Genomic DNA, 57,671 nt, shown 5'->3' with positions numbered 1-57,671 from the left:
GGAGCCACTGGTTTCTTAGGTGACGATTACGGTCCAAACTGGAGAATCATACGTTATTCAGACGTCTTGCTAATGTTAGCAGAGGCTATTAATGAACAAAATAGACCGTCCGAAGCTGAACCTTTTTTAAACCAAGTTAGAACTAGGGCCCAAATAACTCCTGTTTCTGGATTGAATCAAGAAAATATGCGTCAGGCAATCATAGATGAACGTGTAATGGAACTCACAGGAGAGGGCCACCGCTTCTTTGATTTGGTACGGTGGAATCTAGCAGAAACCTATTTAGGTACTAATTCAGCGCATGAAGGTCCACATCCAAAGTCCATTGCCGGTGGTGCTTTTCAATCTGGCAAGCATGAATTGATTTTCATTCCACAGAGTGAACTACAGTCAAATCCCAATTTAGTCCAAAATCAAGGATATTAAAAAGTTTTATGAGTAGTTTGTTGAGTTCAAAAGCCAAGTAGCATAGTCTACTTGGCTTTTATTAAAAAGAGACTATTTTTAAAAGACAAATATGTTTAGACAAGCCATATACCCGATTTTTGGAGTACTACTTCTTTTCGGATGTTCATCCAAATATGAGAAAAAACTGTCACGTTTCGTTTCAATAACTGCTGAACATTCCCAAATACACTTTCAAAACACCATTATCGAAAATGATTCAATAAACATTATCGATTTTCAATATTGTTATAACGGAGGTGGTGTCGGTATAGGTGATTTTAATAATGACGGATTACAAGACGTTGTTTTTACAGGAAACCAAGTTTCTTCAAAAATCTATTTAAATAATGGAAACTTAGCTTTTTCGGATATATCCGAAAAAGCTAAGTTTTTTACTGATTCTTGGGTTACAGGTGTTTCAATCGTAGACATAAATTCTGATGGTTGGGATGATATTTACCTAAATGTAGGTGGTGCAAATTGCAACAACGATTGTCCTAATTTGTTATTTATAAATCAGGGGCTGGATGATGATGGTTTACCTTTTTTTAAGGAAGAAGCAAAAGCCTACGGTTTAGATGACGCTAATTATGCCCAGCAAGCCGTTTTTTTTGATTATGATCTAGATGGTGATTTAGACGTGTATATTGTTCATAACGGTAATACTACCCATGATAAAAATACACCAATGCCCAAAAAATACTTGCCCGGTCATTTGGCAGATTATCTACTAAAGAACGAGACTATTGAAGGTGTGGGGCACCCGGTGTTTAGAAATGTGTCAGACAGTTTAAATATTAAGGGCAAAGGCTTTGGTCTAGGTGTAGGCATACATGATTTTAATGGAGACAACTTGCCCGATATTTATGTGTCCAATGATTTCATTACAGATGATCTACTGTATATTAATAATGCAACTATTACGACTGATCATCCAACTTTTATAGAATCTAGTAAAGATTATCTGTCCCATGAAACGTATAATGCCATGGGTGTAGATATTGCAGATATAAATAACGATGCTACACCAGATATTTTGGTGGTTGATATGTTGCCAAATCAATACAAAAGGCAGAAGTTGATGTTAGGGAGCATGAATTATGATAAATACCTTCTGTCGCAAACTAACGCGTATACAAATCAATTCATGCACAACACGCTTCAATTGGGCAACGGATTCATAGGGAAAAAGCCATTAAAGTATAGCGAAGTTGGTTTTCAAAAAGGCATTTCAAGTACCGATTGGAGCTGGGCTCCATTAATGGTAGATTTTGATAATGATGGGGATAAAGATATTTACATTACCAACGGCTATGTAAAAGATATTACAGATTTAGATTTTATCAACTACTCAAATGATAACGGCATATTTGGCACACAAGAAGCAAGAAGTAAAAGGGTAAAGGAGTCAGTATCTAAATTACCAGGTATTCATCTTCCCAATTTTATTTATGAGCAAGTTGCTGATGAGCACTTTAATGATGTGTCTAAAACCTGGATAAGTGAGAAAGCATCTTTCTCCAATGGTTCAGCATATGCAGATTTAGATAATGATGGAGATTTAGATTTGGTAGTCAATAATATTAATGAGAAGGCCTTTGTTTTAGAGAATACAACATCAAAAACAAACGAAGCAAATTATCTTAGAATTCGACTTAACGGCGGCGTGCAAAACTCAAAGGCAATTGGGGCTAAAATCTCATTATATAATAAGAGCATCGAACAAAATCAATATCAATCTGTTATCAGAGGGTACTTATCTTCAATGGAGCCCATTGTACATTTCGGATTAAAAGACACTATAATAGACTCTTTAAAAGTAAGGTGGCCTAACGGTAAAACTACAATAAAGTATAATGTAGCTGCCAATCAGGTTTTGACATTGAATCAGACCGAAGCATCTGATATAGCCGCATACCCTAAAGAGAAAAAATTGTTGTTCACATCAGATACAACAATGGTAAATTACAAACAAGACGATACTCTTTTAAACGAATATACTTTTCAACATTTATTGGTAAAACAACATACGCCAAAAAGTTCTTGTATTGTTGCCGCCAACGTTGACGGGGTAGCTGGTGATGAATTATTCATTGGAGGCTATAGCGGAAAACCAGGTAGTATTTGGTTTCAAAATGAGGAAGGTGTGTATATGCCATCTCAATTTTTAGAACCGGAATTCGATGATGTTGCGGCTGTGTTTTTCGACATTGATATGGATGGTGATTTAGACCTCTATGTAGCCAGTGGTGGTAATAGATTTGAAAAAGATTCCAAGTATTATCAAGATAGAATATATTTAAATGATGGTGAAGGCGTCTTTGTTAAAAGTAAAAACATAGTGCCCAAAGGAGGCAAAAGTACAAGTGTGATTGCCGTAGAAGATTTTGACAAAGATGGTGACGTAGATGTTTTTGTGGGGGCACGGTTAACGCCAAAAGCATATCCTTTGTTACCGGAAAGCTCCCTTTTAATTAATGACAAAGGCAGTTGCAGCAAGAAATTCGAATCACTCTTTTCAAACTTAGGTATGGTAACTAGCGCTGTATGGGAAGATGTAGATAACGATTCTTGGAAAGATTTGATTGTGGTTGGTGAGTTTATGGAAATTACTATTTTTAAAAATCACAAGGGTAGCTTACAACCAATGGCTATTACCTGGTTAAATGAAAATGACCAGCAAATAAACACCTCTGGGTGGTGGAACAAGATAGTTGCCGCTGACATTGATAAAGATGGCGATATAGATTTTATAATCGGAAATCAAGGTATAAATGGTTTTATGAAACCAACACAAGCCCAACCAATTTATCTATATAAGAACGACTTTGATAAAAATGGAAGTTTTGATCCTGTTTTGGCAAAATATTTTAATACCGAAAAAGGAGACATCTTGTTACCGGTACATACTAGAGACGATATCATGAAACAATTGACCGTTCTAAAAAATGAATATACAACCTATGAATCTTTTACGAATGCAAATTTTCAAGAGCTACTTAAAATTGAGGACTTATCAGAAGAAACATTACAAGCAACTATTTTTGAGAGTAGTTATGCAGAGAATTTAGGCAAAGGAAAATTTAGATTGATGTCGCTTCCCAGTCAATGCCAAGTAGCTCCGGTTCAAGATATATTAATAGATGATTTTGACGGCGATAGTAATTTAGATATTCTAATTGTGGGTAATGATGTGACTTCAGAAACACTTTACGGAAATCAAGATGCATTAACTGGCCTATTAATTAAGCGAATTGAAAATGATTTTATGGTGGTAAGAAGTAAAGAATCTGGTTTTTACGTCCCAGGGCAATCTAACCACCTAATTAAAGGAAGCGATAGAAATGGGAAGCAATTTTTAATGGCTACCCAATATAATAAGGAAGCAAAAATATTTTTAACGAACTAATAGAAGAATTTATATGAATGTCGCTAGTATTGATGCTATGGAAATAACAGAGGGGTTTAAAAATTGCCCCACTACCATGTGGAATTCTGACAACTAAAAAGTATACGACATTATTCTGAATTTTTCTCAACACTAAAAAGTGACCTCGGCAAGAATCGAACTTGCATCTAAAGTTTAGGAAACTTCTATTCTATCCATTGAACTACGAGGCCAATTTAATAAGACTGCAAAAATAAAGTTTTTTTGCGTGTGCCGAAAAAACTGGGCAACTAATTTTATATTGTTTTTAGATAAAATTGTTGGCTTACCCTTCTGATTTTTCCTTTACAAAATTTACAAGCAAAGGCAGTGCCGGATAAACCATAAGGTGACCATAGCCGTCAAGCTCCATCAACACGGCATCGGTGTGCCCAACAACCTTCATCATTCTATAGAAGTAGGCTACTTCTTCATATCGCCCCAAGAGCTCTAACTCACGGTTGCCCGTAATCAATAACATTGGGGGAGCATCTTTCCGTACGTGGAACAGGGGAGAAAATTTATCCACGATGGGCTGTGTTTCCTTTATTCCCATTTCTTCACGAATGGTCATATGGGTTATGGTATGTCCGCTCAAAGGTGCCAAGCCCGCAATTTTATCGGCGTCTATCCCGTGTTTTCCGAGATACGACTTATCCAGTCCCACCATACTGGCGAGATATCCGCCGGCCGAATGGCCTGATACCACTATTTTATCAGCACTCCCGTGATAGACAGAAATATTCTTGAATACCCAAGCCACTGCCGCCGCGGCGTCTTCAATATAAACCGGATGTTTCACTTTCGGGTGCATACGATAATTGACCGCTACCACAACAATACCTTTTTCCTCCAACCCCTCAGGGATATTCTTTTCTCCATTTTTGAGTCCCCCTCCATGAAACCAAACCACTACCGGAGCATTGACCAAATCTTTCGGATAGTATACATCTAACTTGCACCGTTCTTTTACATAGGCATCTTGAGAACGGATAGCTTCGGGGTAATAAGGAATGTTCTTTTTCAGCACATACGCCTCTTGGCCAAAAGCCATGGTCATGACCATAGAGAAGACGCAAAGAATAAGGTTTTTAATCATCTTCATAAGAAATCGGTTTAATCCATGAATAAATTGGGTAGCACCAAGGAAAACCAAGGAAACAAGGTCACCAAGGTCAACACCACAAAACTGACCACCAAAAAGGGCAGTCCGGCCTTGCTCACTTCCCCGATAGATATCTTACCGATGCTCGACGCCACAAACAGGCATACCCCTACGGGCGGGGTGGTCAAACCGATAATCAGGTTCAGTACGGCAATGACCGCAAAGTGAATGGGGTCTACATCTACGGCCAAGGCCACTTTTAATAAGATGGGAAACAAGATCAAAAGAGCGGCAATGGTCTCCATAAAAGTACCCACCACGATCAAGAGAATATTGATCAACAGCAGTACCACATATTTATTATCGGTAAAGCCCAATATTTCACTAGAAATGCTTTGCGGAATCTGTTCCGTGATCAATATATAGCCGAATAAGTTGGCAAAGCCCACCAACACCATAAGTGAGGCCGAGGTTTTCATACTGTCGAGAAAAACGACTTGAATGTTTTTAAAGCTCAACCGCTTGTATACGAACTTCCCGATAACCAAGGCGTAGACTACTGCGATTATCGAGGCTTCGGTGGGAGTAAAAATACCCCCAATAATACCGTACAAAATAATAAAGGTCATTAAAAGTGACCAAAACGTATCGACAAAACCATGGGCCACCTGCTTAAAACTACTTCTGGCGTGTTTAGGATAATTTTTCTTTTTGGATATGACATAGGCCGTAATCAATAGGCCCACCCCCAACAACAAGCCGGGCAATGCACCGGCAAGAAACAGTTTTCCTACCGAGAGTCCGCTCAAGGTTGCCGCAATGATCATGGGCACACTAGGTGGGATAATCGGGCCAATAGTTGAGGAAGCCGCCGTAACCGCACATGAAAAACCCGTGTCATAGCCCTCTTTCTTCATAGCCGGAATCATAATAGACCCCATACTGGCCGTATCTGAAATGGCCGTACCCGAAATACCGGCAAATAACATTGAAGCCCCAATATTCACTAAGGAAAGTCCACCTCTAATATGGCCCAACAAATGGTTGCAAAAGGTAATTATCTTTTCGGTCAGACCGCCATGGTTCATAAGGTTCCCTGCCATAATAAAGCCAGGAACGCTCAATAGAACAAATACATCAATGCCCGAATACATTTTCATGGGCACAATGATCAAGGGAATGCCCTTTACCAAGATATACCCCAAACAAGAGAGTCCGAGTGCAAAGGCGATGGGAAACCGCAAGACAAGACATACCACAAATACTACGACAAGGACCCAAATCATGATTTCGAATTTTTATAATTTCTTTGGATTTTTTTCCAGAGGTAATAACTAATGGATGTCGACATGATAACCATACTAAAAAAGGCAACCCCCATATTAAAGCCCATACTGGGCGATTTCTCAGGAATGCCCAACAACACGAATTGCACGGAATAGATAGCCATGACCACGAATAAAACCAAAACGACTACCGGAATGACCTGAACCAACCACCGTTGCATTTTTATGGGAAAACGGCTATAGAACATATCTAAGTGAACGTAGTACTCGTTTTTCATGGCCAGGCCGGCACCAAAAGACATGGCATAAATAAAAAAGAGACGTGAAGCTTCCTCTGTCCAAGAGGGGGTGTCCAGAGGAGTGAACCGGCAGAAAATTTGCAAGAGCACGGTAGCGATAAGGCCCCATGTACTCAATAATACGCCTATTTTTAAAATACGTCCTATTGTTTTATGAAGCATCTTTCTCTACTTTGAGTTGATCGTATATCTTTTGCATTTCAGGAGAAAGACTGTTGTAAATGGCCTCCTCACATTTTTGTTGAAAGGCTTCCTTATCCACTTCTATAAACTCCATGCCCTTGGCCTTGAGGGCATCCTGTACTTTCTTTTCGTTCTCCAAAAAGAGACGATGCTCATACGCCTGCATATCTTTGGCCGCTTCCAAAAAAATTTCCTTTAAATCTGGAGGGAGTCGCTGAAACTGTTTTTCGCCCATGACCGGATAGACCCAGCTCATGACGTGCCCGGTCAGGTTCAAGTATTTTTGCACTTCGGCAAAACCTGCGTTGTTGATCAAGGCAAACGGATTTTCCTGTGCTTCTATGGTACCTTGCTGCAACGAGGTAAAAACCTCGGAAAAGGCCATAGGTGTAGGTTTCGCGCCCAGGGCTTTCCACAATGTTACGAAAGAAGGAACGTTCGGCACGCGAACTATGAGTCCCTTTAAGTCGTCGGGATGCCGTATAGGCCTATTTGAAGTAAGGTGTCTGGGTCCCCGTTCAAAATGGCCCAAGGGTCGAAGTCCCGATTTGTTGATCATTTCCTCTTCCATCAATTTACCTATGGGGCCATTGATATACCGGTTCATATCGGTAGAATCTTGCATCAAAAAAGGAAGTTCACAGAAGGTAGCCACTTCAAACCAATTCGTAAGGGTAGATCCCGTGGTCGTCATATCGATAACGTCGGCCTGAATCAGCCTGATCGCTTCGATTTCTTTGGCCAATTGTTCGGAAGGATATACTTCTACCTTGATACGTCCTTTGCTGCGTTCTTCGAGAATTTCCCCGAAATAGACAAAGGCCTTGTACCAAGTATGCTCTTCGTTCACCAAAAGGGCGGTGCGTAACAAAAATTCAGGTTCGTCTTTATCCGGCTTACAACCACTAAGACTTAACAAGGCAAAAAGGCAGGGCAAGGCCTTTTTGAAAACAGGGCGGAACCATCTACGATCAAACATAATCTAATCTTCTACCTCAACTACCATTTCTATTTCCACTGCAATATTGCCGGGCAAAGAACCCATGCCCACGGCGGCACGTGCATGCTTTCCCCTTTCGCCAAAGACCGCTACCATTAAATCTGAATATCCGTTGATGACTTTGGGTTGATCGGTAAAATCGGGGACGGCGTTTACCATACCGCGTACCTTGACGATACGCTTTACTTTTTTCAGGTCGCCCAACTCCATTTTCAAGACCGAAATTTGATTGATACCCGTTACCCTAGCTGCCTCGTAACCCTCTTCTATACTAAGGTCGGCCCCTAATTTTCCCGTAATATTTTCTCCATTGGCTTTGGTAGGACCTTTTCCGGATAAAAAGATAAGATTTCCCGTACGTACCGCATTTACATAATTGGCCATAGGGGCAGAAGGTTTTGAAAGTTCTATTCCCAATTCTAAAAGTTTGGCTTCGGGATTATATTCGGTTTCTTCTTGAGCGAATCCGTTAAACGAAGTAAAAACGGAAATACATACAACTAAAAATAGTCCTTTCATAAAGTTTGAGTTCAATCTTAGAGCTACAATATAAGGATTTCTTGCATTCCTTAACATCCTAAAAAACAGAAAACAAACTTTTAATGAATTTCAATTAGTTTCATATATGAAACCAGTTTCTAAATTCGATGTAACTTATAAGGATAGATTCCACCCGCATTCCATTGGCAAACATATAGATTCTTATCATTGTCTACACACACATCATGGCAATGCTTAAAAATGGGGTTTTCTTGGAACATCAACTTCAATTTTCCGTTCTCGTAAACCGGCTCAGTACCACCCGGATTAGAGATTACTTTATTATCCTTATCTAGGATAGTAACAAAGCCCTTGTTCGCCTGCAAATTGTAATTACCTTCTTCCATTCCAAAGCAAACCCCTGAATATACGTTATCTCCGTCGATTACGGGCCGACTCACAAAAAGTCCCGGCATATAATAATCTTCAAGGAATTCCCCTTCAAGGGAAAAGCGTTTGAACGAGTTTTTTATGCGGGCCGTACACAGCAAGGTCGGGTTTGATGGGTCTCTATTATCTAAGGCTACCCCATGCGCCTGTTTGAATTTTTCCTTGGAGAGAAAGCTATCGCCCCCAAATTTGCGAATGAAATTACCCTTGGAATCGTACTGTAAAATATATTGCGAACCGTAGCCATCGGCCACATAGATATCCCCATTGGGACCTATGGCGGTTTCCGTTGGCCTGAAGGGCGCGTGCTCCCCGTAAATTCCCGCCGATACGGGCGAGGCTACCTCTAGGACTACCCTACCCTCTAAATCGGTCTTTACGACCCTCCCTAAAGAGGGATCGGTGATGTATAAAAATTCCGCCCCACCTTCTTCATGTATGCCCAGACCATGTGCACCCGGCAAATTCAGGGTCCAACTGTGCAACAACTCCCCAGATTTATTATAGACCAGCACATTGTTCTTGGCGTGATCGGTAAGCATAAAGACCCTGCCTTTTTTGTCGATTACCATTTCATGGCAATTATTGACAGGATGTTTTTTCGGATCTAGATCGCCCCAACCGACCTCTACCCTATACCTAAAATCTCCATGGCCAATAATTTCCTTGCCCAGGTTTGCCTTTGGATTGTTGATATAGAATGGTACTGAAGACATGGCCAAAACGCCTCCCGTACCCATACCTGTCTTTTTTATAAAATCTCTTCTCGTTGTCATGCGCATTATGCTAATATATCTTTCACTACATGACCATGAACATCGGTCAGGCGGAATCTTCTTCCTTGGTGCTTAAAAGTAAGCTTTTCGTGGTCTACCCCCAACAAATGCAACAAGGTAGCCTGAAAATCATGTACGTGAACCCCATTTTGGGCAACGTTGTAACTAAAATCATCGGTCTCGCCATAGACCATTCCCGCTTTTACGCCGGCACCGGCCATCCACATGGTAAAACAGCCAGGGTGGTGGTCCCTTCCGTAATTATCGGCGGTAAGCCTACCTTGGGAGAAGCTGGTTCTGCCGAATTCCCCTCCCCAGACCACTAAGGTATCTTCTAAGAGTCCGCGTTGTTTTAGGTCGGTAATCAAACCGGCGGTGGCCTGGTCGGTACCCAGTGCCTGTCTTTTTATACCGTTGGGAAGTCCGCCATGCTGGTCCCATCCCATATGGTACAACTGTATGAACTTCACATCTTTCTCGGCCAAACGTCTTGCCTGCAGGCAATTGGCCGCATAGGTCCCCGGAATTCTGGCATCTTCTCCATATAACTCGTAAATATGATCGGGTTCATCAGAGGTATCTACGGCATCAGGCACCGAACTCTGCATGCGGTAGGCCATTTCATACTGATTAATTTTAGATTGGATTTCGGGATCTTTCCAGATATCATATTGCTGATTGTTCAATTCCGAAATATGATCCAAGGCCCGTCTACGGTCGTGCTCGTGTACCCCATGTGGGTTGTTCAAATACAATACCGGATCCTTTCCGGAACGAAACTGCACCCCTTGGTGGTGGGAAGCCAGAAAGCCATTGCCCCAAGCTGCCGAGCTCAAGGGCTGGGCACCTCCTCCCTTGGAGAGCATCACGACAAAATTGGGCAGGTCTTTATTGTCGCTACCAAGCCCATAGCTCAACCAAGATCCGATTGAAGGCCTCCCACTCAATTGGGAGCCCGTTTGCATAAACATTACGGCAGGTTCATGGTTGATAGCCTCGGTATACATTGATTTAATGATACAAAGTTCGTCTACCACCCCGGCGGTATGCGGAAAAAGCTCGCTTACCCAAGCCCCTGATTCACCGTATTGCTTAAAATCGAAAATAGATTTCACCAAGGGAAAGGTACTTTGTGAAGTCACCATACCCGAATTACGTTGCATTCCCCTTACGGAATCGGGAATTTCCTGACCGTGCCATTTTTCCAAGGCCGGTTTGTAATCAAAGGTCTCGATTTGGGAAGGCCCGCCACTTTGAAACAAATAAATAATACGTTTCGCCTTGGCCGGGAAATGGGTTCCGCCCAATGCGCCCCCGTTCGCATTGACCAATGGTGGGGTTTTGGCCATCAACAAATCATTGGCAAAGGATTCGGTAGGCCCCAATAGACTCGATAGAGCAATGGAACCAAAACCCAAGGACGCTTTCTTTAAAAAGCCCCTGCGGGTATCTTCAAACTTCTTTTGTTCTTGAAAATCTCTCATAAGTTCGTCTTATCGTATGGTAAACCCTTCGGCTGTATTCATAATTCCGTTAATGACCGTGGCCAATGCGGCCACCTTGACCGGATCAGAGGCACTCTTGATCTTGGTCTCGCCCATGTTCAAATAGGCTATGGCATCTTCCTTTTTCTCTAAAAACCGTTCCAGCTCCTCATCTAGAAATCTTTTTAAGACGGCCATTTCCTTTTGCCGGGCCTTTCTACCGGTACTCAACTGAAACGCCTTCTGCAACTGTATCTCGGCATTGCCGTTGTTTTCCTCTAAAAGATGCTCGGCAAGTATATATGACGCCTCTATAAATTGGGGATCGTTCAGTAAGACCAAGGCCTGTAAAGGCGTGCTGGTCTCCCTTCTTTTAACGGCACATACACTTCTATCGCCAGCATCAAAAATTTGCATTGACGGAGGCGCGGAGGTTCGCTTCCAGATGGTATAAAGGCTCCTTCGGTACAAGCCTTCACCCGGTTCTTGTTTGTAGCGGTAACGCCAGGGCTTGTTACTGATTTCGTCCCACAGTCCTTCAGGTTGATAGGGATAGGTGCTCGGTCCTCCGATTTTAGAGACCAACAGTCCGCTAATGGCCAAGGCATTGTCCCTTACCATTTCTGCGGTCATACGTCTACTCGGCCCTCGGGCCAACCAAATATTATCCGTATCCATTTCCAGCAATTCGGGAGTCAGTTCCGAGCTTTGTTGGTAGGTAGCGGACATCACCATCAGCTTATGTATTTTTTTAATATCCCAACCCGACTCCATAAATTCTACGGCCAGCCAATCCAATAATTCGGGGTGCGAAGGTAAATTGCCTTGGTTTCCAAAATCATCGGAAGTAGACACCAAACCTTGACCGAAGTGCATTTGCCATAAGCGGTTTACAAAGACCCTTGCCGTTAAGGGGTTATTTTTATCGAACAACCATTGGCTCAGCCCCAGCCTATTTCGGGGCAAATCTTTATTAAAGGGCATAACCACTTCCGGTACATCGGGCTGCACCTCTTCCGTAGGGGCATCGTACATACCGCGATCAAGTACATAAGTGGGCCTGGGCTCCGGTAAATCGCCCAACACCATAATCTCCTTTATGGGCTCCAATTCATCGAGCTGTTTTTTACGCAGCTCCTGTATTTTTTTTCGTGTAGTTTCCGCATCCTTATCTATACTTTGATAATAAAAATCGGTCAGTAAGGCTTCATTATTTTTCTTTACCTCCTCCATGGCCTTTGCAGGGGAAAGGCTGTAAAGCACTTCCAGGTCGGATAATTGTCGCTCGTATATTTTAAGATTATCGAGCCCCCCGTCTTTAAAGGATTTGAACTTGCCACTTACTCCTAACCTGAAACCTCCGAATGCGTAATTATGTACATTTTTCTTAAATAGGATGGATTTGTACAGGTTGTCTATTTCAATCGCTACCGGCACTTTTTTTCCGTCAATATAGATATGCACCCCTTCCGCTTTACCCAGCCCATCATAGGAAACGGTTACGGTATGCCATTCCTTTTCGGGAACGGGATCCTTTGTTTTTAGCTGTATGGAATTAAAAGGCCAAGAACGGGCAATGATAAACTTGAGATGGTTATCCTCTAAATGCATGGAATAGCCTTTCAATCCCTGCCTTGATTCCTCACAATGTGTAAAAATAGAAGCCTCTTCATAATTTTTACCCGGCTTTATGGCAACGGAAACCGTAAAGGGGTCGGACTGATCGAACCAACCTATTTTATCGGGCATTCCCAGTGTAGTATAATCTCCCAGAAAAACAGCCTTTCCTTCTAGTCCATCCTCTATTATAGGTTCCCTTACCGCTACGGCTTGCCTGTTTCCTCCGCTGTTTTGAACCTTGTACGACTTTTCATCCCGTGCTGCAAACGAATCAAAATTTAAACTGGCCTGCAGTCCTTTCCCTAAAACCTTTTCTAGCTCTGCCTTTACTTCCGAAGGATTGTTCAACCAGGTCTTAACAATCTCAGGTGTTTCCCTTTCAACGGACACCAATTGCCCTTTAGTTTGATCGATATCCCTATCAATAAACTCCAATACCTTTTTTTCCTCTTCGTTGGTCAGTAAGAGTGAAGGTCCCGGCACTTGCCCCGGCCCATAAACAGGGGTTCCGATTTCGTTGGTACTGTTGAAAAAGGCAAAAAGCTCATAGTGGTCTTTTTGACTTATCGGGTCATATTTATGATCGTGGCATCTGGCACATTCCACACTCAAGCCTAAAAATGCCTTTCCAACCGATAAGGTCCTGTCGGCTACATACTCTACGCGGTATTCCTCAAAGACAATTCCCGCTTCGGAATTTTTTTTGTGCAAACGATTAAAGGCAGTTGCCAAAATACTTTCTTGCGATGGGTTCTTTATAAGATCTCCTGCCAACTGCCAGGTTACGAACTGCTCATACGACATATTCTCATTATAGGCCTTTATGACCCAATCCCTATACGGACTAAAATCACGATGCTTATCATCAAGGTAACCATCACTATCGGCGTAGCGGGCCACATCCATCCATTCGGAAGCCATACGTTCCCCATAGGCGGGAGAGGCCAAAAGACGGTCTACCACTTTTTCGTATGCGTTGGCCGAAGTGTCATTGACAAAATCTTCGATCTGCCGTAACGTAGGCGGCAGGCCGATCAGATCAAAATTCAGGCGGCGGATCAAGTGTTCCTTTTCCGCTTTCTTGGACGGCTCTACGTTCATAGCCTCCAACCTGTCGACCACAAACCGGTCAATGTCGTTCTTTGCCCATTCCTTATGTTTTACTTCAGGGGCCGCTTCCTTTTGAGGACGTATAAACGACCAATGCGGTTTGTACTCGGCTCCCTGCTCGATCCATTTGGTAAGGGTGGCAATTTCGTTCTTGCTCAAGGCCACGTTGAACTCCGCTGGCGGCATTTTCAAATCGGGGTCATCGGATAAAATCCGGGCCACCACTTCACTCTCCCCAGGTTTATGGGGTACAATAGGATGTTTCCCAGACCCCTTTAAAGCCTCGTAGGCACTTTCGGCTATATCGAGCCGGAGACCTGCTTTTTGATTGGCCATATCCGGACCGTGGCAGGCAAAACACTTATCCGATAATATCGGTTTTACATGGTAATTGAAATCCACCTTCTCCGGTAAACGAGTCATTGCTTCCTCGATTTCTTCAGGTGCATTCCATCCGCAACTGCTTAAACACAACAAACAGAGCGTTAAAATTAGTCTCAATAAAAATCGCATTGGTTTGGAATTTTTATCAATATACGCCTCGATTTTAACTGTTAATCCGTTAAAAAACAGTTTTATTAACTGTTAATAATTTTAATTATCTTTAAAAAATTCCTTCTTTGAAGTGATGAACGCTAAGGATTACGGCAATTACGTTAACAAGATAATTTCGAGCAAGTCGTTCGGCAGCTCTACAACCTATGCCAATTTGTTGCGGTACTTGGTAGAATGTACCCTCGAAAACGATGTGCCAAAAGAAACGACCATTGCCACAGAGATCTTCGCCAAAAAGGAATTCGACCCTTCACAGAGCACACTGATCCGAGTATATATTTATAACCTTCGGAAAAAGCTAAAAGTTTATTATCAGAAGGAAGGATTGCAAGACCCTATCCTTCTCCGCATCCCCAAAGGAAGCTATAAGGTAGAGTTCGAGCACAGAAAGAAAGAACCTAAAGCCGCTAAAGAATTCCTCTCTAAAAAACCACTACTGATTCTTCTTGGCTCCCTACTGGCTCTATCTTTTATTGGAAACTGGTTATTATGGAGCGAAAACCGACAGGTAGATCCTTTTGACGAATCGCGTATATGGCAAGCTATCTTTGAATCTAAAAACCCGATGATACTAGCCTTGGGCGACCTTTTTATCTATCGTGAGATAGACACTACCATCCATAAAGAAAAAGTTATCCGAAGCCCCCTCATCAATTCGGAAGGCCAGCTCTACAATGCTCAGCCACAATTTAAGGCCCCAGGTTTTGTTTACGAACCCATGGAATACAGTTTTTTAATACGGAACAGTATCGAATGGGTAAAAGACGTCAGTAAGGTACTCAATGCGAAAAACAAAGATTTCAACGTACGGACCATTTTACGCTTTAGCCCCAAAGAGCTTCCAGAGAATGATTTTATGGTGGTAGGAATGACAAAAACCTTGGGTATTTTTAAAGACTATATCAAAAAAACCAGCATAAGCTACAATCCGATCGAGGATACTTTTTCACAGAAAGCATCGGACACCACATATAAGCCTAGCGGAGATGCCGAAACCTACCATAAGGATTATGCCATCATTATTAAAGCACCCGGCCCCAACAACAATACCATATACATTTTTACAGGTTTGTGGGATACAGGGGCATCACAAAGCTTGAAAAACTTCACCAATCCGGTTTTGATCCAACGCTTAGAAGCCCGAATGAAAGCCGATTTAGGGGAAATACCCCGTTTTTTTGAGGTTTTTATGGAAGTAAGCGGTATAGACCGTATGGAACTGAGTTCCAAAATTCTACATGTAAAGGCACTTGAACTCGAATAAGGTTCGGTCTAGATACCTTTTACGCCATAAGCAGCATCGTTCCAACGCAGTTCTTGTTTAAAGCGATAGAGGTCCGTTTTTTCATCAATCAATAAAAACTCGATATCCATGATTTCGGCAAAATCTTCCAGCGATTCAGCGGAAACGTTCTGGCTATAGCAGGTATGGTGTGCCCCTCCGCCGTAAATCCATGCGGCCGCAGCGGTCTGTAAGTCGGGTTTGGCCTCCCATAGTACCCGCGCCACCGGAAGTTTAGGCATATCGTTCTTGATTTCGACAGCTTCAACCGAATTGACCAACATTCGAAAGCGGTTCCCCATATCAACGATAGAAGCGTTCAAGGCCCTACCCGCCCCGGCATTAAAGACCAGGCGAACGGGATCTTCCTTGCCCCCTATTCCCAACGGGTGTATTTCACAGGAAATATCGCCCTTGGCAATCGACGGACATATCTCCAACATATGGGAGCCGAGTACCGTTGTATTTTTAGGATCGAAGTGATAGGTATAGTCTTCCATAAAGCTGTTACCCCCTTCGAGGCCAGCGCCCATAACCTTCATGGTGCGCACCAATGCAGCGGTCTTCCAATCGCCCTCGCCACCGAAACCGTAACCACTGGCCATTAGCCTTTGGGTGGCGATGCCCGGCAACTGTTTCATTCCGTGCAGATCTTCAAAAGTATCGGTAAAGGCCGTATACCCACCTTCCCCTAAAAAGGCGCGCATACCCAATTCTATACGGGCGGCATCCCTTAAAGAACTGTGCATACTTCCATCGGACTGTATTTGGGCCGCCATGGTATAGGTATCCCTGTATTCCTGTATCAAAGTGTCAATTTCCCTTTCGGAAACCCCATCGATATACTTGACCAAATCACCTACACCGTAACCGTTTACTTCATAACCAAATTTCATCTGGGCGGAAACCTTGTTCCCTTCGGTTACCGCTACCTGTCGCATATTGTCGCCGAAACGGGCCACCTTCATCTTTTTAGAATCGGCAACGGCAGAGACTACACGGCACCAATTCGCCACTTTTTGCAGTACGCCCTCATTTTGCCAATGCCCGACCACCACCTTTCGGTTCAAGCGCATCCTAGAGGCCAGGAAGCCAAATTCACGCCCTCCGTGGGCCGATTGGTTCAGGTTCATAAAATCCATATCTATGGCATTCCACGGAATATCGCGGTTATACTGGGTATGGAGGTGCAAAAAAGGTTTCTGAAGGGCCTGTAGTCCCGCAATCCACATTTTAGCAGGCGAAAAGGTATGCATCCACATGATCAATCCGACGCAGGCATCGGTATTGTTCGCCTCCTTGCACAAAGCACTTATTTCCCCTGGGGTCTTTACCACCGGCTTAAAAACGACCTTTAGAGGTATGGCCTTGCCCGCGTCGTAATACTTGGCGATATCACGCGAATGTTCCGCTACTTGAGCCAAGGTTTCCGGTCCGTAAAGATGCTGGCTTCCGGTTACGAACCAAACTTCATTATTGCCTAAATCAATCATCCTTTCTTAAGTCAAATTCCTTCCTAGGAAAAATACACATATAACCCAATAACCATGGCACATATCACAAAGCCCACGGGCTTGGCAAATTTCCATGGGGTAATATCCACCTGTTCCGTATATACTTGCACATACTCGGTCTCCCTCGGCCAGAACTTACCGATAACGAACATCAAGAGCACTACCAAAACGAACAAGATACCCATAACGTGTAAAAAACTAATGTCGGGTTTAACGATATAAAGCGTGACCAAATAGGTAACCACCGCGAAAACGATACCGATGTTCGCAGCGATACCCGGAACCTTTTTGGTCAGGTAGCCCACTAGGATAATGGCCAAGATCGGCACACTGTAGGATCCGTTCAATTCTTGGAGGTAATTGAATATGCCCCCTTCGACACCGAACAACAAGGGTGCGATAATCATAGATATAATGGCAAGGAACATCCCGAAGATCTTACCCGCCTTTACCACCTGTTTCTCCGTAGCATCTTTATTGATATACTCCTTATAGAAGTCAAGTCCGAACAAGGTGACCGAACTATTAAGCGCACTGTTGAACGAACTCAATATGGCCCCGAAAAGGACGGCCGCAAAAAAACCGATAAAGGCCGTTGGCAATACTTTTTTGACTACCATCGGATAGGCCTGATCGGCATTGACCAGTTCGCCATTAAAGATTTGATAGGCGATAATACCCGGCAGTACCACAATAAAAGGCCCCAATATTTTTACAAAGGCAGCAAGGCTTAAGCCTATTTGCCCTTCCCTTAAGTTCTTGGCCCCAAGGGCACGTTGAATAATGGCCTGGTTCGTACCCCAATAATAGAAGTTGACGATAACCATACCTGTAAAGAGGGTCCAGAAAGGCACCGAAGAATCAGGTCCCCCTAAGATATCGAACTTTTCAGGGAAATTGGTCGTCAAGACGTCCATACCGGCAGTCAGGCTTCCATCACCCACGTACAACAATCCGAATATGGGGATGAGCGATCCACCGATGATCAAACCAATGGCATTAATGGAATCAGACACCGCAACCGCTTTCAGTCCCCCAAAAATGGCATAGATACTTCCGATGATGCCGATGCCCCAAACGGTGACCCATAAGGCCCCCTCTTCTCCCAAGCCCATAGCTTCGGGCAAATCGAACATTGTATTGATGGCCAAGGCACCAGAATAGAGTACGGTAGGCAGCATGGAAATGGCATATCCCCCTAAAAAGAGAAGGGACACCAAGGTCTTTGTCGATTTCCCATATCGCTTTTCAAGAAATTGGGGAATCGTGGCAATACCTCCCTTTAAGTATCTGGGCAACAATACCAAGGCCGTAAATACCATAGCTATGGCCGCCAAGACTTCATAGGCCATGATAAGGATACCCTCGCTATAGGCGATACCGTTCATACCTACGATCTGCTCGGTCGATAGATTGGTCAAGAGCAATGAGCCGGCAATAACCGGTCCGGTAAGGCTACGACCTCCCAAAAAATAACCATCGGAAGAGGTTTCGTCGGTTTTTCGGGTAGCCAGGTACGCTATGATGGCCACGAGAAGCGTAAAGCCGATAAATGATGCAATTCCCATATATTCAAATTTGTCAGTTAAAAATCAACAGCCTTGTCCGTAATAGGCATCCTTACCGTGTTTACGCTCAAAATGCTTCTTTTTCAAGGCCTCCTTCAAAGGGGACGCGTTCGGATTTATCTGCAAGGTCAAATGGGCCATTTTGGCCACTTCCTCACATACGGCACTATTATAAACCGCCTTGGCTACGGTCGCACCCCAGGTAAACGGGGCATGGCTCCCTACCAGTATCATACCGATCTCGTTATAGTCGAGACCCCTTTCCTTTAGGCAATCGATAATCTGATAGCCCGTCATATGTTCATAATCACCTGCAATATACTCGTCTTTCATGGGTGGCGCACAAGGAATATCTGAAATTAAATGGTCGGCATGGGTCGTCCCAAAAATAGGAATATCACGCAGGGCCTGTGCCCAAGCGGTCCCATAAGTGGAATGTGTATGAACCACCCCCCCAATTTTATCCCATTCCTTGTAAAGAACGGCGTGGGTCTTGGTATCGGAGGAAGGTCGCATTTTACCCTCCACGATCTTGGCATCAAAATCGCAAATGACCATATCCTCGACCGTTAGTTCGGCGTAGGGTACACCACTAGGCTTTATGGCGAACACGCCCTTATCCCTATCAACGGCACTCGCATTGCCAAAGGTAAAGAGTACCAGCCCCAATTCGGGCAATTGCATATTGGCCGCATAGGCCTCTTCTTTTAACGATGTATACTTACCCATTGTTCTTGATTTGGTTCATGATATGTTTTTCCATGGTATCGCACAGCCGACCGTATCTTTCATACACCTCGGCATAAGCCCCCACATTGGCCCGGTTCGGTTCGTACACGACCTCAAAGGCACTTCCCATGCGCTCCATGGCTTCGGGGACAGTGTCATAGACCTCTGCCGCTACGGCGCCGAAAATCGCGGCTCCCAAGGCACAAGCCTGCTCGGAAGCGACCACTTTGATGGGCATGTTAAGCACGTCGGCCATCATTTGCATAATAAAGGGGGATTTTTTGGCCACCCCGCCCAAGGCGATAACCCCTTTAATGGGGATACCTTCCGACAGGAAGCGGTCCACTATCTTTTTGGCCCCGAAACACGAAGCCTCGACCAATGCCCGAAATATTTTTGGCGAGGTACTGCCTAGGTTAATCCCGGCAATGACCCCTTTTAAGTTCTGATTGGCATCGGGCGTCCTTCTTCCGTTCATCCAATCCAATGCCAATTCACCCGATGCACCTATGGGCTCCTTGCTTGCGGCATTGCTCAACTCAGGAATGAGGTTGCCAAGGGCCTCCTCTATCAATTTTCTTTTGGTAGCCTCGTCGATCAAGCCAGACTTTGAGATCAATTCCTCAATGGGCCATGCCAGTACCCTTTGGTACCACGCATAGATATCACCGAAAGCCGATTGCCCCGCTTCGAGCCCTAGCATTTGGGGGATTACGGAACCATCTACCTGTCCGCATATTCCCTTGACCAGTTTCTCCTCACCTTCTACGGGTGCCACCAAGACATCACAAGTGGAAGTCCCCATGATCTTGGTCAAATAGTAAGGTTCGATCTTGGCCCCTACCGCCCCCATATGGGCATCGAAGGCCCCTACGGAAACCGTAAGGTTTTCGGAAAGCCCTAACCGTTCGGCCCATGCAGCGCTCAAGTTACCGACCGAAACATCGGAAGTGTAGGTTTTATCGAACAGACGTTCCCTAAGTCCATCTAAAAGCGGGTCAAGGGCCACAAAAAACGCATTGGGCGGCAATCCGTTATAGCTTTCATGCCAAAGGGCCTTGTGCCCTGCGGCGCATCTACTGCGTTTCATTTGTCGCACATCGTCGCCCCCGGTCAACAAAAACGGTACCCAGTCACAATGCTCCACCCAAGAATAGGCGGCCTTGTGTACCTCGGCATCGGCTCTAGACACATGTAATATCTTGCTCCAGAACCATTCGGAGGAATAGATGCCGCCTTCATATTGTGAATAATCGACATCCCATTTCGAGCACAGTTCGTTGATTTCCTGGGCTTCTTGAATGCCCGTATGGTCTTTCCACAGTACGAACATGGCGTTGGGATTCTCTTGAAAACCTTCCAAAAGGGCCAAGGGTGTTCCGGTCGCATCGACCGCTACAGGTGTACTTCCCGTAGTATCTACGCCTATACTGACGATCTGAGCGGAGATTTCCGGGCCCACTTGGGCCACCACGGACCTGACCGTAGCCTCTATACCTTCGATATAATCCAAGGGGTGCTGGCGAAAACGGTTTTCAGAAGGATTACAGTATTGGCCCTCCTTCCATCGTTTATAGTAATGTACGGCAGTAGCAAGCTCTTCGCCCGTTTGCGTATTGACCAATAGGGCCCGGACCGAATCCGAACCAAAATCTAAGCCGAGGCTATAGGTGGTTGATGACTTCATTCATATTATCTTTAAAATTTAGGCAGACCAAGTAAAAACCACCCTTGAAAAAGAGACTAATATAGGACTTTTTACAAGTGTTTCAAAAACACTTATTGTCTAAATTGTAAAGTTTTTTGATTTAGCGTATTTTTTTTCGTCAAAACGGTATAAAAATGCCCCTTTTTTTGACTCCGACATATCCTTTTCGTTCAGTTTTACGAGAAAATCCATTGTCGCCAGTTTTTTCCGGAAGTTGCGCTTGTCCATTTCCTCCTGAAAAATACCTTCGTACAACTTTTGCAACTGTGGCAGGGTGAACTTCTCCGGAAGCAGATTAAACACTATGGGAAAGGTTCGCACCCGTCTTTGAAGCCGTCGAATAGCGGACTCTACCATTTCCTTATGATCAAAAATAAGATCGGGGAGCTCGTCTATCGGAAACCATTTGGCCCGATACTCCTCTATCAGTTCTCTGTTGTATTTCTCCTTTAATATCAATGCGCTGTAGGTAGTCGACACTACGCGCTCATAGGGATCACGTTTGGCCTTTCCGAAGGTTCTTACCTGCTCCATATAAACATCCTCAAGACCGGACAAGTCTTTTAAGATTCGATTGGCCGCATCGTCTAAATCTTCATGATTCCCCACAAAACCGCCCATTAGGGACCATCTATCCTTTTCGGGCTCGAATCCCCTGTGCACCAGTAGCACCTCCAATCTATTGTCATTAAAACCGAATATGATACAATCTACGGCCAGCGTTATTTGCTGTATATCTTTATATGTTCTGTCCATTTTCAAATTTAATAGTAGTTAACGGTTCCTTCAAAAATACGTAAAGAAATCGGGTATAAGTGTATCACTAACATTTTTCAAATCTATCCTACATGGACTTTCATCGATTAGCTCCCGTCCTACATACCATGACCAAGAACAGGCAACGGTCTTTTGAACTTATCCTTACTTTTTACCCGATGGTTTCGGTGCATTTCACACTCTTGAAAACAATCAACTTACTGGGCCGGTTTTTCGGAAAAAAGCGTTCGAAATAAAATCTGCCCATAAATTTTCGATATTAGGTCTCTTTTTATCCACCAAACACGGAAAACCCATTTTACAAACCTGTTTTATTGGGGTATCTTGCACACCCTAAACCATATACCTTTTTTCCTTCAAAACAAACCTAACCATATGATTATAGAGAAAAAGAAAATTCTCGTTACCGGTGTTGCCGGTTTTCTAGGCTCTAACTTTTTAATAAAATGTTTGAGCCAAGGACATCAAGTTGTAGGTATCGATAATTTATCGATGGGTACACTCGACAATATTGAAAAAAGCCTTGACCATCAAAATTTCCATTTTATAAAAGGCGATGTACTAGACAAAACCTTAATTGACAATTTAGACGACGACTTTGATGTTATCGTTCACTTGGCCGCTTTTAAAATACCACGATACGGCAATGCGGTCGATACTTTAAAGATCAACACCAAGGGCAGCGAAAACATGCTCGAACTGGCCAGAAAACTCAAATGTAAATTTGTTTTGGCCTCAACTTCAGATGTATACGGCATGAGTCCGGATATCCCGTTCAAGGAAGACGGCAACTGTCTTATAGGTGACTCAAAAGTACCGCGATGGGCCTATGCCGTTTCAAAGCTTTTTGACGAACATTTAGCCTTGGCCTATATGGAAGATTATGACTTTCCAGTCGTGATCTTGCGATTTTTCGGTTCTTACGGTCCCAACCAAAACCTATCTTGGTGGGGCGGTCCACAATCAGTCTTCATTGACTGTATATTGAAGAACAAGGAAATCCCTATTCATGGGGACGGAATGCAGACCAGAACCTTTACCTTCGTTGACGACACCGTAGCGGGAATTTATGCCGCTACCATGAAGCCGGAAGCCAACGGTGAAATCTTCAACATTGGGGCCGATCAGGAAATCACCATTATTGAACTGGCCAATATGCTAAAGCGCATATCGAATGAACCAAGAACACCTGAAATTAAATTGATTCCGTATAACGAAATATCGGCAGGTCGTAAATACCAAGATGTTATGCGTCGCGTGCCCGACACTACAAAAGCCGAAAAAATATTGGGCATCAAGGCGCAGACTTCTTTAGAGGAGGGCCTACGCATCACATTTGATTGGCAAAAAAACGTTTCTTTACAAAAAGTATAATTTTTATGAAAATAGCTATAGTAGGGGGAGGTTTTATGGGTCTTGTTTTAGCCCATAAGATTTCAACCACCACTAATGCCACTGTTAAAGTAATAGAACGCGACTCTTTACCTGGCGGTCTCTCTACATATCACAACTATGGGGATTTCACTTGGGATAAGTTTTACCACGCCATTACACCTACAGACACCGATCTAATCGACTTTCTTACCGAAATCGGGTTAGAGGAACAAATACAATGGCGACGATCGCTTACGGGGTTTTACGAGAACAAAAAATTCCACTCCGTAAGTAGTTCGCTTGAATTTTTGTTATTTCCGCTTCTTGGCCCAATTGATAAAATGAGGCTAGGATACACCATACTAAAAGGTTCCAGAACCGACGATTGGAAGTCACTTGAAAAGATTCATGTAACTGATTGGCTTATTAAACTTGGCGGCAAAAAGACCTATGACAAATTCTGGGGCCCCATGTTGCACGCCAAATTAGGAGAGAATCACAAAAAGGTTTCGGCTGTCTTTATCTGGACTTACATCAAGAGATTGTTCAAGGCTCGTAGTTCTGCTTCCAAAAAAGAGCATATGGCTTACGTTAACGGTGGATACAAGACCATTTTTGACCGTCTCGAAGAAAATCTAAAACAGAAAGGTTCAGATTTGCTTTTAGACAGCAAAGTGGAAAATATATCCCCTGATCCTAGTGGAGGAATGAACATAAGCTACAACGGCGCTACCGAACATTTTGACAAAGTAGTATTTACCTCCCCGTTAAACGTAATGGAAAAGGTAACCGCTCCTGAACTCTATAACATCTCGAAAAGTAACAAACCTATAGATTACCTCGGCGTGGTCTGTCTTATCTTGGTCACAAAAAAACCGATTACCCCGTTCTACGTGCTAAATATAGGAGACAATGACACCCCTTTTACAGGCGTAATCGGCATGAGTTCCCTTGTAGATTTAGAGGAAACCGCCAACCAACACATTACGTATTTTCCAAAATATGTTGGTCAAGACAATGAGCTTTGGTCAAAATCGGATGAAGAAATTACCGCAGACTTTCTAAAGGGCGTTAAATACCTTTACCCAGAATTTGACGAGGCCGATATGATTTCATCTCACGTACACCGGGCATTTAAGGTGCAACCCATGCAGGTACTAAATTACTCTGAAATCGTTCCAAAAGTAAACACACCCCATCCCGATTTTTATGTTCTTAACACTTCGCAATTTGTGAGCGAGTCGGTAAACAACAATTCGGTAGTTACACACGTAGAAAAATTCATGAAGAGTTTCAAAACCGATATAGAGTCATATCCTGAAAAAAGCATAGCCCAATAACTATGAGTAAACCCTATTTGAGTCTTTCCCTTGACATGGACAACCAATGGTCTTACATGAAGATTCATGGTGAAGAGGGCTGGGAAAGCTACCCTTCTTACCTAGATATTTTTGTGCCCCATGTTCTGAAAGTTTTGGATGAGCTAAACTTGAAAATCACTTTTTTCATCGTTGGTCAAGATGCGACTTTTGAGAGAAATCACAAATACCTACGGGATATTGCAGAGGCTGGTCATGACATAGGAAACCATTCTTTTGTACACGAAACATGGCTTCACCTCTACTCTAGAGAAGAAATGACCGCCGAAATAGACAAGGCCCACAATATCATCGAAAAGGTTACCGGAAAAGCCCCCACAGGCTTCAGGGGGCCAGGGTTTAGTTGGAGCCCCACCCTGCTCGAAGTACTCGCCGACAAAGGGTACGTTTATGACGCCTCTACCCTGCCGACGGTCATCGGGCCCTTGGCCAGACTGTACTATTTTAGCACCAGTAATCTTTCAAAAGAAGAAAAGGAAGATCGAAAGGAAATCTTCGGAAAATTCTCAGATGGATTCAAAAAGTTAAAACCCTACCTCTGGAAAACTAAAAAAAATCAGCAGCTATTAGAATTACCGGTGACGACAATGCCTGTATTTAGAATACCTTTTCACCTTAGTTATCTTCTTTACATTAGCAACATCTCTAGCAATTTGATGATGCTGTACCTAAACATAGCCATTTTCTTATGTAAGATTACCAAGACCCAACCTAGCTTTTTGTTACATCCTCTCGATTTGATCGGAGGGGACCAGATTAGCAGTTTGGCCTTTTTTCCAGGAATGAACATTTCCAGTGACAGAAAAGTGCTCATTTTCAAAAAAGTGATGAAAAAACTAGGGACGCATTTTACTTTGACCGACATGAACGGCCATGTAGAGAGTATACTTGCCAAGGGTAATCTAAAAAATGTGACCGTACCCAAAAACTGATTCTAGAAAACAAAAACACCACATAAAGCGACTATTTTTATTACGTTAATACCATACTCAGGCAGATTGGTCGATACTAGTGCCCGCTTTAACGCCCTTCATGCCGAGATAGTCTTTAATTTTAATAATTTTGAAGTAGTTGACACCAGTTTTGTGTTTCGAAAAACCTATTTATCAGGGTACAATTTGTCGTTTAGCCGTTTAAACCGTACGGCCAACACAAGATTACCTACAGCACCGTGCAACCGAAACGCTTATCAAAACCAAACGACCTAAATGACACAGACAATCAGCAAGAACGGTAAAGAAAAACCCCTTGTTTCTATTATCTTGCCCGCATTTAATGAAGAAGCCATATTAGAAAAAAACGTATCCCTTCTATACGATTATTTGCAAACACTTGATAATTCATACCTGTGGGAAGTTCTAATCATCAATGATGGAAGCACGGATAAAACCAAGACCATAGCCGATTCATTGGCCGAATCGATAAGCAATTTAAGGGCCTATCACCACATTGTGAATAGAAACCTAGGCACGGCTTTAAGAACAGGGTTTCAACACAGTAAAGGCGATTATGTTATAGTGTTGGATATCGACCTCAGCTATTCTCCTGACCATATTGGAAAGCTCTTGTCTGAGATAGAGACTACCCAAGCGGATATGGTAATCGCATCGCCCTATATGAAAGGCGGTAAAAACACCGATGTACCCTTATTAAGACTTTTGCTCAGCAAAACGGTAAACTTTATGATGCGCAAAGCATCGCGACTGAATATCTACACCTTTACCGGTATGGTAAGAGCATATCAGGGGAATTTTATACGGTCTTTGAATACCAAATCGAGCACCTTTGACATCAACTCCGAAATCATCCTTAAGGCCTATATCTTACGCGCACGTGTGGTTGAAATACCCGCCCACCTTGATTGGTCTGAGCAAAAAAAAATGGGCAAGGTACGCACATCGAGTCTGCGTATTGTCATGGGCATATTCAATGGATTGGCCAATAGCTTTATGTTCAGGCCGTACATGTTTTTTTGGGTTTTAGGCTTGACGATTTTTATATTATCGCTATATATTATCATCTGGATCTTTATCAATACCTATAATGTATACCCTATGACGGCCGAAATGACACAAGGTTTTGAAAACCGTTTTTCTTTGGCCGTATCGGAAGTCTTTAGACAACGGCCTTACTCATTCATCGTTGGAGGCACTACCATGATTATTTCCATACAATTATTAGGGCTTGGCTTTATATCGTTACAAAAGAAAAGGTATTTTGATGAACTTTTTCATTTAAATTCGGCCATTCTAAGAAAAACAAAAGGAAACTAGAGTTTTGTTCATATGCACAAACCATTGATACCCCAGAATATAATTCGACTATTACCCCTGTTAGTAGTTTATATAGCTGTTGTTCTCATATTCTCGTCAAACGATTTTTTCGGTGACGAAAGCAGACATTACCATTATGCATTGAATATAAGCCAAGGGTTTTATGAGAACGCAGACAACCCTAGCTTTAGAAACGGACCAGGCTACCCCATGATACTTGCCCCCTTCGTGGCGTTGGATATGGGCTTTATGACCGCCAAACTTGCAAATGCGGTATTGCTTTTTTTGGCCCTCGTTTATTTCAAAAAAACCATTGATCTTTTTACAAAAAGCCGTTTTAGTCTTGTCTTTGTATATATGTTGGGGCTTTATCCCCCCATTATAAGATATGTTCCCTTACTCTATTCGGAACCCTTAGCTTATTTTACTTTTTGCGGCCTGGCCTATCACTATTGTAAAGTATGCCTTACAAAGCAATATGACTGGAAACAGATAGCCATAGCTTCTGTCTACCTTGGTTTTTTGGTCTTAACCAAAATCATATACCTACAAGTTATTTTAGCAAGCTTTTTTATTTTGGGGATCCTTTCCGTATGGAAGCGAAACCATGAAATCAAAAAATCAATCCTGGTCCTTTGTGGCGGCTTTTTGTTCATAACCCCTTACTTGTTTTATGCTTATGCCCTAACAGGAAAGATGCTGTATGTGGGCACTGGCGGAGGTGAAATTCTATATCATCGATCTACCCCATTTGAAAACGAATTGGGAAACTGGTTCTCCGAAGAAGATGTGCTCAACGGACAAGACCCCAACTACAAACCTTCGTCCAAGGTTTATCGCGATTTAAGTGAGCTATCAAAGAACCACAGGGACTTTTACCTGTCGATAGAACCAATGAGCCATATCGAACGAGATAGCGCCTTTAAAGCCGCCGCAATTGAAAACATGAAAGCCCACCCTCTCAAATATTTAAAAAACACAGTGGCCAATGTGGGGCGCTTTACCTTGCACTACCCCTTCTCATATAGGTCGCAAAACCTCAATACATATGGTTTTATGCTTCCGAATATCTTTTTAATATTTCTTTGGATGCTAAGCTTATACCCATTTTTTGCTGCCCGAAAAAACTTTCCGTTTGCTATTCAAGCGCTAATGGTTTTTAGTCTTATCTATGCAGGAGGCATCATACTTTTAGACGGTAGGGCAAGAAACTTTGTAATCATGGCCCCCATGCTCATCTTATTTTTCAGCTATGTCTATACCCGGGTTTTAAAAATCGAGATTAATCCTGGAACGAACTAGGAACGAGCCGATTAAAAATATCTTGCCATTTCTGACCAATTTTATCTATCGAGAATTTCTCTACATCTTTTATAGCATTTTGGCCCAATTCTTTTCTCAAAGCCCTATTCTCGATTAGAATGTTCGTTTTCCGAACCATATCATCTACATCTTGATTATTGACCAATATCCCCGATCTTCCGTCTTGAATTATCTCCGAAGGACCGGAAATACAATCGTATGCAATACAGGCAATCCCTTGGGAAGCGGCTTCCATCAAAACCATGGGTAACCCTTCATATCTCGAGCACAACATAAAGATTTCGGATGTCTGCAAAATCTCTTTTATATCAGATCTGTACCCTGCAAATTCAATCGCTTCCGCAACCCCTAATTCTTCTGCTTTAGCCCGAAGAATAGGCAAGCCTTTTGCTCCGTCCCCAACAATTTTAAATTGCCAATCCCCATGTTCCTTTACAACACCGGCCACTATATGCATCAAATTGTCAAAACCCTTATGGTGAAATCGGTCAAGATTACCAGCTACAACTATGGTCTTATCGCCCCTGTCCTCTAATCCTAAATTCGGCTCGAACGATAAAGGGTTGGGCATGACAATCACATTTTTGTTTCTCTTTTCGAAAAACGCTTTATCAAAAGAGGTAAGAATCGTAACGGTATCAGAAAACCTATATAAGAAATCCCAGAGAATCCTTTTTTTCAAAGAGACTTTAGTAGCTTGGTAATTATTGTGTTCCGAAACCACTAATTTGATTCCATATAACCGAGAAATGGGTATAGTGACCAAACCCATAGTGTGAATATGCGAGCTAATAATATCAGGTCTATTAGACTTTTTTCTGTAGAAATTGCTTAAATGCCATACTGCACGAACCAAATTAGAGTCAAAAATCATAAGAGCATCGTGCAATCTTACCCGTTCCACAGAGGGATTCAATTGATATCTATCCCCTTCCCTGAAGGTAATTATTCGAATTTTATGCCCTTTTTCAGAAAAATAATTTGCCAATGTAGCTACAACCCTTTGTGCCCCATCACTCCCTAAGTTGCTAATTACAAAATCTATCCGCATGTCATTTTTTCAAACTAAAGTTTAAACATAATTCCTTTGCCAACGTGAAAATAACACACTACAAATCAATCGCTACAGTTTTTTATAGAAATTTACCACACAATATAAACGGGCAGCATACGACCCTAATTTGGCGCTACCCGAGAATAAGAATCGGCACCGTAATTTAGATCCCCAGGTTTTCTTGTTATTATCCTCAAATCGCTCATGTAGGTTTCCAAATAGCCTATACCTTGGTTCTTCGAAGCCTCTACATTTTCACTATTGGCCCAAGGCCATTTGTAAATTCCCCATTTAGCATTTCCTCCCCATGGATAACCGGACAACATGGTCGACACCTGCCTATCATACACTTTCTTGCCATCTATCCAAACTTGTAAGAGGCCATTGGACGAATTCCCCCAAATGGCATGAACGACCACATCTATAGTTTGCCCAGCTCTTGGGACAATTCCCGTTGGATTGAACTTTTCGCCACCTGCCGCGTTGGTAACATAGATTTCACCTGCTTCATGACCTATAAATTGCCCTCCATGAATAATTTCCAATCCAATCTGAGGAGCTTTTCCAACAATACCGTTATGAACTTGAAAGAATTTCCATTGCGAGTTCTCATCTATGATATAATTGTCTCCGAAAGTATAGCTCCAACCAAACCATTCTTCAGTACCACTTTCGTGGCGCACGTCCCAAGGCCCCGTTCGAATTTCGGCCCGCAAATTAAAATCTCTTGAACACCAATCTTCCGTATCGGGTACCGTCGGATCGACTTTAAATTTTATCCTATTGCCGCTTTTGGTTACTTGTCGTTCGTAGCACTCAGAATCAATATGCAATTCCCCATTGCTAAAGGCCGCCCCCTTACTTCCTGAATAGCTTGGGATATCAATATTTGACCAGCACCAAATTTTTTCACCCGAATCGTTGGCAAAACCACCTCTCACACTACAATCTATATTACCAATCGGCATCTGTGCTACCGCAATTGTAAGATTATCGGTATTGACAAGCCCCTCTTCATCACGTACCGTAAGCTTTACCATATACGTCCCCGGATTGTTAAAGGTATGGGAAGGGTTGGTGCTTGATGAGGTACCGTCACTGAAGTCCCAAGAATAACCCACGACCCCCTTGTCATCGCTCGAATTTCCTCCGGTAAAATCAACTTTTAGTGGGGCTTCACCTGAGAGGACACTTGCCGAAGCTACCGCAGTCGGAGCCTCATTTTCCGGGGCACTTACCGTAATACTTATATGCTCCACGTCCTTTAGTCCGCCTTTATCGACCACCTCCAATTTAACTGAATATGTTCCCGGAGTATCAAAGGTATGCTTAGGGTTCGCTTCAGTGGAAATCGCCCCATCACCAAAGTCCCACTTATAACCGGTAATTTCATTATCATCCGTTGAATTGCTGCCCGTAAAATGAATTTCGACCGGAGCTTCACCCGATTGGGAACTGGCAGAGGGTTTTGATACCGGGGGATCGTTCTTAGGCTCTTCTACTGTTATCGTAACAGTCTCTTTGTCGGTAAGCCCTTCTTCGTCGCTTACCGCAAGTTCGACTACAAAAGTTCCGGCCTTGGCAAAAGTATGGACTGGATTTGCGGTACTTGCCGCTTTTCCATCCTTAAAGTTCCAAGCGTACGTTTTGATTCCTTGGTCATCACTTGACCCACTTCCTGTAAAGCGAACCTCTAAAGGAGCTTCTCCCGACTTTGTATTAGCACTGATTTTTGCGGTAGGCGCTTCATTTTTAGCAGCTAGAACCTTAATAGTAAGTTTACCCGAAGAGGATAATCCTTCTTCATCCTTTACTTTCAATACAACGTCATAAGTGCCGGCCTCTGTAAAAGTGTGCTCGGGGTTTTTAGAGCTAGCCGTTTCCCCGTCCTTAAAGTCCCATAGGTACGAAACTACGGCTTTATCATCCGATGAATCGCCCCCATTAAAACTGACCTTCAACGGCAAGCTCCCTTCCTTGGGAGTGGCACCGACAACGGCGACAGGAGCTTCGTTCGCCGGACTTGTAGGAGGTTCGGGAACCTCGGGATTTTCCTCCACCGGTTCTTCTTCTGCGGGAGTTTCTTCCTCAACGGGATCATCAATCGGTTCTTCCTCTTCTACAGGAGTCTCTTCCTCAATGGGAGTTTCAATAGGCTCCTCCCCTACAGGAGCCTCTTCCTCAACGGGATCATCAACAGGCTCTTCCTCTCCTTCTTGTTCGGTATCGTTACCCTCTGGATCCTGATCTTGACCTTCAGCGGTATCTTTCCCTGGTTCGTCATTTGAATCCCATTCGTTTTCTTCATTGGCGCCTAGGTTTTCCAATTCCAAAATTTTAGTTCCGACGGGTACCTCGTAAGACACGATCAACTTACTCCCTCCTATAGCGCTTTCCTTTGAGGCAAAGGCCAAATCGTCCCCATCTTTATGATCTAACACAAGGCTTGTATACCCTGCAGACAGATAGCTTTCATTTAAATCGATACGCACCTCTGAATTAACTCTAAATTCTTGCTCGACCACACCTAAAATATGTTCTATCTCAGGAGCAGATTCTTTGGTAAGATCAGTCTCGGTCCAATCATTTGAGCTTCCCTTATAAACATCTATTTCCCCATTCCCATCATCGGAATTTACCACAAAAACCAAATTTGCTGCAGTAATTTTGCCCTTAATAGAATCTATCGGACTTAAATCAAACATAAGATAACTTGTTCTCCGATTTTCCTCAAGCCTCATCAATGGTTCATTATAACCAATTCCGTTTTGAAGATAAGCATCATTGATAGGGTGAAAAACCACCATTCGAATCTCAGTCTCTTCCTCTGTTAATTGATCCTCTTGCTGACCTTCTCCCAGGTTTTCTTCAATTTCAGACTCCTCACTATCTATTACACTGTCGTCATCAATAGGAATTATGGGCTTGCTAAAAACAGCATCTTTTAAGTGGTCTACGTCTTTACTACAAGCAAGATTCAATAAAAAAGTTACGCCTAAAAAAAAGAAAACAAAGACGAACGTTCGTTTGGGGATAGTGTTCATAAGTAGTTCTGGGGTAGTTGTATTTTAATCCATAAGTTCGCCGCTATATACGATAAAAACACATGGTTTGGTCGACAAAAGGTTCAAAATAACCGATTAAAAGGCAAAACCAACAACTTCATTCACTAGTGTTCAGAACTTCCTTTAATTGTTCAGGCCAATTTTTAGAATACAGTTCCGGGTCTTTATGATGTAAGCCGTCCTTACTATACTCATTAGGGTAATATGTAATAGAACTAAAATACTCGCTTAACAACTCACCCCCCCTATTTACCTCTATTTTTTCAACATAATCTTTATTTGAAACAGGAAGCGGTGGAGAAACTATCTTAAAGTCAATGTTATTTCTTCTACAAACCGAATCTATTTTAGCTAAGTACTTAAGGTTGACCTTCGATATGTAATAGGGGGCCGCTAAAGTATCATTCAAAATATCGAATGCGTTTTGTAATTCAAAACTGGAAAACTTATACTTTAACAGGTCCCGATCAGGAAACATATGCTCAATATACTTTTTTTCTTCTCTATCTAAGTTTTTGAGAAGTGGACGAAAAGGCTTAACAAAGTAATTATATGTATATGGTTGATTTAGTGAAGAAATTAAAGTACGAGGATTGATAACCAATACCAGATTTTGAAATTTAGACTTATCTTTTAGTAAATTCAGTAGAAGCAGATAGTTCCCTGGTATCTCATAACTCTGATTTTCACACAAACAATATACATCATCTCCTTTCAGATTGCCAAAAAATTGGCGACAAACAGAATCACCCAAAAGGATAGTAAAACTATCGACATTATTTTTTTCGGTTTCTTCAACAAGATCATATACCTCTTTCGATTCATTTAAATACAAAGCATATTTTGTATTAAAAAAAACGATTACCAGCCCCATTGGTATGAGAAAAAAAATGAAAATATGTTTAAAAAATCTTTTCAAAACTGAAAATATATAAATGATTTTTCCCCTCCAAACTTGGCCGTTATAAAAACTAATAAAACAATAGTCAAAACGAACCAAAATGATTTGCTCACATGTTCTAAACGTTCATCTCTTCGAAAAACCCATTCTAACAGGATCAAGGGTAGTATGTATTGGACAAAATAATATTTATAGGATACGTGAAACGAAAAATTCGTAAAAATCCTTCCAATATAATCAAACGCTTGTAAAGCGTTTTCACTTCTAAAAAAAACCCAGGCAATAACCACGAAAAAAAAGTTTATACCCATCTGCCAAATTTCCCTCAAAGATGGCAAAATCCTGTTCTCTGCCACTACCTCACTTAGGTACTTCCTATTAGTTTTCAGAACAAACGAGGGTATATATAATATAGCGTGAATCAATCCCCATATCACAAACGTCCAATTTGCTCCATGCCAAAAGCCACTGACCAAAAATATCACAAAAACATTCCTAAGAGACTGCCACTTCCCTGCCCTAGAGCCCCCTAATGGAATATATAGATAATCTCTAAACCAAGTAGACAAGGAAATATGCCATCTTCTCCAAAACTCCCCGATATTACGAGAGAAGTAAGGGAATTTAAAATTTGACATGAGTTCAAATCCGAAAAGTTTAGATGTCCCAATGGCCATATCGGAATAACCGCTAAAATCACAATATATTTGAAAAGCAAAGTATACCGCTCCAAGAAAAAGTGTGCCTCCATCAAAAGAGGAGTACCCCGTAAAAATGTTATCGACTATCGGAGCAAGAGAATCGGCAATAACAACCTTTTTGAACATCCCCCAGAGTATTAAACGAAGGCCTTGTTCCGCAATACGATAATCAAAAACCCTTTTCTTTAGAATTTGAGGAAGCAAATTAGTGGCCCTTTCTATAGGACCAGCAACCAATTGAGGGAAAAAAGAAACAAAAGACGCAAAGGAAACAAAGTCTTTGGTGGGCTTTAGGTTACCCCTATACACATCAATAGTGTAAGACATTGTTTGAAAAGTATAAAAAGATATCCCTACAGGCAAAATAATATTCAGCGTCCATTTATTCTCTAGTTGATATCCGAAACCTCGAATGAGTTCGACCCAAGAATCAACAAAAAAGTTATAATATTTAAACACTCCCAAAACCCCTAAATTGAATAAGACACTCATCCAAAGGAATATTTTTTTCATTTTAGGAACTGTCTGCTTTTCAACTTCCAACCCTACGTAATAATCTATAACTGTAGATAGAAATATGAGAAATAGAAAACGATAATCCCACCAGCCATAGAACACATATGAACTGACAAGAACCAACAAGTTCTGATACCTTAGTTTATTACTGAAAACGAACCAATAAAGTAAAAATACTATTGGTAAAAAAATGAGAAATTCTATCGAATTAAATAACACTTCTTAATTGTTAGGACTTCGCCAAACTCCATTTCAAAACAAATTATATTCTGTTTTAAAACTACAAATGGGAGAACATATTTCAAGCGTCAAAACTAAGGCTAATTTCTAAGCTTTTTTATGTGGATACCTATATTTTAATAATAAAACCTTTTTTATCGACTCGTCATATTTCCAAAATATTCGGGCCAATTCAAGGTATTTCAAAAAACTTTTCATTCAACGATAGTTCGGGTCTACCAAAGAATATGCATCCTCCAAATAATCTGAATCGCCCGGTTTCCTAGTTACAATTCGCAATGCCCCCATGTAAGTATCCAAACGATCGATTCCTTGTTGTATAGATTTATCGACCCCTTCCGAGTTTGCCCAGGGCCACTTATAAATACCCCATTTTGCATTGCCGCCCCAAGGATGCGAATTTACAATTGTAGATACTTGCTTATTAAAGACAGGCTCGTCGTTAATCCAGACCTGGAGCAGCCCAATTTTCGCGTCGCCATAAACCACATGAACCACTATATTTATAGTTTCTCCTGCTTTTGGCAAAACACCGGTAGGATTGTAATTCGCCGATTCGTCAGCAACAGTAACATAAATTTCCCCCGCTTGATGCCCTTTAAATTGGGTAGCATTAACAATCTCAAGGCCTATTTGCGGAGATTGCCCTACAACACCATTATGTACTTGAAAAAATTTCCATTGGTTATTCTGGTCAATGATATAGTTATCGCCAAATGTGTAACTCCAACCGAACCACTCTTCCGTACCAAGTTCATGGCGAACATCCCACGGAGCAGTACGAATCTCGGCTCTCATATTATAATCTCTTGAACACCAATTGTTTACAGCAGGGTATATTGGATTAACAGAGAACTTTATCCGGTCATTTTCAATTGCAACCTGTTTTTCATAACATTCCGAATCCACATGAAGATACCCATTACTAAGAGCGACCCCTTTTTTACCCGTATAACTAGGTATGTTTACATCTTGCCAACACCACGATTTTAGTCCTTTATCATCTGCAAACCCACCTTGGGTAAAACAGGGTGTGTTTTTTGGAACAGATATGGTTTGTGTATCTGGAGTTGCCTGCTCTTTATTTTGCAGCAAAGAACCATCTTTAGAACAGGATACAAACTGTACCATACACAGGATCAACAGCCCCAATTTCCCGAAACGTACCACCATAGAAATATGCCGACAAAGTGCGAAAGACTTTATCTAAATTGATATTCGACCGCTACAACTAAATAGCTATCGAACTAGGTTAAGTTTATGTGTGAAAATCAACCAGAAAACCATTTAATCTTCTTGGCCAACCCTTAATTTGGTACTATTTAAACGAAGTCGTGTGTGGTTTATTATCTTTTTTCCTACATATAAAATTAAAGGAGGTGTAGATTACATGGCAACTAGATTAGCAACTATAAAACCGAAACAACCAACGGTCGGAACGATTTCAAAGAAGTCTAATTCTATATTAAAAAAAAACGAAATACCCCTCTAAACCAAAATTCGACCAAAAGAAAGTCGTGATAGTCAGTCTGGCATTACCTCATTATAAGACGGCTTGAGGTAATCTTTGTCTAGGGGTTTCCTGGTAATTATACGAAGAACCCCCATAGAGGTACTCAAAGAAGTCACTCCTTGCACTTTCGACTCTTCAATTTTATCGGTATGGGTCCAGTTCCATTTATAAATACCCCATTTTGCATTTCCCCCTACAGGGTTGCCTGCCCTTACGGTTCTTTGTTTTTTGTTGAGGACCATTATTCCATTTATCCAGACTTGCAACAGCCCTCCCGTATGGTCTCCCCATATTACATGAACCACAATCCTAAGTGTATCTCCAGCTTTCGGTATAAAGCCAGTAGGATAATAAAAACTTTTTGAGGCATAGGCATTATTTACCACATGAATCTCGCCCCCTTTTGAACTACCCGGGCCACCTTGGTTCATACTCCATAAAGCAATAAGAGGAGGCTTCCCCCATGTTCCTTCATGTACCTGAAAAAAAAGCCAAGGATTTTTTTTATCAATAATATAATCTTCATCAAAGGAATAATCCCATCCAAACCATTCTTCCGTACCGATGGGATGGTTGACCAACCAAGGAGCAGTCCTTATTTCAGCCCTCATGTTATAAGGCCTTTCACAATAATCGTTAGAAATAGGCTCTTGGGGATCTATATGGAACCTAAGACGCCCCTCATGAATACTGACCTGATCCGCATTACACTCTGTATCGATTTTCAAGTGATGTTCACCAAGAAATATCTTTTTACTTCCCACACTACTGAGCGAACACGACATATCCGCCCAACACCAAATTTTACAACCACTTTCATCAGCACGCCCCCCTTGGGTTACGCATCTCGTTTTTTCTGTTGAATCGATACTAATGGGTCCCTTTACATCACTTTCCTTTACCATACCCGTATAATCATCGCTGCCAGAATAGGTCAATTCCCCTCTAAGCTCCGATGATTGCCTCACTCCTTTTTTTCGTATCGCATATTGAAGCGAAAACGACACAAACACAGTTACAACGAATACATAAGCCCAATTCTTTGACATTTTACTTCTGTATAATTAAAAAGAAAATCACATATTTTGGTACAGGTGCTTATATTCAAGCACAATCTTATCCCAAGTATAACTAGAGGTTACTTTTTTTTGAGCATTAAGTCCCCGCTTATCAAAAGAAGCCCTGTTGTTTTCTATCCATTTAATCTTATCGGCCAAGTCACCTACATTTTTATTCTTAAAAAAAAGGACTTCCTCTTGACTAAAGACCTGTGTATTTTCAGGTATATCGCTGGCTAAAATAGGCTTACCCGTAGTGGCCACTTCAAGAAGCATAATAGACATACCTTCCGTTTCCGAAGGAAAAACAAAATACTCACTTCGTTCTACCAAAGCCAACAAGGGAGACAAAGGGCTCACAAAACCCAAAAAATGCACCTTTAGGCCAGTAGCTAGTTTTTTTATTCGTTCTATATATGCGGGATAATTATCCAATTCTCCTGCGATAAAGATATGCCCCTTATAATCCATTTTCTTATATGCCTCAAGCATAGTGTGCAACCCTTTCGTCCCCATAATCCTTCTCGCAGCAAATAACACATAAGGAGTGTCTTGAGGCAGGCCAACAGGCCAAAACTCAACATCTCCCGCATGTTGTTTTCCTTCGGCAAGATTAATCCCATTCGGAATAAACAACACATCGACATTGTTTTGTTCTTTATAAAAATCGCAAAGGGGCCGTGAAATAGCGGTTTTTACTCCTTTAAAGTTCAAAAACCTTCGTTCACATACTTTGAAAAAAACCTTTGCCAGTTTACCCCATTTATCTCTCTTATAAGGAGCTTCATGCGCCGTAGCTATAACTTTAGCACTTTTCGACAAACCATCCAAGAAAAAGAAACTATCTATTTTATGCGCATGGACAATATCATACTTTCCAAAAAAACGAATATGTAAATAACACAGAAAATAATATAAGAAAACACCAAAATTGCCAAATTTAATTTCTGGAAATTGAACCACTTCAACCCCTTTTATATGTTTCTTAGCCTGCTCATTTTTGTAACAATAGATAGTAATGTGGTAATCGTCGACCAAGTTTAATATGATGTTTTCAGCTACCCGGCTAGTACCCCCTCGAGAAGGGAAATATTTTATTCCGAAAAAGGCAATTCTTTTCTTGTCTTTCATTTTATTTAATCTCTAAAAAGATATATAATCAGACCGTTTTTGAACAGGCGTCAGTTTGATTCCCTACGAACATACACCCTTCCTCGATTTCCAAATTGTCAATATGATCGATCAATTTTAGATAATTCGAGCGAAAGGTCTTATAACTAAAATTAGCAGTTAAATGTTCAAGACTCGATTTGCCCATTTTAGTTCTCAATGAAGGAGAAAGCACCAATTCCTTGAGATAATCGCTTAGTTTCTCAACATCATCAACTTCTGCTACAAAACCATTCTTGCCATGAAGCACCAACCTTTTATTATCTCCCGCATCGGTAGCTACTATCGGCAAGGAACAGTTCATTGCCTCCATAATCGCATTACTCACGCCTTCAAAGGAGGAAGTACATAAATAAATATCGGCAGAAAGCAATAGCTCGAAAATATCCTTAGGCTCGGTAATAAGTTCGACTTCTTGTTCCAAATTTTGTTTTTTTATCTCTGTGCGTATTATTTCTTCACCCGGCCCTTGACCTACAATGGTATAACTAATCCTCTTATCAGTGTCACCAAGGTTCTTTTTTAAACGAGCTATGCATTTTAAAGCAGCATCATATCTTTTTTGTTCAACAAGTCTTCCCACGCTAATAACCTTAATCACACTTTCTTTTTTTTCGCGATTAGGCACTGGCTTCAATTCTATTCCATTGGAGATAACAAAAACCTTTTTCTTAAAACCGAATTTCAAAGCCGCCCTGTAAGCAGCAAAATTATTGGCAATCGTATAGTCAAGAATAAAATTGTTCGCCCATTTTAGACCTATAAACTTTGCACGGGCTAAATAGCTGTTTCTGATACCACCTATTACATACGGAACCCCGGCAATTTTCCCTAAAATAGCCGAAAAAATACTATCAGTAGGTAAAAATGAAAAAACTATATCTATCTCATTACACCTTAAAAAACGAATGAAACTCAAACTTTTCAAAACAATGTTGGCTGGCAAAAAAACGTGTTCAATACCTTCTTTTTCGATAAAAGAAATATGTGGCCTATGTATTGGCTTATCGCTTAGAACGACAACAGTAACATTATGATTTCTTCTTAAAGCCTTGGCCAACAATAAACATTGCTTTTCTGCTCCTCCCCGGTTAAGTGAGTTGATCGTAATGCAAATATTTTTCATATGTACCTTAACTTTTCAGAATACAAACGGGCAACTTGATTTTCAAATAGAATTACCCGTACAACTTATTAAATCTTGACGTAATTAGATACGCATGTAAACAGCTTGTCCGACGTTATGTGGCTGATATATTTTCAACAAATTCCCACATGTTTTCACCAAGGGTCCTATAGTCAAATTCTCTACGCCCCATTTCTTGACCCTGCAAGCCTATTTCCTTTGATTTTATCGGATTCTCAATTATAAATTTCATTTCCTTTGAAAAGGCATCCATATTATAACTATTAGCTATCAACGCTGTTTTTCCATGTTCAAAATAGTTTTTTACCTCCCCTATATCCGTTGTAATAACCGGATTTCCTGAGGCCAAATACTCCCCTATCTTGTGTGGGAAACGCGCCCTATCTTGAACGGTTGGCCTTAAGGGTATTAATAAGGCTATAGCATTTACGTACAGCTGCACCAATTCAGAATAAGGTATATTGGAAAATAATTTTATGGGCGCAGTCTTATATTGCTTATTGACTTCTGCCTGTAAGTCTTCCGTTTCTTTTACACTACCTCCGCTTACAATCATGTACAATTTAGTTTCTTCGTTATCGGCTATACGCTCATAAGCGCCAATAACGAAATCGCGCACTTCTTTGTACCTGAAACTACCACAATAAAGGAAGTAAGGCTCGCTATCCTTCCTTTTTACACTAAACTTGTCAAAATCACAAATAATGGGCACTTTCATGTTTGGCTTTCCAGGACAAACTTTGGCATAATACTCATGTAATTTATCACTGATTGGCAATGCTCCTTGATACAATTTAATCACCCAATTATCAAGAAAGAAATCGTTGATTCTTCGAAAAATAGAGGTTCTATGCTGCATTGAAGAAGCCATTTCCACCAAGTTCACAGCCATCGGCACATTCAACAACCTAGAAAACATCCAATAACGCAAAATGTGGACCACTTTCATCTCAGAGACAATAATCATATCTATACCTTGAGACGACTTAAGCGCTTTCAAGGTGTGAAACTCTCCCAATATACCGGCAATCTTCTGTAAGTTTCTCCTGAGAAAACCTTTCGGTTTAAAAATACTGTCTGAAGTATAGAAATAATCTATTCCTTCAAATTCCCCCCGTAAAGGAAAGTTTGCATTACCATCTTTAGAATGCACCCCTTTTCTACAAATAACCGTAGACTTAGCCCCAACATGAACAAAGGCCCTAGCCATTAGGGTCAACCTTTGAATTGTTGCCAATCCTAAGGGAAAACCAGATTCCCCCAAAAAAACAATATGTTTACTACCAAGCTTCTTATTGTGCAAAACACGAAATATTAAATTAATACTAACTAGCCTTCACACCTTAAATAGGTATTTTTGCTATCTCGCCCATATACCCTTGTCGCTTTTTGACAAAATTTTACCAACCTGAACGGGCGATACAATGGCCACTGGAATTAGACTAACTATTGTTCCCAATACAATACCTACAACGCCCAGATCCAATAATTTTACAAAAAAGATAGATGCAGGTATATTAATACATGCCGCAAAAACCCAAGCGTACATTTGTAGTTTTACCTTACCCGTACCGTTTATAACAATATTAAATATATTCACCCATGTAGTCAGACTGACCGAAATAGCCACTGCCACTGAAACAACAATAGGTACTTCCAAGTGATCTTGCAGCCACAACTTGTACACATACGGTGAAACAATTACCATAATTATTGCAATGATCAATGTACCTACCCAAACCTTCAGCACCGTCTTCAACGACTTTCTCATCCATTCAAAATCCCCTTTAGCATATGCCTCTATATTAGAAGGCCACAGCTGATTTGTGATTATAACAAAGAGCATTGTAAAAACCGAAAGATATTTAAATGCTGCCTCGTACTGAGGAACGCCTTCCAAAGAGACAAAACTGGCAATTAATATGTTGTTGGTTTGATGTATGACAAGCATTGCCATTTTAATAACAAAAAACTTGGTCCCCAAGGAAAATATATCTTTAAAATATTCGCGTTTTGCGTGTTTGAAGGAAGGCCTATACTTAAGGAATTTACGTCTAAAATAAAAGATACCTACCCCTAAAGGAACCAAAGCGAACGTAAGGGCTTTTGCTGATCCGAACAAAAACAAAGAATCCGATTGGATATAAGGCAATATAAGGATCAGTACCAAAAATGAAAACTTCGTAAGAAAGGTGAAATATTCCACATATGCCATTTTTTGTAAGGCATAAAATATTTCATATACATTTCCTGCGATGAACCGTATACCGAAAGCTACGATGATTACCGCGCCAAGCAATTTTACTTCGGAAACAAGAGAACTTTCTACGCTTAACCAATCAGTCCAAGGAAACGCAAAATTAATAATTAACAAAACGGCCACGACAAATACAATTATCATGGCTAGCGCAAAGTATGCCGTACTTACATATGCAACAGCTTTTTCATCATCATTTTTAGCAACGGCTTCACCGAACTTATTTCTGAGACCGAGGCCAATTCCAATATCAAAATTCAAGAACCAATCAATAACCGACAAAAGGGTAAGATAAATACCAAATTTAACGGCTCCTAAATAATCTAAAGACAATGGAAAATAAAGAAAGCCAATCAAGATACCGAGCCCCTTAATTAAAATAGTAAAAAATATATTCTTTTTGGCCTTTGCAGACCTACCCTTACCTTCTTTTCCAACAAGAGCTTTTACCTTTTCAAATAACTTCATACGTGAATCTTAACCTATTTTAGACGATTGGTTTTTGAGGTAAATACTCGACTCTCTTCTATTTTGTGTATTCCCATACCCATACCGATATGTACGGCATAAAGGACGGACAAATAAGATAAGAACAGAAACGTATTGGTCAGGTTTCCAATCATAAATATGATACTTACCAAAAACGGTATCACAAAATATAGGTTTGTATGAAACGAACGAGAATAATAATACGCGGACAAAATCACAAATAAAGTAAAACAAACAGCTGCCGGAATACCATATTCAAACAAAGACGAGAAATAACCGCTGTGCAAACTACCCGTTTTGGCGGTTGCCCGGTCACGGTCTTGGGTTATCCTCAACAAATTAACGTAATAAACTTCGTTTTTGAGCCCTCCGAAGCCTAGCCAAGGTTTCTTGTCGATATTGTTTAAAACCATCGTATAGTAGCCCTTTCTTCCCCCTACCGAATCTGTTAAACGTTCTTTCACCAAGGTACTATTCATAATATCCTGATAATAAAATATTGAAAGAGATAAAACTATTGCCAAACCGGTCAGACCTACAAATAAAAGTTTTTCCAACGCCACTTTATTAATGAAAATTAAATAGGTCACCAATACCAAGGCTAGTATAATCCAACTCATTCTCATAAACGAGGTTACCACGCCTATAGAAAATAAAATGACCAAACCGGTTTTCCATATATTTTTTTTGATGGTAGTAAGCACCCAGACAATCGCAATAATCAGGAAATACGAATTATAATATTCTGCAGTAAAGAGGCCATTTGACCTTAGAACATCACCAAAAGCCAGTCTTTCATCACCGATTCTAAGAAAATAAGGATTATAGGCAAATTGAATAATCGCCACAATACTATTAAAAATAGCCCCTATAATAATCGATTTTCCGATCAAATCATAGGTCGGTTGATCGGCCATAAGTTTTAAACCAAAAAGGATAATCACAAAAGCAAATGACTCGAGAACCGTTTTTAAAGCGTCGCCCATACCTACATCTTCAATATTGACGCCAATGGAAATGGACAGCAATATGATGTATAACACTAGAGGAATAATAAACAAAGGTGTTTTTCGGGTGGCTGGAGATGCCAACTTTTCTTTTGACAACCATGTCTTTCTCACAATAAAAAAGAGCAAAAGAAGGTATATAAGCCGAAGAGGCTGTATCTCAAAAAAACTGAAGCCGGGAATCTTTATGGTTAACAGGTCATTTATGTTTCCGGTCAAAAAATAAAACGACAACAACAAGCCTTCCAATTTGTATTTTGACTCGCTTTTATAAGTCAAATAAGAAGCTATGATTCCTGCAATTACAAAGTAGATGTAAAAGTGGTGAATCTGAACACCGGTCCAATTAAAATGTTGTTCGTAATTACCCATTCCTATATATTCGGTTCAAAAGTGAGCAAAGTGCTTATAAAGGAATTCAACCCTATACCGAAAAAGACTTATCTATCAATTGTTTTTCCTTGTTCAAACCATATTTTGCCTCGTAGCCATATTTATGATCTTCTTTAAGGGCATCGTTAAAAATGATATAGCTCTTTTTCTTTTTATCCCGAGGAATCAAATTATCTAGATCTTCTAAAAACTCCACTTTAGAGATATTCCTTCGTACCACAAAAAGATTGATATCCATAACATCTAAAAGCAACAAAAAGTCGGACACCAAACCTACTGCGGGAGTATCTAAAATCACATAATCGTATTCTTCCCTGAGTTGCGCTACAATAGTTTTCATTTTATCGCACGACAACAACTCATGAACATTACCGTCTACAATCGATGTTGGTATAAATTTGAGGTTATCGAGTTTGTCGTGGGTGTAAATTACATCTTGAACTGATTTCACCTCTCCTTTAAGATAATTTGAAAGTCCCCTCCCTTTCACCTTACCTACATGGTCGACCAAACTAGGATTCCGCAGATCGGCATCGATTATAATAGTCTTCTTTCCTGCTTCCGCAAAGGTTATACCCAAGTTAATGGCACTGTAGGTCTTTCCTTCTTCTGGCAAAATCGAAGTAATGCCAATGACACCTTTATCTTCCGAGTTAACGAGCTTAAGGTTGGTACTTAAGTCCCTAAACGATTCTTTTAGTTTCCATAATGCCACCTCGGAATCGGCATCGGTAGGTTTGAGATTTTCATTTACAAAATCGAAAAGCCTACTCGTTCCTTTAAATTTTCTGATCCACTTTTCAACCTCAACACCCAAAAAAGGAATGCCGCGGGATTTATCGGTCGAACTATTGTCGTAGTGAACAATGCTGGCAATAATAGGCATATCGCTATTGGCCATTACCTGATGAACGTTCTCTATGGTATCGTCAGGTGAAAAGAATATCATCCATCCAAGAGGTATGAGCATACCAAGAACCACGGCCAAGGCCAGCAAAAGTGATTTTTGTGGCGCCACGGGGCCGTTCCCGACCATTCTAGCTTCATCTAACACCCGTGTATCCGAAGTGCTTTCCGCCCTTGCTATACCTGTTTTTGCCAACTCTTGGCTTAGGTATTTATACAAATTTTCATAAAGGGTGTTCTGTCGTTGAATATTGAGCAGTTGTATTTCCCGGGTAGGCAAAGAACTGATTTCCTCATCAATGCTCGAGAGCTGTGACGTAATCCCCCCCAATGCCGCTTGTGATGACCTTACGGCACTTCTTAAGTTGTTCAACAACAATTCGGTCGCCTCTTGTATCTGCCCATTTAAAATGGTCATTTCCTCATTGTTACTGGTCACATAAAACTTCTTTCTTGATCGTTCGGCGTAAAGTTCTTTTAGCTCAAGAATGTTTTGGTTGATAAGCGGGTCTTCTATACCTATACCCGATGGCATTATAAAATCATCATTATTCCTATTATTTCTTACACTACGCATGATAGAATTATAATAGTTGATGTTCATTTTGATCTTGGCCGCCTCAACTTGTAGATTGTTCGTCTGATCAAGCGCGTTGGAAGCCGTAGCCCCAAGGTCAACCGCCTTTTTATCAATTTTAAACGCTTCCAACTCTACTTCAAACCGAGTTAACGAATCTGATATGATCATTAATTGGTTTCTAATAAAGGCTTCTTTTCCGGCAGCGATTTCATTTCTTGAAGAAAGTTCGTTTTGCACATAGTTTTCGGTCAGCTTCTTAAGAAAGTCAACTTCTTTGCTAACGATAGGCCCTGAAGACACAATTTTAAATATACTAGCCTGTATATCAATATTATCAGCCTCAAGCTTACCCATATAGTCCTTGGCTACATTTTCAATATTGCCGATGACAAAAGTAAAGTCATCCCCATCAAAGTCCTCTATATTGACACTATACTCGGGACGATTAAGGGTGAACGTAAAATACTCGTGTTCGACCATGTCCCCGAACTTATACTCTTGCGAAAAATCAAAGCTTCGTTCAACCTCGCGAACCGAACCGTTCTGTGGATTGGAAACCGCAAATTCATCATCGGCCTCAATAGTCAACCTATAATTATCGCCCCCAAGTAACTCCACTTCAAAAGGAATCCCATAGAGTTGAGGCTTAGACCGGTTTAAAGTGACTTCAAACGGAAAATAGCCATACCTCTCTTGTGAAGAAAACAGACTTTCGGTGTGGTAAGACACGTCAAAATTAAGGTCTTCTATGGTCTGCCTGATAAGACTGAACGACTTTAAAATACCTATTTCATTATATAGGTTCTTTTCCATCTCGATGAGGCTTACACCCCCATCAACATACTTACTGTCACCTAAAACGCGGTTTCGGCCTTTAGAATCGATCAGTACCGAGGACGACACTTCATATATAGGCGTTGCTGCAGCTATATAAACCAATGCCAAAAGCAGGAAGAAACCAATACTGGACATAAAGAACATTTTGTTCTTATATATCTTCCGAAAAAATAATTTTAGGTTAATCTCTTGCTGAGGGTTAACTTGATTATTCTTTTTCTCTTTCATTATATTATCATTATTGTTTTCCCCAATACCGTACAACTTTGTCCGCACCCGGTTTGGGATGTAATTCTCACCCTATACCCTATATTTAAAACGACATTGCAGTTAGTTCGAATTGAAACTCAACACCAAAATAGTTGTCGATATAGCAGATAAGACCAGACTGAAGACTCCAAGATTCCTTTGGAAGAGATTTTCTTTTGAAGTCTCTATATACAACACGTCGTTCGGATGCATGAAATAGTAGGGCGACCTTATGATACTAGGGCTAGTCAGGTCTAGGTTTACAACAATTGACTTATCCCCTTGTTGGCGAATTAATTTTACATTCTTTCTTTTTCCGGAAATATTAAGGTCTCCTGCAGCACTCAGGGCTTCAAAAATTGTTGCCTGTGTATTATAAATGTAGGTCGTGCCCGGATTTTTAACATCTCCTAAAACAGAAATCTTGAAACTGGTAAGCTTTACGGAGACCACCGCGTTCAACAAGTATTTGTCAATTTCACTCTGAACCATATCCCTGATTTCTTCCACGGTCAGATCTTGCACTTTTACCTTGCCTACCACGGCCAAGGTTATAGTACCCTCTTTATCTACCGTATAGCCGTTCAAGAACAAAGACGCAGGATTTGCCTGTAAATTCTTGTTCTCCACCATTGAATTATTAAAATACATCACCTGATCGGGATCTCTGCTCTGCACCTTTACACTTAACACATCATTTGGCTGTACCCCGTATTCGGTGGGACGCAAACGAATGGTCATTTCCTCATCAGAACTTTGCAAATAATTAACCCCTTTTGAGGTATAACAGGAAGTCAACGATAAAGTAACCAATACTACCATAATACGCTGTACCCATAATGCGGAAGGCCAACATTTAAAAAAAGTGAACGCTGATTTTCTAATGCTTGGTTTGATTGTCATCTCTTGAATTTTACTTGGTCTTTGTTTTATTGCATTTCAGATGGTATAGAACATACGTTTACAACAAGGTTCTTGATCTATTAAGAGGTAGTTTATTCCTAAAACGCTTTTTTATGATGGCTTCCGAAAATGGTTAAAAAAATAATTTTTGCGTCTAACCACGGACTCCAATTTTCAATATACCACAGATCGTGCTTTACACGTTGGCTTTTTTGTTCGTCGGTTATGGTTGGACCTCTCCATCCGTTTACCTGTGCCCATCCGGTAATACCCGGCTTCACATAGCCTCTCACCATATAATCATTAACACTCTTTCTAAAATCGTCTTGAAGATTCACTCGATGTGGTCTAGGACCGATAACACTCATCTCTCCCTTGAGCACGTTATAAAACTGGGGCAACTCATCAAGGTCCGCCTTTCTCAAATATTTGCCGATTCGAGTTATACGGGGGTCATTAACCACTGTAGACTTGGCGTTGTGCAAAGGATCTTCGGTTACCGACATGGTTCTAAACTTATAACACTTAAAAGTATCCGCAGCCTCGCCTTTGCGGTAAGGGGTATAAAAAATCGGCCCCTTAGAGTCTAGCCGTATTAAAATAGCAATTATTAGAAAAACAGGAGATAACAAGATGAGTGTTACCAAAGCAAAACAGAAGTCGAACAAACGCTTCAATATGGCCGTACTAAAATGATCGAGAGGAGACTCCCTTAATTTAAAAACGGCCAAATCTCCCATAGCAACGGCTTTGTAGTTTTTCGACATCAACAAGGGATTGGCTGGAATTAATTTCACCCGTACTCCAAAACTATCCGCAATTTTTATGGTTGCCAGGATCTTTTCATGCTCGACCCCTGACATGGCAATAAATATCTCGTCTATCTTTCTATCTTTTAAAACCTTAGGAAGGTCGTCAACAGCCCCAAAAACACTCATATCGAGCTCGTTCTTTACCAACTCTTTTTTATCTTCAAGATAGCCGATTACATTATAACCATATTGGGTCATAGCATTTGTAAAACCCTTCAGGTTCTCACTATCATAGCCAGAACCAATCAGTAAAGTGTCGGAAAAAAGGTGAGAAGCCCTTTTCTTTAAGTAGTGTAATAAGTATTTATGACTGATCAGATTGAGATATGAAAAGATAAATATGGGAATAATAAAAGTAGACCTTGGAAAATATCTGATCTTCAACAAAATAACCACACTCATCACAAATCCTACGAAGAAAAAGAGCGACGTAACAATGCTCTTAAAATATCCATAATCAGGATTAAAATAAAATTCGTTGTTCCTGATGTAGAGAATTATCACCAACCAAGTTAGGTTGTAAATCCCTATCAACCTTACCATATTCAAAAGTATGGCCGTATCGCTAAATGAAAAATCGGGAAGCCTAAACATAAGGCACACCACTAGCACCACATTTAGCAGAATAAATTCAAACGCTAATAAATTAATAAGTACATACCTATTTTTCGAATTCATGGGGGAAATTTAGTTGGCTATAACATAAAAATTAATGGCTATCACTTATGTAGTGACCAACGGACGCCAAATATAAGAATGAAATAATTAACATTTCTTCAATATAAGCCCTGCAAAGACAATCAACCAAATTATTAGTTAATCGGTATCTTTTAAAGGGAAACATCAAGAAACACGCTACCCATATGAGCCGGTATTTCCCAAACCACATCATTCTTCCCTCGTTCGGAATAACAGCTATCGATACTTCGTAATTGGCAACTGAACAAGGCAGAACAAATCTTTTTCATTACAGGTTATTAATAAGCCATTTACACTTCAAAAGCTAAAAATAAACCTTACATCCACAAGCAACGGCACATTAACTAGGCTATTCTACCCTACTCAACTTACAAATCACATCATCTTGATTGTCAGTCAATACATTCACATAAAAATACTACATTTTTTCAAAGGAAAAATACTACTTCTATTATTACGGCTTAACCGCCCCATTCTACTTGTAAAATTTGAATGGAGCCGCTTTGTCCCAAAGAAAAAGGGAAGCCATTAGCTTCCCTTTTTCTCCCATTCGGGTTTCCTGTAATCACACGCTTTTTCGTCGCGCTTCTTCGTAAGGGCTACGCCATATCATCCCTAGCCTTCAAACAACGAGGGGCCAATTAAATATGATGGTCTATGACCTGGTGGGCATCAATTAACGGTCCACCATGTATGACCTCATCCGAAGCTTGGTTAATAAACTTGTCGAAATTTAGATGAAAGGAATGGGCCAATTGTATCGCCTTGCTGATATAAGCTCCTTTCTGAAGCCAAGTATTCATAGGGTCCAACAATTCAGTAGGCACATTATGGCAGTATTTAGGCATGTGCAAACCAAAAATAGGATGCTGTTCATAATCTACCCTTTCCAACTCCCCTTCTAAAATAGAGGAAATCATAGCCCGTGTGTATTTCAATTTAATTCTAGAGCCCACCCCATAAGGACCACCGCTCCAGCCCGTGTTCAAGAGCCAGACGTTCACATGGGCCTCGGTCATCTTTTTACTGAGCATTTCGGCATAGACCGTCGGATGCAAGGGCATAAAAGGCTCCCCGAAACAGGCCGAAAAAGAAGGTACAGGTTCGTTGATACCTGCCTCCGTACCCGCAACCTTCGCCGTGTAGCCCGAAATAAAATGATAAGCGGCCTGCCCCGGTGTAAGCTTCGATACCGGTGGTAAGACGCCAAAGGCATCACAGGTCAAAAAGAAAATGTTCTTTGGATTGCCTCCGTAAGAAGGCACCTGTATGTTGTCGATATGATGGATCGGATAACTTACCCTTGTATTTTGCGTAATGGAACTATCGGAATAATCGACCTCTTTGGTCCCTTCCTTAAATACTACATTTTCCAAGAGCGCCCCAGGTCGTATGGCACGGAAAATATCAGGCTCTTTTTCTTCGGTCAGGTCGATAACCTTGGCATAACAACCTCCTTCAAAGTTAAAAACGATGTTATCGGCAGTCCAACCGTGCTCGTCATCGCCTATAAGTTTACGCTTTGGATCGGCGGACAAGGTTGTTTTACCCGTCCCCGAAAGACCAAAGAATATGGCCGTATCACCGTTCTCCCCATAATTGGCGGAACAATGCATGGGCAAAACGTTCTTCTCGGTAGGCAGAATGAGGTTGAGGGCCGAGAAAATTCCTTTTTTAATTTCACCGGTATAGGCAGAACCCGCAATCAAGACCGTTTTGTTCGTAAAATCTAGGACGGAAAAATTTCCCGCCCTTAGACCGCTATTGGCCGGGTCTTTGGCTTCGTAACCGGACGCACATATGACCAGCCATTCTTCCTCAAAGTTTTTAATTTCATCATCGGCCAACTGAATGAACATGTTCTTTACAAAGTAATTCGACCAAGGGTATTCCGTAATCGTACGTACGTTCATTCTATACGCTGGTGCCGCACCTACGTAGGCATCGCGCACGTACACTTCCTTATTCGACAAATACGCTACTACCTCGTCGTAAAGCTTTTTGAAGTTTTCCGGGGCTATCGGTTTGTTTATCCGGCCCCACCATACTTTATCTTCGGTATAATTGTCCTTTACGATAAAACGGTCTTTTGGCGAACGCCCCGTAAACTTTCCTGTATTGACACAAAGCGTACCATTAGCGGTCTCGGTCCCCATACCTTTTTCAAGGGTCAATTTTTGAAGGGTCTCCCCGTCGAGGTTCCAATTGGCCTTTACATTTTTCAGCCCATACTTTTCAAGGTTGGTATTCTTTGGTGTTCGAGATAGTGTTTCCATACTTCCATTTTTTTATTCATATTAAAAGGCCCTATTACGGACGCCCCAAGCCGCATTCCCTTCTTAATGACCGCCACCACAGCTCCCCTGACAGCTAAAAATAGTCCACATATCAGGGAAGAATGACAATGGACAAAGCCACGAACAATACTGCTATGATTTCTTTTGTTTATATGGTCTAATCAATAGCAAGTACCGGAATATGGGAATGTAAAGTCAACATTTCAGTAAGTTCTCCCTTTGACGGTTCGCTTTTCTGTACGTGGTTTCTAGGAAGAATAGCAATCATATCAAGCTCATTTTTAGACGCATAGTCCAGTACCCCTTTAACTACATCGGGATTTTCCACGAAAACATGCTCCGAATAGAAGCTTTCCAGATAATACTCTAAGGTATTTTCATTTTTCTCATCTGCAGGGGAATACCCGTAAGTTTCTTGACTGTTCTGTACGGTAATTACATATACCTTGGCATTGAAGCGTCTTGCCACCCTAAGCAAGGTATCAAGAACACGTTTATCTTCAATTTCTTCTTTTCCCAATACTAAACCGATTCGCTCTATTTGAAGCTTATCGGAGGTAAAGGGCACTACCAAAACCGGACAATCTATCTCCAAAACCAACTTCGATGTATTTGTGGGCGTAGAATCCTCCTTGTCGAATGCACCGAACGTACCCATGATAATAAGGTCTATCTGTTCTTCTTTCTGGATTTTTACCAATGATTCGGTCAAAGTTCCATTTATGACCATCCACTCGATCTTGTTCTTAAGAATTTTGGCATATTCTTGCTCAATACCTTTAAAAGCCTCCCTAGCCATATCCATATCATTACTTTCGGAAATATGGGCCAGTACGATTTTAAGTTTAGCATCTTGCCCTACATAATGCACGGCATAATCAAGCGCCTTTTTTGAAGTCTTGGAAAAATCAAAAGGAATAAGAATTGTAGGCTTTTGTTTCATCGTATGTAATTGATTATCGTTTACTTCAAATTTAGACACTGTATACCCCAAAAAACATGATTGTCGTCATATAAGCGAAATTTAGAATGCACAAGAACCTCCTTAAACCCACCAACCTTCCTTAACATTTAAAAAACACTGAAAGTCAGAGGCTTGAACACTTTTAAACCTATGTTACCAAACGGTTGTATCCAACAGGGTAGCAAAAATTGCCTAAAACACCTTTTCCTATGGATGGTCTGTAGCCTTTCTACCTTAGAAAAAAAATATTAGGGAGAGGGGTTCCGAACCAGGTTCAGTAGGAAGAACAACCCTCATTCAAAAAACATCTTCACTCCATTGAAAAAGGACATAACCCGAAAGGTCAAGCCCTTAAAAGCTTTTTAGTTGCACCCCACCCGGAATCGAAGCAAGCATATCCATGAAACGAAACACCCGTCACTATACCACAACAGGTTAAAATAGTGTCGACAAAAGATAAACAACACAAATACCTTATGATAATTTAAGGTTTTATTTGTGTTAAAACATAAGAATTTTACTACAAACATTTAAAACGGATCATATGGAATAGGCATAAGAATTTACAACCATGACCAATTCACCAACCCTTGCATAAGCATATGCAATCACACATACGCCCCTACCATTTACAAATAACGATTTACCGACAAAAAAGTCTTATTACCCACAGTAACAGAATTCACTTTTACCCCAAATTTTTATAAGAACAACTTTTAAACATTTAAAATGAAAAAACGAAAATTTAAATCCGTAATCTCTTTATTTTTGGCCGCCATTATCAATGCCACATTTCTTTTGGCCCAATCTAGCGCACCGATAACCCGACCTGTCGACCTAAATGAAAACAACTTTTTCAGCGACACTTCGGGCAGCATCCCAGCATCTCGAAGAAAAACATTAGCAAACAACGGTCCGGGAGACGATTCCGAAACCTTAAACCAATTAATAACCACGCTTGCCGATCAAGGTGGAGGGGTAATTACGATTCCAGCAGGAACTTGGCTCTTGGGCTCCATTAAACTGAAGTCAAATATCCATTTGGTTTTTGACCAAGGAGCCATAGTAAAACCCAAACTCGGAAATTTCACGGATCATTCGATTTTTGAAATAGGTTATACGGGAGTAAAAGTGTCAAATGTCAGCATCAGATCCAACACAAACAAGTTCAAAATTGACATGTCGGAACTCCCCTATAACACGAGGATATTACCCTTCAATATAAAAGAAACGGAAAACTTCATGATTTCCGGATGCCATGTGATAGACAAATGGACGGTCCATTCTACCGTAAATTTAGGGTTAAGTAAAAGAAACGGGGTATGGGCCGGCTCAAAAAATGGTCTGGTCAAAAATATTTCGGTAATAAATGCCCATGGGGGATATGGTGCCGTACAAACCAGGGTGGCACACAAAGTGTTTTTCAAGAATATTAGTTCCCAAGGAGGAGGAGCAACCCTTCGTATAGAAACCGATGGCAGGGAAACCAGTGGAAACCAAGCTCCTCAAAATATCGCTAGAGTTTCCGAAATTTCGGCCTACAATATATCGTGCAAAAACGGGAATTCGGCAGTAATGATTCAACCTTGGGGCGCAAAAAATGGTTGGTTCGACATCCAAAAGGTGAGAGCTACAAGTTGTATGGCCGCCGTACGCATCGATCGGGCATTTGTTGATTTGAACGCTCCAAGTATTGGTAATTTTGACCCAGATTCGCGTATTACCGACATCGCCAGTACTTACGGAACAAATGCCCAAGTAAAAGATGGAAATATCCCATTTGTTCCCTGTAATCTACGAACGAACCCCAATATTTTAAAAACAACCAGCAAACCTGGGCAGGCAAGATGGTTCCAAGGACCTTCTTTGGCGCCCCTTTTGTATTCGGCCAGTAGTACCACGGGACAAGATCCTAGATACTACAGCATTAAAATTCCTTCTGTAGCCACCCTTGAACAGAACGCCACAAACTTCCCTCCGAATACACCCGTTATTCGAAGATGGAACCATCGGGTAGATAATTGTGCCGCTCAAGGAAACAATGGTGATAACAACAGTGAAGCACCTATAGGAAAAATCATAACACTTAAAAATAATAAGGCCTATGTAAGTTCTGAGAATGGTTCAAAAGCCATGACCTGCTTCAGAGCAACCGCAGGAGATTGGGAAAAATTCAAGGTTGTTGATGCAGGAGAAGGAAAAATAGCCCTTAAAGGCAACAATAATAAATATGTTAGTGCCGAAAATGGGATAAACCGAATGACTTGCAATAAAAGTACCATTGGCCATACGGAAAAATTCAAATGGGAGGAGCTTAATACCAACACGGTCGTCTTACGCGGAAGCAATGGAAAAAACGTTAGTTCGGCAGGTAATAAAAACCCTATGATATGTAACCTCACCACCATTGGACCATGGTCGAAATTTATTTGGACCGTTCCCACCATCTCCAATAGGGCCGCTAATAACTCAAGCCTATCTATGAAAGCCAGTTCAGGGGTCATCAAGAGTACTACAGTATTTCCAAATCCATCAAAAGGAGGTACCGTATTCTTACAACTCGATGATATTGACGGAAACCTCATCACCTATTATTCATTATTAGATGTATCGGGTAACATAGTTCTACCGAGAAAAAAGGCGGTCAATCCAAAAACCATTATTGACACTTCATCCTTGAATATCGGGGTGTACTTTGTAAAAGTCGAAAACTCGCAGGGAAGCAAAATGCTTAAGCTTATCTTACAATAGCAGCATAAGACGGCGCATGGTTTTTACAAAATCACCGCGCTAAAAAAACTCCGATTTAGCCATAGGGGGACCAGAAAATGACAATTGTCAGGAGCGGGACATTTTATCCCGCTTCATCTGGTTAAAAAACTCCGAAATACAAACTATTCACCTCTACAATAAGGTCCCGACCTATAAACTTCTCGCCCGAACATCAATGCCATAAAAAACAAAAAATCCAACCTAAATTAATAGATTGGATTTCTAATTTTGCTCCCCCTCTTGGGCTCGAACCAAGGACCCTCTGATTAACAGTCAGATGCTCTAACCAACTGAGCTAAGGAGGAAAATATACCCGCTTTGTTTATCAAAGCGGGTGCAAATATAATTGTTTTTTTTATTGTCCCAAATAAATTTTGCAATCTATTTTCCAGTTAAATATCTATACAGGTCATTTCCGTTGGCAAATAGTATCAAAGCAAGCAATAAAAAGAAGCCGATCATCTGTGCATATTCCAAAAATTTATCGCTTGGTTTTCGTCCGGAAACTATCTCATATAGCAAGAACATTACATGTCCGCCATCTAAGGCGGGTATGGGCAAGAGGTTCAACACACCCAACATTATCGATAAGAAAGCCGTGGTACCCCAAAACACTTCCCAGTTCCAAGTATTCGGAAAAAGTCCGCCAATGGCCGCAAAGCCACCTACACCTTTATACGCGCCTGTATCTGGATTGAAAATTTTCTTCAATTGCTTTAGGTAGCCGGTAAATTTACTCACCCCTTTATTGATTCCTGCAGGAATAGACTGTGCAAAAGTGTATTTTTCCGTTTCCACACGTAAAAGTCCCCTTTGCTCCATATCCTCCATAGAAAGCCCCATCGGCCGCACACCTATTTGGGCCGAGTCATTGATAACTACAGGTATTACCTTACGTTCGTTATTCTCACGGACAACGGTCAAATCGATTTTTTCTCCCTTATGGTTTTCCAGAATAGGTTTTACCTCATCAAAATAGGTAACTTTTTTTCCTGCGATCTCCACCACTTCGTCTTGAGGTTCAAGTCCGGCTTCTTTGTTCAACGACCCGGGCGTAACCTCCCCTATGATAAAGGGAATACGAGGTCCTAAAAACAAAGCACGATCTTTATCCTCCATCAATGTAGCAATAAAGTCTACCGGAATGGCCTGTTCTATAGTTTGGCCGTCGCGCTCTATGGTAATCGAGTTCCCCTCGATTATACTCATAAAGATTCCGTTGAAATCTTTTACTTTGTTTCCATCGACCGCAAGAATCTTATCCCCCGTTTGAATACCCAGTTCATCACCTATCGTTTTCTCGATGACGTGAACCCCGTCTTTCAAACTGTCCGCAGGAATGTACTGATCACCATACCCATAGGCCATACCAATATAAATGACCAAGGCCAGGATAAAGTTTACCGTTACCCCTCCCAACATAATGATCAATCGTTGCCAGGCCGGCTTACTTCTGAACTCCCATTCCTTGGGTTCTTCCTTCATCGCCTCGGTATCCATACTTTCGTCGATCATACCGGCTATTTTCACGTAGCCCCCTAACGGAAGCCAACCGATCCCGTAAACGGTCTCACCGATCTTCTTTTTAAATAGGGAAAACTTAACATCAAAGAAGAGGTAGAATTTCTCTACACGGGTCTTAAATAATTTAGCTGGAATAAAATGCCCCATTTCGTGAAGCACTATCAATAACGAAAGGCTTAAAAGGAATTGTATAGTCTTAATAAGTAACGGACTCATCTATAGTTTTCTATAATTAACGAACTCATCTTGAATTCAGCCGACAAAAGTACACTTTTACGGCCGCTTAAAAAAAATTACTAGTCAACCTCAATTATTTTTAAGAAAGATTTAGGAGCACTCCGAGGGGTCTAGAGTTGAATGCTCGTAATGTCTAACGTATCTTTGCCAAAAAGATTATGCGCTCTTTTTTCGCCAAATACAAATTTTTCGGTCTTGTACTCTTAGGGATTTCATCCATAATCATTTATCTTTTCTACAACGCCCTACAACCCGCCAAAACCTTAACGATCTACCAGCCGACCATGGTCAACCCCGAACTCGTTGACAGTACCCTTCAATACAAAAGAAAATACCATACCATTGCCGATTTTTCGTTGACCAATCAAAATGGCGAAACCATTACGCAAGAAGATTACGCGGATAAGATTTATATCGCCGACTTTTTCTTTACCACCTGCCCTACCATCTGCCCCATCATGACGAAGAATATGGCCAGTATACAGGAACGCATCAAAAATTTTGACGATGTACTGCTTTTGTCGCATTCGGTAACCCCACAAATCGATTCCGTGGCCCAATTAAAAAAATACGCCATAGAAAAAGGCGTTGACGACGCCAAATGGAATTTGGTAACGGGTGATAAGAAACAGATATACGAATTGGCCAGAAAATCATACTTGGCCGTCAAAGACGATGGTGATGGCGGGCCCTTCGACATGATCCATACCGAAAATTTTATTTTGGTCGACAAGAAAAAACGCATTCGCGGATTTTACGACGGAACCAATCCGGAAGAGATAGAAAAACTAATGGGCGACCTAGAAATCCTTAGGGCATCCTACGAAAAGAAATAGATCCGCAGCCGAGACAATATGCATCAATTTTAGCATCTGTTTTATATCCCTTGTGCTATCATAGCTTTAAAGAGCGGAAACTTCCGAATTTTTAGGAATTTTTGGGATTAGGGAGCCTCATTTTAGGATAAATTATGCTACTTTTGTCCTTACTTATAATCAATCTAAATAAACATTGACAACTACGGTCGCGCAACTCAAAAAAGGACAAAAAGGGATCATCAAAGAATTCTCAGATGATTCGCTTCCCATAAAACTATTGGAATTGGGTTGTTTGCCCGGAAACGAAGTAGAGTTAATTCAAATTGCGCCTTTCAAAGACCCCATCTACATCAATGTTAACGGTTCACATATTGCCATTAGGCGCGAAACGGCCCAACTTATTGAACTCGATA

General features: G+C 41.2%; 42 protein-coding genes and 2 tRNA genes (2 of these 44 running past the window's edge). 11 read left to right on the top strand and 33 right to left on the bottom strand.

Annotation, left to right across the window (positions count from 1 at the left end; all coding sequences use genetic code 11):
• Positions 1 to 426, top strand: the 3' portion of a protein-coding gene (locus B4Q04_RS05050) for a RagB/SusD family nutrient uptake outer membrane protein (protein WP_088696156.1). It extends 1,182 nt beyond the left edge of the window; only the last 426 of its 1,608 coding nucleotides appear in the window; its start codon lies off the left edge, out of view; its stop codon occupies positions 424 to 426.
• A gap of 91 nt (positions 427 to 517) precedes the next feature.
• Positions 518 to 3,856, top strand: coding sequence for a VCBS repeat-containing protein (locus B4Q04_RS05045; RefSeq protein ID WP_088696155.1), 3,339 nt, complete (start codon positions 518 to 520; stop codon positions 3,854 to 3,856).
• A gap of 140 nt (positions 3,857 to 3,996) precedes the next feature.
• Here B4Q04_RS05045 and B4Q04_RS05040 read toward each other — a convergent pair.
• The 9 genes from B4Q04_RS05040 to B4Q04_RS05000 form a co-directional block, all read right to left on the bottom strand.
• Positions 3,997 to 4,068: transfer RNA gene (locus B4Q04_RS05040), tRNA-Arg, on the bottom strand.
• 92 nt (positions 4,069 to 4,160) lie between these two features.
• Positions 4,161 to 4,979, bottom strand: coding sequence for an alpha/beta hydrolase (locus B4Q04_RS05035; protein ID WP_013993369.1), 819 nt, complete (start codon positions 4,977 to 4,979; stop codon positions 4,161 to 4,163).
• 11 nt (positions 4,980 to 4,990) lie between these two features.
• The gene (locus B4Q04_RS05030) at positions 4,991 to 6,265 is read right to left on the bottom strand and encodes a TRAP transporter large permease (protein ID WP_013993368.1); all 1,275 of its coding nucleotides are present in this window, start codon (positions 6,263 to 6,265) and stop codon (positions 4,991 to 4,993) included.
• Positions 6,262 to 6,726: a TRAP transporter small permease gene (locus B4Q04_RS05025; protein WP_088696154.1), complete on the bottom strand. Its 465-nt coding sequence runs from the start codon at positions 6,724 to 6,726 to the stop codon at positions 6,262 to 6,264. The genes B4Q04_RS05030 and B4Q04_RS05025 overlap by 4 nt, the downstream gene beginning before the upstream one ends.
• Positions 6,716 to 7,726 (bottom strand): TRAP transporter substrate-binding protein, encoded by a 1,011-nt coding sequence (locus B4Q04_RS05020; RefSeq protein ID WP_013993366.1) that lies wholly within the window; start codon positions 7,724 to 7,726, stop codon positions 6,716 to 6,718. Before B4Q04_RS05020 ends, B4Q04_RS05025 begins: the two co-directional genes overlap by 11 nt.
• 3 nt (positions 7,727 to 7,729) lie before the next feature.
• Positions 7,730 to 8,266, bottom strand: a complete 537-nt coding sequence (locus B4Q04_RS05015) for a RidA family protein (protein WP_088696153.1) — start codon at positions 8,264 to 8,266, stop codon at positions 7,730 to 7,732.
• Positions 8,267 to 8,385: 119 nt separating this feature from the next.
• The gene (locus B4Q04_RS05010) at positions 8,386 to 9,453 is read right to left on the bottom strand and encodes a twin-arginine translocation signal domain-containing protein (protein WP_088696389.1); all 1,068 of its coding nucleotides are present in this window, start codon (positions 9,451 to 9,453) and stop codon (positions 8,386 to 8,388) included.
• Positions 9,454 to 9,458: 5 nt separating this feature from the next.
• A complete protein-coding gene (locus B4Q04_RS05005; RefSeq protein ID WP_013993363.1) occupies positions 9,459 to 10,937 on the bottom strand; it encodes a DUF1501 domain-containing protein in 1,479 nt (492 codons plus the stop codon).
• Between the two features lie 9 nt (positions 10,938 to 10,946).
• Positions 10,947 to 14,168 (bottom strand): DUF1553 domain-containing protein, encoded by a 3,222-nt coding sequence (locus B4Q04_RS05000; RefSeq protein ID WP_201723373.1) that lies wholly within the window; start codon positions 14,166 to 14,168, stop codon positions 10,947 to 10,949.
• 124 nt (positions 14,169 to 14,292) lie between these two features.
• On the opposite strand from B4Q04_RS05000, the gene B4Q04_RS04995 reads away from it, so the two are divergent.
• Positions 14,293 to 15,486, top strand: coding sequence for a hypothetical protein (locus tag B4Q04_RS04995; RefSeq protein ID WP_123772334.1), 1,194 nt, complete (start codon positions 14,293 to 14,295; stop codon positions 15,484 to 15,486).
• An 8-nt stretch (positions 15,487 to 15,494) separates the two neighbouring features.
• Here B4Q04_RS04995 and araA read toward each other — a convergent pair whose 3' ends face one another.
• The 5 genes from araA to B4Q04_RS04970 all read right to left on the bottom strand — a co-directional run bounded on the left by araA (position 15,495) and on the right by B4Q04_RS04970 (position 21,779).
• Entirely contained in the window at positions 15,495 to 16,997 is a 1,503-nt protein-coding gene (gene araA, locus B4Q04_RS04990; RefSeq protein ID WP_088696150.1) for an L-arabinose isomerase, read from the bottom strand.
• A gap of 23 nt (positions 16,998 to 17,020) precedes the next feature.
• The gene (locus tag B4Q04_RS04985) at positions 17,021 to 18,586 is read right to left on the bottom strand and encodes a solute:sodium symporter family transporter (protein ID WP_013993359.1); all 1,566 of its coding nucleotides are present in this window, start codon (positions 18,584 to 18,586) and stop codon (positions 17,021 to 17,023) included.
• A 24-nt stretch (positions 18,587 to 18,610) separates the two neighbouring features.
• Complete coding sequence (locus B4Q04_RS04980) at positions 18,611 to 19,315, bottom strand: L-ribulose-5-phosphate 4-epimerase (RefSeq protein WP_088696149.1); 705 nt, start codon at positions 19,313 to 19,315, stop codon at positions 18,611 to 18,613.
• Entirely contained in the window at positions 19,308 to 21,002 is a 1,695-nt protein-coding gene (locus B4Q04_RS04975; protein WP_013993357.1) for a ribulokinase, read from the bottom strand. Before B4Q04_RS04975 ends, B4Q04_RS04980 begins: the two co-directional genes overlap by 8 nt.
• A gap of 99 nt (positions 21,003 to 21,101) precedes the next feature.
• On the bottom strand, positions 21,102 to 21,779 hold the full coding sequence (locus tag B4Q04_RS04970) for an NUDIX hydrolase (protein ID WP_013993356.1): 678 nt from the start codon (positions 21,777 to 21,779) through the stop codon (positions 21,102 to 21,104).
• 396 nt (positions 21,780 to 22,175) lie between these two features.
• On the opposite strand from B4Q04_RS04970, the gene B4Q04_RS04965 reads away from it, so the two are divergent.
• The 5 genes from B4Q04_RS04965 (at position 22,176) to B4Q04_RS04940 (ending at position 28,128) form a co-directional block, all read left to right on the top strand.
• On the top strand, positions 22,176 to 23,174 hold the full coding sequence (locus tag B4Q04_RS04965; protein WP_088696388.1) for an NAD-dependent epimerase/dehydratase family protein: 999 nt from the start codon (positions 22,176 to 22,178) through the stop codon (positions 23,172 to 23,174).
• Positions 23,175 to 23,179: 5 nt separating this feature from the next.
• Entirely contained in the window at positions 23,180 to 24,514 is a 1,335-nt protein-coding gene (locus tag B4Q04_RS04960; RefSeq protein WP_088696387.1) for an NAD(P)/FAD-dependent oxidoreductase, read from the top strand.
• 2 nt (positions 24,515 to 24,516) lie between these two features.
• Positions 24,517 to 25,485 carry a polysaccharide deacetylase family protein gene (locus B4Q04_RS04955; protein ID WP_088696148.1) on the top strand — a complete coding sequence of 323 codons (969 nt, stop codon included), beginning with the start codon at positions 24,517 to 24,519 and terminating at the stop codon, positions 25,483 to 25,485.
• Positions 25,486 to 25,761: 276 nt separating this feature from the next.
• Positions 25,762 to 26,826: a glycosyltransferase family 2 protein gene (locus B4Q04_RS04945; protein ID WP_088696146.1), complete on the top strand. Its 1,065-nt coding sequence runs from the start codon at positions 25,762 to 25,764 to the stop codon at positions 26,824 to 26,826.
• Between the two features lie 12 nt (positions 26,827 to 26,838).
• Positions 26,839 to 28,128, top strand: coding sequence for a hypothetical protein (locus B4Q04_RS04940; protein WP_123772333.1), 1,290 nt, complete (start codon positions 26,839 to 26,841; stop codon positions 28,126 to 28,128).
• On the opposite strand, the gene B4Q04_RS04935 is transcribed toward B4Q04_RS04940, so the two are convergent.
• The 17 genes from B4Q04_RS04935 to B4Q04_RS04860 all read right to left on the bottom strand — a co-directional run bounded on the left by B4Q04_RS04935 (position 28,109) and on the right by B4Q04_RS04860 (position 51,886).
• A complete protein-coding gene (locus B4Q04_RS04935) occupies positions 28,109 to 29,200 on the bottom strand; it encodes a glycosyltransferase family 4 protein (protein ID WP_088696144.1) in 1,092 nt (363 codons plus the stop codon). The genes B4Q04_RS04940 and B4Q04_RS04935 overlap by 20 nt on opposite strands.
• Positions 29,201 to 29,325: 125 nt before the next feature.
• On the bottom strand, positions 29,326 to 32,184 hold the full coding sequence (locus tag B4Q04_RS04930; protein ID WP_123772332.1) for a PKD domain-containing protein: 2,859 nt from the start codon (positions 32,182 to 32,184) through the stop codon (positions 29,326 to 29,328).
• Positions 32,185 to 32,365: 181 nt separating this feature from the next.
• Positions 32,366 to 33,187: a hypothetical protein gene (locus B4Q04_RS04925; RefSeq protein ID WP_123772331.1), complete on the bottom strand. Its 822-nt coding sequence runs from the start codon at positions 33,185 to 33,187 to the stop codon at positions 32,366 to 32,368.
• Complete coding sequence (locus B4Q04_RS04920; protein ID WP_088696141.1) at positions 33,184 to 34,605, bottom strand: MBOAT family O-acyltransferase; 1,422 nt, start codon at positions 34,603 to 34,605, stop codon at positions 33,184 to 33,186. The genes B4Q04_RS04925 and B4Q04_RS04920 overlap by 4 nt, the downstream gene beginning before the upstream one ends.
• Positions 34,606 to 34,824: 219 nt before the next feature.
• A complete protein-coding gene (locus B4Q04_RS04915) occupies positions 34,825 to 35,757 on the bottom strand; it encodes a heparin lyase I family protein (RefSeq protein ID WP_161496044.1) in 933 nt (310 codons plus the stop codon).
• Positions 35,758 to 36,150: 393 nt separating this feature from the next.
• A complete protein-coding gene (locus tag B4Q04_RS04910; protein ID WP_088696139.1) occupies positions 36,151 to 37,188 on the bottom strand; it encodes a heparin lyase I family protein in 1,038 nt (345 codons plus the stop codon).
• Between the two features lie 27 nt (positions 37,189 to 37,215).
• Positions 37,216 to 38,328, bottom strand: coding sequence for a glycosyltransferase family 4 protein (locus B4Q04_RS04905; protein WP_088696138.1), 1,113 nt, complete (start codon positions 38,326 to 38,328; stop codon positions 37,216 to 37,218).
• Positions 38,329 to 38,356: 28 nt separating this feature from the next.
• Positions 38,357 to 39,493 (bottom strand): glycosyltransferase, encoded by a 1,137-nt coding sequence (locus tag B4Q04_RS04900; RefSeq protein ID WP_088696137.1) that lies wholly within the window; start codon positions 39,491 to 39,493, stop codon positions 38,357 to 38,359.
• Positions 39,494 to 39,608: 115 nt separating this feature from the next.
• Positions 39,609 to 40,817 carry a glycosyltransferase gene (locus B4Q04_RS04895; protein WP_088696136.1) on the bottom strand — a complete coding sequence of 403 codons (1,209 nt, stop codon included), beginning with the start codon at positions 40,815 to 40,817 and terminating at the stop codon, positions 39,609 to 39,611.
• Between the two features lie 57 nt (positions 40,818 to 40,874).
• Positions 40,875 to 42,239 (bottom strand): lipopolysaccharide biosynthesis protein, encoded by a 1,365-nt coding sequence (locus B4Q04_RS04890; protein ID WP_088696135.1) that lies wholly within the window; start codon positions 42,237 to 42,239, stop codon positions 40,875 to 40,877.
• 14 nt (positions 42,240 to 42,253) lie between these two features.
• A complete protein-coding gene (locus tag B4Q04_RS04885) occupies positions 42,254 to 43,639 on the bottom strand; it encodes an O-antigen ligase family protein (RefSeq protein WP_088696134.1) in 1,386 nt (461 codons plus the stop codon).
• A 52-nt stretch (positions 43,640 to 43,691) separates the two neighbouring features.
• Entirely contained in the window at positions 43,692 to 46,211 is a 2,520-nt protein-coding gene (locus B4Q04_RS04880; RefSeq protein ID WP_123772330.1) for a GumC family protein, read from the bottom strand.
• A 102-nt stretch (positions 46,212 to 46,313) separates the two neighbouring features.
• Complete coding sequence (locus B4Q04_RS04875) at positions 46,314 to 47,135, bottom strand: polysaccharide biosynthesis/export family protein (RefSeq protein ID WP_088696132.1); 822 nt, start codon at positions 47,133 to 47,135, stop codon at positions 46,314 to 46,316.
• 98 nt (positions 47,136 to 47,233) lie between these two features.
• The gene (locus B4Q04_RS04870; RefSeq protein ID WP_088696131.1) at positions 47,234 to 48,625 is read right to left on the bottom strand and encodes an exopolysaccharide biosynthesis polyprenyl glycosylphosphotransferase; all 1,392 of its coding nucleotides are present in this window, start codon (positions 48,623 to 48,625) and stop codon (positions 47,234 to 47,236) included.
• Positions 48,626 to 48,777: 152 nt separating this feature from the next.
• Positions 48,778 to 48,915: a hypothetical protein gene (locus B4Q04_RS22675; RefSeq protein WP_161496043.1), complete on the bottom strand. Its 138-nt coding sequence runs from the start codon at positions 48,913 to 48,915 to the stop codon at positions 48,778 to 48,780.
• 372 nt (positions 48,916 to 49,287) lie between these two features.
• Positions 49,288 to 50,922 (bottom strand): phosphoenolpyruvate carboxykinase (ATP), encoded by a 1,635-nt coding sequence (pckA, locus tag B4Q04_RS04865; RefSeq protein ID WP_088696130.1) that lies wholly within the window; start codon positions 50,920 to 50,922, stop codon positions 49,288 to 49,290.
• Positions 50,923 to 51,100: 178 nt separating this feature from the next.
• On the bottom strand, positions 51,101 to 51,886 hold the full coding sequence (locus tag B4Q04_RS04860) for a universal stress protein (protein ID WP_046287428.1): 786 nt from the start codon (positions 51,884 to 51,886) through the stop codon (positions 51,101 to 51,103).
• A 750-nt stretch (positions 51,887 to 52,636) separates the two neighbouring features.
• On the opposite strand from B4Q04_RS04860, the gene B4Q04_RS04855 reads away from it, so the two are divergent.
• Positions 52,637 to 54,658, top strand: coding sequence for a T9SS type A sorting domain-containing protein (locus B4Q04_RS04855; RefSeq protein ID WP_088696129.1), 2,022 nt, complete (start codon positions 52,637 to 52,639; stop codon positions 54,656 to 54,658).
• Between the two features lie 252 nt (positions 54,659 to 54,910).
• Here B4Q04_RS04855 and B4Q04_RS04850 read toward each other — a convergent pair.
• Both B4Q04_RS04850 and rseP read right to left on the bottom strand, forming a co-directional pair.
• Positions 54,911 to 54,984 (bottom strand) — tRNA-Asn (locus B4Q04_RS04850).
• A 76-nt stretch (positions 54,985 to 55,060) separates the two neighbouring features.
• A complete protein-coding gene (rseP, locus tag B4Q04_RS04845; protein WP_088696128.1) occupies positions 55,061 to 56,419 on the bottom strand; it encodes an RIP metalloprotease RseP in 1,359 nt (452 codons plus the stop codon).
• A gap of 179 nt (positions 56,420 to 56,598) precedes the next feature.
• On the opposite strand from rseP, the gene B4Q04_RS04840 reads away from it, so the two are divergent.
• Together B4Q04_RS04840 and B4Q04_RS04835 are read left to right on the top strand one after the other, a co-directional pair.
• Positions 56,599 to 57,276 carry an SCO family protein gene (locus tag B4Q04_RS04840; protein WP_013993327.1) on the top strand — a complete coding sequence of 226 codons (678 nt, stop codon included), beginning with the start codon at positions 56,599 to 56,601 and terminating at the stop codon, positions 57,274 to 57,276.
• Positions 57,277 to 57,451: 175 nt separating this feature from the next.
• Positions 57,452 to 57,671 carry the 5' portion of a ferrous iron transport protein A gene (locus B4Q04_RS04835; RefSeq protein WP_013993326.1) on the top strand. Its footprint extends 26 nt past the window's final position, so 220 of the gene's 246 nt are visible here — the first part of the coding sequence; it begins with the start codon at positions 57,452 to 57,454; its stop codon lies off the right edge, out of view.

The organism is Zobellia sp. OII3 (assembly GCF_002211465.1).
Classification (GTDB): domain Bacteria; phylum Bacteroidota; class Bacteroidia; order Flavobacteriales; family Flavobacteriaceae; genus Zobellia; species Zobellia galactanivorans.
This window is presented reverse-complemented; position numbering and strand designations above follow the sequence as displayed.

Excerpts from the sequence above, each read along its gene's own strand:
- B4Q04_RS05045 (WP_088696155.1), top strand. The coding sequence starts at position 518 with ATGTTTAGACAAGCCATATACCCGATTTTTGGAGTACTACTTCTTTTC.
- B4Q04_RS05035 (WP_013993369.1), bottom strand. The coding sequence starts at position 4,979 with ATGAAGATGATTAAAAACCTTATTCTTTGCGTCTTCTCTATGGTCATG.
- B4Q04_RS05030 (WP_013993368.1), bottom strand. The coding sequence starts at position 6,265 with ATGATTTGGGTCCTTGTCGTAGTATTTGTGGTATGTCTTGTCTTGCGG.
- B4Q04_RS05025 (WP_088696154.1), bottom strand. The coding sequence starts at position 6,726 with ATGCTTCATAAAACAATAGGACGTATTTTAAAAATAGGCGTATTATTG.
- B4Q04_RS05020 (WP_013993366.1), bottom strand. The coding sequence starts at position 7,726 with ATGTTTGATCGTAGATGGTTCCGCCCTGTTTTCAAAAAGGCCTTGCCC.
- B4Q04_RS05015 (WP_088696153.1), bottom strand. The coding sequence starts at position 8,266 with ATGAAAGGACTATTTTTAGTTGTATGTATTTCCGTTTTTACTTCGTTT.
- B4Q04_RS05010 (WP_088696389.1), bottom strand. The coding sequence starts at position 9,453 with ATGACAACGAGAAGAGATTTTATAAAAAAGACAGGTATGGGTACGGGA.
- B4Q04_RS05005 (WP_013993363.1), bottom strand. The coding sequence starts at position 10,937 with ATGAGAGATTTTCAAGAACAAAAGAAGTTTGAAGATACCCGCAGGGGC.
- araA (WP_088696150.1), bottom strand. The coding sequence starts at position 16,997 with ATGATTGATTTAGGCAATAATGAAGTTTGGTTCGTAACCGGAAGCCAG.
- B4Q04_RS04985 (WP_013993359.1), bottom strand. The coding sequence starts at position 18,586 with ATGGGAATTGCATCATTTATCGGCTTTACGCTTCTCGTGGCCATCATA.
- B4Q04_RS04980 (WP_088696149.1), bottom strand. The coding sequence starts at position 19,315 with ATGGGTAAGTATACATCGTTAAAAGAAGAGGCCTATGCGGCCAATATG.
- B4Q04_RS04975 (WP_013993357.1), bottom strand. The coding sequence starts at position 21,002 with ATGAAGTCATCAACCACCTATAGCCTCGGCTTAGATTTTGGTTCGGAT.
- B4Q04_RS04970 (WP_013993356.1), bottom strand. The coding sequence starts at position 21,779 with ATGGACAGAACATATAAAGATATACAGCAAATAACGCTGGCCGTAGAT.
- B4Q04_RS04965 (WP_088696388.1), top strand. The coding sequence starts at position 22,176 with ATGATTATAGAGAAAAAGAAAATTCTCGTTACCGGTGTTGCCGGTTTT.
- B4Q04_RS04960 (WP_088696387.1), top strand. The coding sequence starts at position 23,180 with ATGAAAATAGCTATAGTAGGGGGAGGTTTTATGGGTCTTGTTTTAGCC.
- B4Q04_RS04955 (WP_088696148.1), top strand. The coding sequence starts at position 24,517 with ATGAGTAAACCCTATTTGAGTCTTTCCCTTGACATGGACAACCAATGG.
- B4Q04_RS04945 (WP_088696146.1), top strand. The coding sequence starts at position 25,762 with ATGACACAGACAATCAGCAAGAACGGTAAAGAAAAACCCCTTGTTTCT.
- B4Q04_RS04940 (WP_123772333.1), top strand. The coding sequence starts at position 26,839 with ATGCACAAACCATTGATACCCCAGAATATAATTCGACTATTACCCCTG.
- B4Q04_RS04935 (WP_088696144.1), bottom strand. The coding sequence starts at position 29,200 with ATGCGGATAGATTTTGTAATTAGCAACTTAGGGAGTGATGGGGCACAA.
- B4Q04_RS04915 (WP_161496044.1), bottom strand. The coding sequence starts at position 35,757 with ATGGTACAGTTTGTATCCTGTTCTAAAGATGGTTCTTTGCTGCAAAAT.
- B4Q04_RS04910 (WP_088696139.1), bottom strand. The coding sequence starts at position 37,188 with ATGTCAAAGAATTGGGCTTATGTATTCGTTGTAACTGTGTTTGTGTCG.
- B4Q04_RS04905 (WP_088696138.1), bottom strand. The coding sequence starts at position 38,328 with ATGAAAGACAAGAAAAGAATTGCCTTTTTCGGAATAAAATATTTCCCT.
- B4Q04_RS04900 (WP_088696137.1), bottom strand. The coding sequence starts at position 39,493 with ATGAAAAATATTTGCATTACGATCAACTCACTTAACCGGGGAGGAGCA.
- B4Q04_RS04890 (WP_088696135.1), bottom strand. The coding sequence starts at position 42,239 with ATGAAGTTATTTGAAAAGGTAAAAGCTCTTGTTGGAAAAGAAGGTAAG.
- B4Q04_RS04885 (WP_088696134.1), bottom strand. The coding sequence starts at position 43,639 with ATGGGTAATTACGAACAACATTTTAATTGGACCGGTGTTCAGATTCAC.
- B4Q04_RS04880 (WP_123772330.1), bottom strand. The coding sequence starts at position 46,211 with ATGAAAGAGAAAAAGAATAATCAAGTTAACCCTCAGCAAGAGATTAAC.
- B4Q04_RS04875 (WP_088696132.1), bottom strand. The coding sequence starts at position 47,135 with ATGACAATCAAACCAAGCATTAGAAAATCAGCGTTCACTTTTTTTAAA.
- B4Q04_RS04870 (WP_088696131.1), bottom strand. The coding sequence starts at position 48,625 with ATGAATTCGAAAAATAGGTATGTACTTATTAATTTATTAGCGTTTGAA.
- B4Q04_RS22675 (WP_161496043.1), bottom strand. The coding sequence starts at position 48,915 with ATGAAAAAGATTTGTTCTGCCTTGTTCAGTTGCCAATTACGAAGTATC.
- pckA (WP_088696130.1), bottom strand. The coding sequence starts at position 50,922 with ATGGAAACACTATCTCGAACACCAAAGAATACCAACCTTGAAAAGTAT.
- B4Q04_RS04860 (WP_046287428.1), bottom strand. The coding sequence starts at position 51,886 with ATGAAACAAAAGCCTACAATTCTTATTCCTTTTGATTTTTCCAAGACT.
- B4Q04_RS04855 (WP_088696129.1), top strand. The coding sequence starts at position 52,637 with ATGAAAAAACGAAAATTTAAATCCGTAATCTCTTTATTTTTGGCCGCC.
- rseP (WP_088696128.1), bottom strand. The coding sequence starts at position 56,419 with ATGAGTCCGTTACTTATTAAGACTATACAATTCCTTTTAAGCCTTTCG.
- B4Q04_RS04840 (WP_013993327.1), top strand. The coding sequence starts at position 56,599 with ATGCGCTCTTTTTTCGCCAAATACAAATTTTTCGGTCTTGTACTCTTA.